Here is a 55784-nt window from a genome sequence, read left to right as displayed (position 1 = left end):
ATGAGCTGTTCGGCTGTGAAGCCCCGGCTTTCGGCGATCTCCTTCATGGCATCGGCATCGTTGATGCAGCCCGACAGTGCACCGTCCCACCCGCCGTACTGGTCGGGGTCGACGCGGTTCAAACCGATGTGCAGCGACTTGCGTGTACTCATGATCTCTCCCTGGTGTTGGTGGATGGTCAATCGACTTGCGGCAGATTGTCGTTCGGAAAAATGCCCCTGAATCCCGTGGGGATCAGCGGCGCGGCGCGGTCATCGCTCAGCGGGATCTGCGGCAGCATGCCTGCCACGTCAACGCCGTAGCAGAAGATGCCGGGCGTCTGGTCCGGACTGTCGACGGCGGCGACGATGTCGTCTCTGAGTTCCCGGTAGCTCTTGCGGTATTCGCTGTTCCACACCTGGAGGAACGCGGCGGTGAAGACGCCGTGCTCCGGCCCGTCCAGTGACGTCTGGCGATCTTGGCAGCCGGAGATCAGCACCACGTTGGCATCGGCATCCCGTGGCACGACGTGGCGTGGTTCCCACCATGTGCTCTGCGCCGCATACACATCGCGGTTCTTGGTGAACTCTGCGGAGGTGGCTTCGTGCGGGGCCAACTTCGGCTTGTAGCCCGGCCGTTGCGCCGGCCGCAGCCGGCGTAGCAGAGCGCGGGTGACGGTTTCACTGTGACAACTGTCGGACATGACGAAGACCCGGACGCCGCGCTTGAACGTGCACAGCGCGCCGAAGAGCGAGTCGTCGACGAGTTCGGTGTCGTACAAACACCACGTCTCGTCGACCTTGTCGGGTTCGTCGCCGCTGACGTCGGTGATCTGTCCGCCATGACCCGAGTAGGTCAGGAAGAAGAAGTCACCAGCGTCGAGCTGGGCGGAGGCGTCGTCGAGACGGTCGCGGACGGCACCGATGGTGGCCTCGTCGTCGACCAACAGTTCGGGCGCGAAGCCGCGGCTGAGCGCAACGTCGCGCATGGCGATCGCATCGTTCACGCATCCCGACAAGGCACCGTCCCAACCGCCGTACTGGCCGGGATCGACCTTGTTCAGGCCGATGTGAAGTGACCGGCGTCTGGTCATGTCCCATCCCCTTCGATGGATGTGGGTGTCACCACGCGATGTCGGCGGCGCGGCGCACGGCTCGCGGCTCGACCCGCCCACGCGTCGCGGGACGCCCGCGGTGCTGAAGCTCGCGCAGCACCGGGTCGAACTCGACCCTCGCCTTCTCGGCGACCTCCTCGACGGTCTTCTCCACGGTCACGAACTCGGCGAACGGGTCGCGCGCCTTCAGACCGTCCAACGATTGGGTGACGATGAACGCGCGCGTCCGGATTTCGCCGTCCCGCTGGTAGACGAACACCTTCCAGAATTCGATGGGAATCCGAACCATCCCTCGATAGTCGGGATCGGATTCGGACAGGAAGGGTCCGCCCAGCACGGCGACCCTCGAGTTGTCGTCGTCGACGTGTTCGAGCAACGCGTTCTCGAGACGCCCCCACACACCGTGACGGGCCGACTGGTTGAAGTTGTCCATCTGCGGAGTGATGTTGGTGAAGTAGAAGGAGTCGGCGTTGGCGCGTACCGCCTCGTCGTGGTCGCCCCACAACAGATCGGCGCGCCGGGCGACGTGACCGCGGTCCAGGCGGTTGTCCTTGTAGACGTCGTCTGCGACTTGCAGGTTCTCGTCGATGCGGTCGTCAGTGGTGAATTCGAGGTCGTCGCGCCCGATCGGGTCGGCGGTTCCGGGGCCTCGAAGCGTTGACCCGTCGATGTTCCACGCCACCCAACGGCAGAGTCGCCGGCTCTTGCTGAGCTCCAGCGAGAAGTGCGTGTAGTGGACGACGGGCGACCCGTCCACGAGTACGGCGTCGCTGGCGTCGACGCCCGCGGGCACCTCGATGCGCTGCCCGACGAAGGCGGCGTCATAGCCCGTCCGCTGGCCCAATGAATCGTCGTGAGTGGTTGTCATCGTCTCCCCCGCGTTGTCGGCGTCCTGGGGATATGGTCCCGCTGTCGCGGTGACCGATCATGCGTAATCGACTACTCGAATGTCCGCGGTCAGGCGTAGAACTTCGCCGAGGCCGCAGCCACGTCGATCGCGGCGTCACAACGCCCTGGGCCCGCGGCGACCACCACCGCCGGACGGATCACCACGTCGCCGGTGGGGATCGAGGAGCCACCGACGAACTTGCGTCGCAATGCCGGGCCGACGAACGTCGCGGCCGTGCAACTGCCCTGGTCGACGAACACTTCCACCCCGTCGCGGTCGAGGCGCGTCCGGGTTTCGGTGGCCATGTCGTAGCTCTGCGGTTCCAGCGACACCCGAAGCGGCGCGGCATCGAAGCCGATGCGTTGCAGCACGAAGTCGCACTCGTATGGGCGCGAGTGTTCGACGTCCCAATACCCGACCTGGCCGTCCAATGCCGAGAGGACGTGACAAGGGTCGTGCTCGGCGACCTCGGCGGGGTAGACGGCCACCGCGTCGCGCAGTGGCACGCGCAGCGCCGCCAACCGCGGTGCGACCGCCTGCACCAGCCGCTGGACGAACTCGCAGTTGCCGTCGGCGATGAGACCGATCCGCACGAATGGCCGGTCCGCGCCACGAGCGGGCGGCGCACCGGGCAGTCGGGAGAGCTCGAGCGGCACCAGGTAGTCACAGGAGCCGGGATCCGCGTCGTACACCGGCAGGCCTGCGGCCCGAAAGACGACCGGCTGGCCGTCGACGTGGGTCCGAGTCAGCTCGACGCTGACGTAGCGGCGATCGGTCTCCCCGGGCACCTTGACGTCGACGTCACACTCATCGAACGCGAATAGCGTTCCTACGGAGCCGATTTCGCCGATCTTCACGAGATCGTCGTGCGTCAGCAGACCGCACGGATCGATGCGGCGCAGCGCGCGCAGGTACGCCAGCCCGTCGACGTCATCGGAGCTGACCGGCTGGCCGTACGTGGCGACGGCGCCTGCGAAGAAGGATGCCGGGTCCACGTCGCGCGATCCGGGCCGCGCGGCGCCGTCGACCGACTCGGCGCAGCCCGTGACGAGCGCCGCAACGACCAGGAGGCCGAACACCAGCCTGCGCACGCGGTTAGTCTGGCATAGCCGCCCGTCAGCCCAAGTTTTGGGCGCGGCGGGCCCGCGGAGTACAGTCACCCATGTGCAGCGGATGCTCCTCCTCGGACGCCGCGACGGGGTCTGATCCAGACTGGCCTCCCGTCGCGGGTGTTCACGATGCGCCGGTCTGAAGTAAATCCAGACGAATCCGGAGCCAGAACCGTGAACAACCCGAACCCCCATTCCATCGACGCTTATACGTCGGTACGCACCATCAGCACCCCGTCGGGTGCGCCGAATCCCGGCCAGCCCGCGTGGAACACCCAACGCGCCTCGCAGATGCCGGTCAGCCGGTATCGCACCTTCGCCGAAGAGGTCCCGGGCGGGAGCCCGGCATCGAGTGCAGCGCCGGTTCCGTTCGATCGCACCTGGCCCGACCGGGTCGTCGAGAATGCACCGATGTGGTGTGCGGTGGACCTGCGGGACGGCAACCAGGCACTGATCGACCCCATGAGCCCGGAACGCAAGCGTCGCATGTTCGACCTGCTGGTCCGCATGGGCTACAAGGAGATCGAGGTCGGCTTCCCGTCGGCCAGCCAAACCGACTTCGACTTCGTCCGGGAGATCATCACCCAGGGCGCCATCCCCGACGACGTGACGATCCAGGTGCTGACCCAGTGCCGGCCGGAGCTGATCGAGCGGACGTTCGAGGCCTGCGCCGGCGCGCCGAAGGCCATCGTGCACTTCTACAACTCGACGTCGATCCTGCAGCGTCGGGTGGTGTTCCGCGCCGACCGCGCGGCCGTCAAGGCCATCGCCACCGAGGGCGCCCGGCTGTGCGTCGAGCATGCCGCGCGCCACCCCGACACGCAGTGGCGCTTCGAGTACTCGCCCGAGTCGTACACGGGCACCGAACTGGAGTACGCCAAGGAGGTGTGCGACGCGGTCTCGGAGATCGTCGGGGCCACCCCCGAGGCGCCGCTGATCGTCAACCTGCCCGCTACCGTCGAGATGGCCACGCCGAACGTGTACGCCGACTCGATCGAGTGGATGAGCCGCAACCTGGCCCGCCGCGACTCGATCATCCTGAGCTTGCATCCGCACAATGACCGCGGAACCGCCGTCGCCGCAGCGGAATTGGGCTACCAGGCCGGCGCCGACCGCATCGAGGGCTGCCTGTTCGGCAACGGTGAGCGCACCGGAAACGTGTGCCTGGTGACGTTGGGGCTCAATCTGTTCAGCCGCGGCGTCGACCCGCAGATCGACTTCTCCAACATCGACGAGATCCGCCGCACCGTCGAGTACTGCAACCAACTGCCGGTCCACGAGCGGCACCCCTACGGCGGCGACCTGGTGTACACGGCGTTCTCGGGCAGTCACCAGGACGCGATCAACAAGGGCCTGGACGCCATGAAGGTCAGCGCCGATGAGGCCGACGCGGACGTGGACGACATCCTGTGGCAGGTGCCGTATCTGCCCATCGACCCGAAGGACGTCGGCCGCACCTACGAGGCCGTGATCCGGGTGAACTCGCAGTCCGGCAAGGGCGGCGTGGCCTACATCATGAAGGCCGATCACGGGTTGGTGCTGCCGCGCCGGCTGCAGATCGAGTTCAGCCAGGTGGTGCAGAAGATCACCGACGGTGAGGGCGGCGAGGTGTCCCCGAAGGAGATGTGGGATGTCTTCGCCGACGAATACTTGGCGCCGATCCGGCCGCTGGAACGGATCCGGCAGAAGGTCGACGCCGCCGAGGTGGACGGCGGAACGGACACCATCACCGCGACCGTGAAGGTCGACGGAGTGGAGACCGAGATCAGCGGTGCGGGCAACGGTCCGCTCGCCGCGTTCGTCGACGCCTTGGGCAACATCGGATACGACGTGTCCGTGCTGGACTACTCCGAGCACGCGATGTCGTCGGGCGAGGGCGCGCAGGCCGCGGCGTACGTCGAGGCCTCCGTCGGCGGGCAGACGGTGTGGGGCGTTGGCATCGCGACGTCCATCACCACGGCGTCGCTGCGGGCAGTTGTCTCCGCCGTCAACCGCGCCGCGCGCGGATAGCCGACGCGCGCGTCGTCCACGGCGTCGTCCACGGCGGCCGCACCCGCCCCCGGATCGTGGGACCCCGATTGCCCACCTTCGAGCGACTTTTCGACGTTGCCGCGATAGTGCCGCGCGAAAGTCGCTCGAAGGTGGGCATTTTCACCGTCGTCCCAGCCCAAGGACTGGTGGGCCGTGGACCGCGGGTGCGGGGCCTCGGCCGATCATGCGCGGTCGTGAAGCGTGACCTGGTAGCCGTCGGGGTCGGCGAAGGTGAACGTCCGACCGAAGGGGCCGTCAATCGGTGCGAAGACGATGGTGTGACCGTCGGCGACGAGCGCATCGTGAATGGCCTGGACGTCGGTGGCGTGCAGCCAGATCGCGGCACCGATGCCGGGCTGCGCAACTGATCCCAGATCGGTGCCGGGAATGACGTCGCGGAGTGCGAACGCAATCGGCTTCGTCTCGAAGACGACGGCGTGCGGAGGTCCGGCTGGCGAACGGACGAGGCCGAGGTACCGCTCGTAGAACTCCTGCGAAGCGTCGAGGTCGCGCGCTTGGAGCGAGATGAAGTCGGGTCCGGTGGCGGGCATGTGCTGCTCTTTCCTGTCGTGTCAGTTTTCTGACATGGCCAAGCTATGTCAGAATGCTGACATGAGTCAAGACGGTGTCGGCGTCGACCTGGAGACGTCACTCGGCTACGTGCTGAAGGAGGCGTCGAGCGCCCTGCGCGCAGCCATGGAGGAGGTGCTGCGGCCGCTCGGCATGAGCGTGACGCACTACTCCTGCCTCGAGCTGCTGGCGCAACGGCCGGGCCTGTCGAACTCCGAGCTCGCCCGGGGCGCCTTCGTGACACGACAGTCGATGAACGTGCTGCTCCAGGCGCTGGAACGAGATGGCTACGTGACCAGGCCTGCGGCCGCGCCCGTCGGGAAGGTGCTTCCCACCCGGCTGACGCCCCGCGGCCGACGGAGCCTGGAGAAGGCGTCCGCAGCGGTCCGGTCCGTCGAAGTCAGAATGCTGGCAGGCCTGACCGAGGCCGAGCAGTCACGCGCGTTCCGGATCCTGCAGAGCATGATCCATTCCCTGCGCGACGGCGCCAACGCTGAATAGCTAGCCAAGAACGGCCTTCAACAGCCGGGCGATGACGCCCGCGGCGTCGTGGGCGCCCGGCTGGCCATCGGTGAAGGTGAGGTTGCTGTAGGCCAGACCGTTGAGCAGTCGGGCGAGCTCGCCGACCTGTCCTTCGGTCGGCTCCAGGCCTGCGGACTGCAGAATCACCGCGGCGGATTTCATTGCGGCAGCCTGGATCTCGCCCAGAGATGGGCGTAATTCCTGGCGGCGGACGCCTTCGTTGAACAACTCATACCGTGCCAATTGTCGGCGGCGCTGCGCCGGATCGGTATCCGTGACCATCCGGGTCATCAACGCCGCCAAGGTGTCTCGGGTCAGCGTGCCCTGGTTTTGCGTCAAGCCTTCCTGCAGCAGCCCGACGTACTGCCATTGCAGATCGGCCACGCGGCCCGTTGTCGCCTCCAGCAGCGCCATCCGGGTGCGGAAGTAGTTCGACGTGGTGCCCGCGGGATGGCCCGCACGGTCGTCGACGGCCCGGTGGGTCAACCCGCCGATGCCGACGTCGCCGAGGATCTCGATCGCGGCGTCGAGAAGCTGGACGCGTCGCTGCGGATTCGGCGGCATCAGTCCTCGAACCGCACCCGGGACAGCACGATCAAGAAGGCCGGGTACACCAGACAGAGCAGCAGATAGCTCAGCCAATGCCCGGCCATGTGCACGTAGAAGCCGACGTCGCGCAGCACGAAGGCGACGTACAGGTGCAGCGGAACGCTGAGCGAGATGTACGCCAGCGATGCGGTGATCACGATGCGGTGCGGCCGGTTGACGAACACCATGCGCCGATAACTCAGGATGCCGCTGATGGACGCATAGGTCATGGGCATCATCAGCAGCACGTCCGTCGTCGGCGTGACCGCGTATTGCAGCGTGAGGTCGTCTCCGAAGATCACCCGGTAGAGGTGCATGCCGAAGCCGATGACGATCGTCAGCATCGCCGCTTCGCGAAAGAAGTAACCCCTTCGGCGGTAGGTGGCCCGCCAATTGTGTACTACGTCTGTAGTGGTTGCCATGTGCCGACGGTATCACTACAGACGTAGTGGTTACAAGGGTCGGATGCCGCGCACGTAGCTCACCGGTCCGAACAGGCGAATTCGGCGCGATCCGAGGACGGCGCTCTCGAACCCGCCGGCGCGGAGCAGACCCTGGATGACGGAGCCGTTGCGCGCTGCAGCTCCGTGGTGGCCCGTGACGTCGGCGACGTGGATGCTGCCGCCCGGCCGCAGCACCCGGAACGACTCCGCGATCGCCGCCGCCTTCACGTCGTCGTCGAGATGGTGCAGCATCATCGACGACAGCACGCGGTCGAACGAGCCGTCGGCGTACGGCAGCTCCTGCGCGTAGCCCTGATCGAACTGGACGCCCGCCGCTCGACCGGCCTTGCGGCGCGCCCGCGCCAACGCCCGCGGATCGGGGTCGAATCCGGTCAGCCGCACGCCGGGATGGGCGCGTTTCGCTTTCATCGTGAGATTTCCCGTACCGCAACCGATTTCGAGTACCTTGGCACCGTCGAAGAGTTCGGCCTGCGCGACGAGCGCGTCGTAGACCGGACGCATGCCAAGCACGCGCGTCAGCAGGTCATAGCTCGGCAGCAGGAAGTCCAGCCCCGCAGCGGGCAGATAGTCGTGGCGGTTGCCCAGCGATCGTGTCACCGAGGTTGGATGATCTTTGGTCATGACCTCATCATCCACGCGAAACTACCTGGTGAATTGGGTGATATTCGGCAATAGTGGGACTATCTTCGGCTCATGACACCGTCGGCCCGCCTGGTCCGTCATCGCGACGGAATCCCCGTCTACGACTATCCGACGGACCCGGCGACCCCGCCGGTGTCGATGATCAGGCTGCACCACGGCGATCTCCCCGAGAAGCGCCGCCACATCCACGAGTTTCCGATTCTCGTCTACCAGGTGGACGTCGGATCGATCTCCGTGGTCGCGGCCGGAGAGACGATCGATCCCGCCTGGGCGGATGAGCGCGCACGCGGCGTCGCCATACTCTTCGATCCCGCGGCCCTGGACGAGGGCACGCGTTCGCCGTGGCCGACGTGGCGGAGCCATCCGCTGTTGTTCCCGTTTCTGCACGAACGCTCGGGAGGCCTGCTGACTCTGCGAGTACCGGACCAGCGAAAGAGTTTCTGGGACAACATGATCGACTCCATGGAGGTCGAACTGAGAGATCGCAGGGACGGTTACCGGCAAGCGGCGCTCGCGCATCTGACCCTGCTGCTGATCGACGTCGCGCGCATGACCGACGACGTGGTCGGCGACCTGCGCCGCAGCGGTGAGCCCCTCATCGCCGACGTCTTCGCGGTGATCGATCGCCGTATCGCCCAGCCACTCTCACTCAGGGATGTCGCACGCGAGCTCGGGCTGACCCCTGGGCACCTCACCACCGTCGTCCGCCGCCGGACGGGGCGCACCGTGCAGGAGTGGATCAACGAGCGCCGCATGGCCGACGCCCGAGCATTGTTGAGCACCACCGATCTGCCGATCTCGGAGGTCGCCCGGCGCGTCGGCATCGCGGACGCGGGGTACTTCGCGCGGCAGTTCCGCACCACCCACGGCGTCTCACCGCGGAGCTGGCGCGCTTAGAACAAGGTGAACTGGTCGCCGCTGAGGGTTGCATCGGCGAATTGCTCGAGCCCCGTGCCGCCGACCACGGAATCCAACAGGGACATGAAGTCGGCGTCGCGGACCAAAGGGATCCCCAACTCATTGGCCTGATAGCCGCGGCCTTGTTCGGGCTTCGGCTCGTCGCAGATCACCAGGGACGTCTGCTGATCGACCGCCTCGGTGTAGGCGAGGCCGGCGTGCAGGATGCGCTCGATGATCTCTTCGTAGGTGTGCTTGACCTCGCTGGACAAGGCCACCGCCATGCCCTGCACGAGCGGCCGGCCCGCGGTGAACCGACCGGGATTCTGATACGGGCACGGCAGCCGCGCCGCGACCATCTTCAGCGGCCGCAGCTCCTCGTGGGTGACCTGCCCGTTCGGCCAGGTGCGGCGCACGACCGGGCGCACCGGCAACCAGGCCTTGCGATCGTGGGCTCCGGCCAGCGCGGGCTTGAGGATCTGCGCGAGCACCAGGGCATCGTCGAGCGCGTCGTGCGGGCGCATCTGCGTGACGCCCCAATGCGCGGCCAGCGTCTCCAACCGCAGGTTCTCGACGCCAAGGTCGAGGCGGCGCGCCAGCTCCACCGTGCACATCACGGTGTCGACCGGCAGTTGGGCGCCGACGAGCTCGGCCTCAGCAGTCAGAAACGAGTAGTCGAACCCCACGTTGTGCGCCACCAGGGTGCGGCCCTGCAGGACGGCGTTGAGCGGCTCGACGATCTCGGCGAACGTCGGCTGCCCCTCCAACATCTCGGTGGTCAGACCATGCACGTGCGTGGGCCCCGGGTCGACACCGGGATTCAGCAGGCTGGAGAAGCTGTCCTCGACATTGCCGTCGTCGCCGAGGGCCAGCGCGGCGACGCTGACGATGCGAGCCTGCCCCGGGCGGAAACCCGACGTCTCGACGTCGACGACCGCCCAGCCCGCACCGGGCTCGGTCACCGGTCGGCCCCAGGAGCTGCTCACGTTTCGAGAATGGCACGGTCCTCCGACAAGCCAGGACCAGCGACGCCGCGTGTCGCCTACCTACTTTTGCGCTCCTAGACTGCCTGGGATGGTTACCACCCGTGGACGCATGGCGCTTGGCGCCGGATCCGCCGCGCGTTGGGCGTCGCGGGTCACGGGCCGCGGCGCAGGCGCGATGATCGGCGGCCTGGTGGCGATGACGCTCGACAAATCGCTGTTGCGCCAGCTGGGCGAAGGCAAGTGCTCCGTCGTCGTGACCGGCACCAACGGCAAGTCGACCACCACCCGGATGACCGCGGCGGCACTGGCCACCATCGGGCCCGTCGCCACCAACGCCGAGGGCGCCAACATGGACGCCGGACTGGTCGCGGCGCTGGCGGGCGCGCGCCGCGCGGAGCTGGCGGCGCTGGAAGTCGACGAGATGCACGTCCCCCACGTCGCCGACGCGGTCGACCCGGCGGTGATCGTGCTGCTGAATCTGTCCCGCGATCAGTTGGACCGGGTGGGTGAGATCAACCACATCGAACGCACGCTGCGCGGCGGGCTGGCCAGGCATCCCGACGCCGTGGTGGTGGCCAACTGCGACGACGTGCTGATGACCTCGGCGGCCTACGACAGCCCGCGCGTTGTGTGGGTGGCTGCGGGCGGCGGCTGGGCCAACGACTCGGTGAGCTGCCCACGCAGTGGCGAGATCATCGTGCGCGACGGCGCCGACTGGTATTCGACGGGTACCGATTTCAAGCGGCCAAGCCCGCAGTGGTGGTTCGACGATTCGCACGTCTACGGCCCGGATGGGCTGACGCTGCCCATGACGCTGGCGCTGCCCGGCACCGTCAACCGCGGCAATGCCACCCAGGCCGTTGCGGCTGCCGTCGCGCTTGGCGCAGATCCCGCCGCCGCCGTCGCCGCGGTGTCGGGCGTCGACGAGGTCGCCGGCCGCTACAAGACGGTGCAACTCGGCGCGCACACCGCACGCGTGCTGCTCGCCAAGAATCCGGCGGGCTGGCAGGAGGCGCTGTCGATGGTGGACAAGCAGAGCGCGGGCGTGGTGATCGCCGTCAACGGGCAGGTGCCCGACGGCGAGGACCTGTCCTGGTTGTGGGACGTCCGCTTCGAGCATTTCGAAGGAACGGCTGTGGTGGCAGCCGGTGAGCGCGGTACCGATCTGGCGGTACGGCTGGGCTACGCAGGCGTCGAGCACACCCTGGTGCACGACACCCTGAAAGCGATCGCGTCGTGCCCGCCAGGACACGTCGAGGTGATCGCCAACTACACCGCGTTCCTGCAACTGAATCGGCGGATCTCGTGACGGTGCGGATCGGGCTGGTGCTGCCCGACGTGATGGGCACCTACGGCGACGGCGGCAACGCGGTCGTGCTGCGACAACGGTTGCGGCTGCGCGGGATTGACGCGGAGATCGTCGAAATCACCTTGGCCGACCCGGTTCCCGACTCGCTGGACTTCTACACGCTCGGCGGCGCAGAGGACTACGCGCAGCGGCTGGCCACCCAGCACCTGATCCAGTACCCCGGCCTGCAGCGCGCAGCCGAGCGTGGCGCGCCGGTGCTCGCCATCTGCGCGGCCATCCAGGTACTCGGGCACTGGTACGAGACGTCGTCGGGTGAGCGCGTGGAGGGGGTCGGCATGCTCGACGTCACCACGTCGCCGCAGCCGAAGCGGACCATCGGCGAGGTGGTGTCGCAGCCGCTGCTGCCCGGCCTGACCCAGCGGCTCACCGGCTTCGAAAACCACCGCGGTGGAACGGTTCTCGGGCCGTCGGCCGAACCGCTGGCGCGGGTGGTGTCCGGAGCGGGCAACCGCGACGGCGACGGGTTCGACGGCGCGGTGCAGGGCAGCGTGGTCGCCACGTATCTGCACGGGCCGTGTCTGGCCCGCAATCCCGAGCTGGCCGACCTGCTGCTGTCCCGCGTCGTCGGTGACCTGGCTCCGCTGGAGTTGGGCGAGGTCGACCAGTTGCGGCAAGAACGGCTTGCCGCGCCCCGCCGGGCCTAGTCCCTCCGCGAGATTGCACTGACGCAACGGATCTCCCGCTTCAATCTCGCGTGGTGTCGGACCCGGGTGGCAGGTTCATGCCATGCGGACGGCAGTCTTCGTGGGCAGCGAGTCGGGGCTCACCCGGTACGAACTGGCGCGCCATCACCAACGGCTGCTGCCCGATGTGTACGTGCCGAAACCGTGGAACCCGACGCTGCGCGACCGAACGGTGGCGGCATGGCTGTGGTCCAAGCGCCGCGCCGTCGTCGCGGGTGCAGCAGCGGCGGCGCTGCACGGCGCCGACTGGGTCGACGCCACCGAGCCCATCGAGCTCATCTGGAACAACGGCCGTCCGCCGGCCGGGGTGATCGTCAGGAACGACGCGATCGCCGACGACGAGATCACCAAGGTGGCGGGCATCCCGGTGACGACGCGGACGCGGACGGCGTTCGACTTGGGCAGACGGCTGAACCGGGGCGACGCCGTCGCGCGCCTCGATGCGCTCAAGCGCGCGACGGCCTACCACGACGCCGACGTCCTGGCGCTGATCGAGCGGTATCCCGGATCGCGGGGCCTCAAGTCCCTGAGGAATGTGCTGCCACTGGTCGATCGGGGCGCCGAGTCGCCGCGCGAAACCTGGCTGCGACTGCTGCTCGTCGACGCCGGTTTACCGCAGCCCACCAGCCAGGTCCGCGTCTTCGATGGCCAATCGCTGATCAAGGTGCTCGACCTGGGATGGGAGGACTACCTCGTCGGCGCAGAGTACGACGGTGACCATCACCGGACCGATCGCAGGGTGTACGCCAAGGACGTACGCGGCAAGCGAAAGGTCGCGCGGATGGGCTGGAACGTCACCTACGTGATCAAGGAGGACCGCCCGAACGAAGTCGTCCGCAGCGTTCGTGACGCGCTGGTGGCCCGTGGCTGGCGACCTTGACTCCACGAGATTGGATCCACGCAACAAAAGTGCGAGTGATTAGTTGCGTGAGTTCAATTTCGCGGAATGGGGCGGGGAAGCCGGGCGCTACAGCCCTAGGTCGCGCAGGAACTCCGGCTTGTAGGCCTCGAGGATGACGTAGCTCGGGTCGGGAACGGGTACGTCGGGCGCATCGTCGGTGACCGCGCCGCCGCAGACCGGGTCGTCCCACTCCTGCGCGTCCGGATTCCAGCGCGCGATCGAGGACTCGGCGCTGACGTGGTCCTCGGCCACCAGCGTCCGGAAGGTGCGTTCCGCCTCCTGCGCGTCGCCGAGGGTGTGCGTGTAGAGCAGTATCCGATTGCCGTCGCGCGTGATCGTCACCCGGCTGCCGAGCCGCTTGCGTGCGTCGTCGTCGAGGTCGAGCGTGCGCAGCCGCTCCCAGAACGACAGGCCGTGCTCCTCGCTGCCGAGTTCGACTTCGACCCTGAATTCTTCGTCCGGCATGAGCGTCACCCTAGAACACGCCGAATCAAGCCATGGCCCGCCGGCCGGACAACGCGCGGCCCAGCGTCAGCTCGTCGGCGAACTCCAGGTCGCCGCCCATGGGCAGGCCCGACGCGATCCGCGTCACGGTGAGCCCCGGGATGTCGCGCAGCATCCGCACCAGATACGTCGCGGTGGCCTCGCCCTCGGTGTTGGGGTCGGTGGCGATGATGACCTCGGCGACGTCGACGCCGTCGACGCGCTCGCCGATCCGGTTGAGCAGCTCACGGATGCGCAGCTGCTCGGGGCCGATGCCGGACAACGGATCCAGCGCCCCGCCCAGCACGTGGTAGCGGCCGCGGAACTCCCGGGTGCGCTCGACGGCCTGCACGTCGCGTGGCTCTTCGACGACGCACACCAGCGACGCGTCGCGCCGCGGATCCGAACAGATCCGGCAGCGGTCCTCGTCGGAGACGTTGCCGCACACGTCGCAGAACTTGACGCCGTCGCGGACCTTGCCGAGCACGGCGGTCAGGCGGTCGATGTCCGGCGGCTCGACCGACAGCAAGTGAAAGGCGATGCGCTGCGCGCTCTTCGGTCCGATCCCGGGCAGCTTGCCCAGTTCGTCGATGAGATCCTGGACCGGCCCCTCGAACAAGTCAGACCCCCGGTATGCCCAGGCCGCCCAGCCCGCCAGCAAGCGGACCTAGCCTGCTCTGGGCGAGGATGGTGACCTGTTTGGATGCGTCGGCCAGCGCGCCGACGATGAGGTCCTGCAGCGTCTCGATGTCTTCGGGGTCGACGACCTTGGGGTCGATCGCGACGGCGATCACCTCGCCGCTGCCCTTCATCGTGATCTGGACCAGCCCGCCGCCGGCCTGCCCGTGCACCTCGGAGTTGGCGAGCGCCTCCTGCGCCTCCATCAACTGCTGCTGCACCTGCTGGGCCTGAGCCAGAAGCGCCGACATGTCGGGCTGTTGACCGGGTTGCATGTCGTGTCCCTTTGCGTATTGGTACCGGGTTGGTCTCGACTTGATTGCGCATGCGCGGACAAGGCGATTTGCAGTTCAAGCGTAGTCGCCCCGCGGGCTAGCGTGGCGCCGTGCACGTCCCAGTCAGCCTGCGTGTCGGCAGCCGCAAGATCACGGCCCTTGCCCTCGCCCTCCTCGTCGCGACCTCGGCATCCGCGCTTCCGGCCGCGACCGCGGCACCCGCGAACATCGCCGGGCGGATCGTCTTCCTCGATCCCGGCCACAACGGCGCCAACGACGCGTCGATCGGCCGTCAGGTGCCGACCGGCCGCGGTGGCACCAAGGACTGCCAGGCCAGCGGGACGTCTTCGAACAGCGGGTATCCCGAGCACAGCTTCACCTGGGAGACCGTGCTGCGGATCCGCCAGGCGTTGACGGCGCTTGGCGTGCGCACCGCGATGTCACGCGGCAACGACGACGCGGTGGGTCCGTGCGTCGACGAGCGGGCCGCGATGGCCAACGCCCTGAAACCCGACGCCATCGTGAGCATCCACGCCGACGGTGGTCCAGCGACCGGCCGCGGCTTCCACGTCTGCTACTCGGCGCCGCCCCTCAACGACGCGCAGGCCGGGCCCGCGGTCCAGTTCGCCCAGATCATGCGCGACCAGCTGCAGGCTTCGGGTCTCACGGCCTCCAACTACATCGGCCAGGGCGGCCTGTACCCGCGGGCCGATCTGGCCGGGCTGAACCTGGCGCAGTACCCGTCTGTTCTGGTGGAGCTGGGCAACATGAAGAACCCGGCCGATTCGGCGCTGATCGAGTCCCCCGAGGGCAGGCAGAAGTACGCCGACGCCGTGGTGCGCGGCATCGCCGGGTTCCTGGCGACACGCCCGGCGCAAACGGGATAGCCGGGGCGCCTAGGCGCCCTCGACCTGCTTCTTGAGGTTCTCCAGCACCTCGGCCTGGATCTTGCGCAGCCCGAGCGGCGCGAACGTCTTCTCGAAGAAGCCCTTCACCCCGCCGGCCCCGGTCCAGGTGGTCTTGGTGGTGACGGTGGAACCGGTACCTGCGGGGGCGACGGTCCAGGTGGTCACCATCGTCGAGTTGGCGTCCTTTTCGATGACGGAATGCCCGGCGACGTCGACTTCTGCCTTGACGTCGCGCACCCGCGACTCGGTCGCCTGCAGCTTCCACGTGGCGACGGTGCCCGCCCCATGGCCACCCTGCAGGACCTGGTATCCGCTGTAGTGCGAGGAGAGGATCTTCGGGCGGACCGTCTGGTAGTCGGCGACCGCGGCGAGGACAGCTTCTGGCGTGGCGTTGATCAAGACGGTGCTGGACGCACTGACCTGTCCCATCGGTGAACTCCTTGATAAGCAGTGTGATTCCGGTTCCGTGATGTCGCATCGGCTGCGACCGCGGACTAGCGTATATCCGTGTCTGCTGTCTTCACTGACGCACAGGCTGCTCACGCCGAAGGCGTAGAGAGGCTGCTCGCCAGCTACCGTGCCATCCCGCCGAACGCCACCGTCCGGCTGGCCAAACCAACTTCCAACCTGTTTCGCGTCAGAGCGAAGTCGAACGCGAAGGGTCTGGATTCCTCCGGGCTGACGGGCGTGCTGGCCGTCGATCCGGATGCGCGCACCGCCGACGTCGCCGGCATGTGTACCTACGAAGACCTCGTCGCCGCCACGCTCCCCTACGGTCTTTCGCCGCTGGTGGTGCCGCAACTGAAGACCATCACGCTGGGCGGCGCGGTCACCGGCCTCGGCATCGAGTCGGCGTCGTTCCGCAACGGGTTGCCGCACGAGTCGGTGCTCGAGATGGACATCCTCACCGGCGCAGGCGAAGTGGTCACCGCATCGCGCGACGAGCATGCCGATCTGTTCCGCGCCTTCCCGAATTCCTATGGGACTCTTGGCTACTCGGTCCGGTTGAAGATCGAACTGGAGCCGGTCAAGCCGTTCGTCAGCCTGCGGCACCTGCGGTTCACGTCGCTGACGGACTTGGTCGAGACGATGGAACGGATCATCGAGACGGGCGGCATCGACGGCACGCCCATCGACTACGTCGACGGCGTGGTGTTCAGCGCCGACGAGAGTTACCTGTGCCTCGGCGTGCAGACGTCGACCCCCGGACCCGTCAGCGACTACACCGGCCAGGACATCTACTACCGGTCCATCCAGCACGCGTCCGGCGAGAAGCACGACCGGCTGACCATCCACGATTACCTGTGGCGCTGGGATACCGACTGGTTCTGGTGCTCGCGGGCATTCGGCGCGCAGAACCCGAAGATCCGACGACTCTGGCCGCGGCGCTACCGGCGCAGCAGCGTCTACTGGAAGCTCATCGGGTACGACCAGCGCTTCGACATCGCCGACCGCATCGAGAAGCGCAACGGCAGGCCTCCTCGCGAGCGCGTCGTGCAGGACATCGAGGTGCCCGTCGAGCGGACCGTTCAGTTCCTCGACTGGTTCCTGGAGAACGTCCCGATCGAGCCCATCTGGCTGTGCCCGCTACGGTTGCGCGACGACGCAGGCTGGCCGCTGTACCCGATCCGGGCGCACCACACCTACGTCAACGTGGGCTTCTGGTCTTCGGTGCCCGTCGGTACCGAAGAAGGTCAGACCAACCGCGCGATCGAGAGAAAGGTCAGCGACCTCGAGGGACACAAATCGCTCTACTCCGATGCGTATTACTCAAACGAAGAGTTCGAAGAGCTCTACGGCGGGGAAACCTACACGACGGTGAAGAAGATCTACGACCCCGATTCACGTTTGCTCGACCTGTATGCAAAGGCGGTACGACGACAATGACCACCTACAAGGACGCCACCACTGGCCGAGAACCGGCCCAGCCCGAAAAGCTCACCTTGGCCGAGATCCTCGAGATCTTCACCGCGGGCGACGAGTTGCCACTGAAGTTCACCGCCTACGACGGCAGCTCGGCAGGGCCCGACAACGCCAGCCTCGGCCTGGACCTGCTCACGCCCCGCGGCACCACCTACCTGGCCACCGCCCCCGGTGACCTGGGGTTGGCCCGCGCCTACGTCTCCGGTGATCTGGAGCCGCACGGCGTGCATCCCGGCGACCCGTACGACTTGCTGCGCGCGCTGGCCGAGAAGCTCGACTTCAAGCGCCCACCCGCGCGGGTGCTGGCCAACATCGTCCGGTCCATCGGCATCGAACGGCTCAAGCCGATCGCGCCGCCCCCACAGGAGGCGCTGCCCCGTTGGCGCCGTATCGCAGAAGGGTTCCGGCACAGCAAGTCTCGCGACGCCGAGGCCATTCACCACCACTACGACGTTTCGAACAAGTTCTACGAATACGTGCTCGGCCCGTCGATGACGTACACGTGCGCCTGCTACCCGAACGCGGAGGCATCGCTGGAGGAGGCGCAGGAAAACAAGTACCGCCTGGTGTTCGAGAAGCTGCGGCTGCAGCCGGGCGACCGGTTGCTCGACGTCGGCTGCGGCTGGGGCAGCATGGTGCGCTACGCCGCCAGGCACGGGGTCAAGGCCATCGGTGTCACGCTGTCCAAGGAGCAGGCGACGTGGGCGCAGAAGGCCATCGCCGAACAGGGCCTTTCCGACTTGGCCGAGGTGCGTCACGGCGACTACCGCGACGTGCGCGAGTCCGGGTTCGACGCGGTGTCCTCCATCGGGTTGACCGAGCACATCGGCGTGCAGAACTACCCGTCGTACTTCCGCTTCCTCAAGTCGAAGATGCGCACCGGCGCCCTGCTGCTGAACCACTGCATCACCCGGCCGGACAACCGGACGGGCGCATCGGCGGGAGGTTTCATCGACCGCTACGTGTTCCCCGACGGCGAGCTCACCGGATCGGGCCGCATCATCACCGAGGCGCAGGACGTCGGCCTCGAGGTGGTGCACGAGGAGAACCTGCGCCACCACTACGCGATGACGCTCCGCGACTGGTGCGCCAACCTCGTGGAGCACTGGGACGAGGCCGTCGAGGAAGTCGGCCTCCCCACCGCCAAGGTGTGGGGCCTGTACATGGCCGGGTCACGCCTCGGGTTCGAGACCAATGTCGTTCAGCTGCACCAGGTTCTGGCGGTCAAGCTGAACGCGAAGGGCGGCGACGGCGACCTGCCGTTGCGGCCGTGGTGGACGGCTTAGTCGGCTTAGTCGGCTTAGTCGTCGACCCGGCGGGCGCCCAGCTCGCTCTTCAGTAGCTCGAGGGCCACTTCCTCGGGGTCGCGCCGCGGCGTGGGGTCGTCGCGCCCGGCTTCGGCGAGCATGCTCTCCTCGTCGTCCTCGACGGGCGGGGGTGGCGCTGCGGCGGCCGGTTGGCCGGCCCGTGCCACCGGTGGCGGCGCCGCGGCTGCGCCGGCTTCGCAGCGGACGCCCCAGTTCACGCCAAGAGCGTCCTTGAGCGCGTCGCGGATGATCTCGACGTTGTTCGCCTCGTTGAGCCGCTTCGCCAGCGGCGCGGACACGTGGCTGAGCACCAGGGTGTCGCCATCGACGGCGACCACGATCGCGCCGTCGAGCATGACGTCGGTGGTGCGCCGTCGCTCACGCACCTTCTCCCGCACCGTCGTCCACATGGTGCGCACGGCGGCGGCGTCCGGCACTCCCGTGTTGGGCGGCGGTGCCGCGACGGGCGGTGGCGCGACGGCGGGCTCCGGTGCGGCGGCAGGCTCCATGACGGGACGCGGAGGCGGCGGCGCTGCGACCGGCTTCGGCGCGGGGTCGACCCTGGGTGCCGGGGGCGATGGCGCGGGCTCCGGGGCGGCTCGCACCTCGGCTACGGGTGCTTCGACGGGCGGCGGCGCCTCGGGCGCGCGGCTCTTGCGGGTGAACTGCTTGGACGCCTCCGCGACGCCGGGCTGACCGACGGCGCCTTCCGCGGCGGGGATGGACATGTCCAGCCGGGTCTCGATGCGCTCGATCCGTTGCAGCAGAGCAGCTTCCGTATCACTCGCCGACGGCAGCAGAAGCCGCGCACACACCACTTCCAGCAGCAGGCGCGGCGCGGTGGCTCCGCGCATCTCGCCGAGACCCGCGTGCACGACTTCGGCATACCGGGCCAACGTCGCGGTGCCGAGCCGCTCGGTCTGGCCGCGCATCCGCTCGAGCACGTCGTCGGGCGCGTCGACCACACCGCGCGACGCGGCGTCGGGAACGGCCTGCAGCACGATGAGGTCGCGGAACCGTTCCAGCAGGTCGACGGCGAACCGCCGAGGGTCGTGGCCAGCGTCGATCACCGACTCGACCGCCCCGAACAGCGCCGCGGCGTCACCGGCGGCCAGTGCGTCGACGGAATCGTCGATCAATGCGAGGTCGGTGGCGCCCAGCAGCGCCAGCGCCCGCTGATACACAACCCGGTTTTGGTCGGCACCGGCGAGCAGTTGGTCGAGCACCGAAAGCGTGTCGCGTGGCGAGCCGCCACCTGCCCTGATCACCAACGGGTACACGGCGTCGTCGACGACGACGTTCTCCTGCGCGCAGATGCGTTCGAGCAGGCCACGCATGGTCTTGGGGGCGAGCAGCCGGAACGGATAGTGGTGGGTGCGCGAACGGATGGTCGGCAGCACCTTCTCCGGCTCGGTGGTGGCGAACACGAAGATCAGGTGCTCCGGCGGTTCCTCGACGATCTTCAGCAGCGCGTTGAAGCCCGCCGTCGTCACCATGTGCGCCTCGTCGATGATGAAGATGCGGTACCGCGACTGGGCCGGGGCGTAGAACGCCCTGTCGCGCAATTCCCTGGTGTCGTCGACGCCGCCGTGACTGGCCGCGTCGAGTTCGACCACGTCGACGTTGCCGGGACCGTTCGGAGCCAGCGCGACGCAGGAGTTGCACACGCCGCACGGCGTGGGCGTCGGCCCTTGATCGCAGTTCAGCGAGCGCGCCAGGATGCGCGCCGAGGACGTCTTGCCACACCCACGCGGGCCGGAGAACAGGTACGCATGGTTGATCCGGCCCGAGGAGAGCGCGGTCGACAGCGGTTCGGTGACGTGTTCCTGGCCGACTACTTCGCCGAACGTCGCCGGCCGGTACTTGCGGTAGAGAGCCACGGATGAAGGCTACCCAGACGCGGTGACGAGCCCGAGACTAGTCGCGCGCCAGCAGCGACTCAGTCGCCGAAAGCAGAGCGCACGTCGCCAGGCCGTCGATCGCCTCGCGCAGGTCCGGCATCGAGGGGAACGACGGAGCGATCCGAATGTTCTTGTCCTCCGGATCCTTTCGATACGGGAACGCCGCACCCGCCTCGGTCACCGCGATGCCTGCGTCCTTGGCAAGGGCGATGGTCTTGCGCGCGGTGCCCGGCAACACGTCCACGCTGACGAAGTAGCCGCCCTTCGGGTCGGTCCACGACGCGATCTTGGAGTCACCTAGCCGGTCGTCGAGGATCTCGGCGACCGCCGCGAACTTGGGCGCCAGCAGCTGCTGGTGACGCTGCATGTGCAGCCGCACGCCGTCGGCGTCTCCGAAGAACCGCAGATGACGGAGTTGATTGACCTTGTCCGGGCCGATCGACTTCTTGCCGGAGTACTGCAGATACCAGGCGATGTTGCCGAGCGAGCCGCCGAAGAAGCCGACGCCCGCGCCCGCGAACGTGATCTTGGAGGTCGACGCGAACACCAGCGGCCGGTGCGGGTTGCCCGCCGTCGCGGCCAGGCCGATCACGTCGACCTGCGGGGGGAAGTCGTGGGTCAACGTGTGCACTGCGTAGGCGTTGTCCCAGAACAAGCGGAAATCCGTTGCAGCCGTTTTCATTTGCACCAGCCGGCGGACGACCTCCCAGGAGTACGTGGCGCCCGTCGGGTTGGAGAACACCGGGACGCACCACATGCCCTTGATCGCGGAGTCCCGTGCGACCAGTTCCTCGATGAGGTCGACGTCGGGGCCGTCGTCACGCATCGGCACGGGAACCATCTCGATGTCGAAGGTTTCGGTGATCGCGAAGTGCCGGTCGTAGCCGGGCGAGGGGCACAGGAACTTGATTCCCGGCTCGTCCTTCCACGGCCGCGGCGAATCCACCCCGCCGTGCAACAGCGAGAACACCACGGCGTCGTGCATGAACTCGAGGCTGGCGTTGTTGCCCGCGATCAGGTTGGGCACCGGGATGCCGCCCAGCAGCTCGCCGAAGATCGCCCGCAGCTCCGGCAATCCGTGCAGGCCGCCGTAGTTGCGGGTGTCGGTGCCGTCGCGGTCGCGGTAGTCGTCGGGACCGGGAAGACCCAGCAGGTCGTTGGACAGGTCGAGCTGCGCGTTCGACGGCTTGCCGCGGGTCAGGTCGAGGCTGAGCTTCTTGGCCTGCAGGTCGGCGTAGTTGCGGCGCTGCAGCTCGTGCTGCGCGTGCAGTTCGTCACGGCCGAGGGATTCAAACGACACGGCGCGCGCCTTTCCAGCCGCTGAGAAAGTAAGGGGACCCCGCGCACCCGCCAGAGCCCATTGACCCTTGCTGCCTTCCGGCCCTGGGGGAGTTCACAGGATGGACGCCGCGCGGGGTCCGGGTCGAGTGTAGTACCCGCGGCCGCCTCGGCTGGTGGGGAGTCCACGGGCGGTCGGCTACCATTGCCCGCGGAGGATTCGCCTAGTGGCCTATGGCGCTCGCCTGGAACGCGGGTTGGGTTAACGCCCTCAGGGGTTCAAATCCCCTATCCTCCGCAGTGGCCCGGGGTGCGATCTGCTCACGGCAGATCGCGCCCCGGCCCCTCGAAACTCAAGGAGGAGCATGCGGCGCTGGATCGCGGTGTTGTGGCACTCGACGTTTCTGATCCTTGCTGCAGTTCTGTACTTCTTCTTCGTGTTGCCGCGCTGGCCCGAGCTGCTGGGCGATACGTCGCACACCCTCGGCACGGCCCTGCGCATCGTGACGGGCGCGTTGGTCGGCCTGGCTGCACTTCCCGTCGTGTTCACGCTGCTGCGGACCCGCAAGCCCGAGTTGGGCACTCCGCAGCTGGCACTGACGTTGCGGTTCTGGTCGATCGCCCTGCACGTTCTTGCGGGCGTCCTCATCATCGGCGCGGCGATCAGCGAGATCTGGCTGAGCCTGGACAGCGCAGGCCAGTGGCTGTTCGGCATCTACGGCGCGGCCGCCGCGATCGCCCTGCTGGCTGCGTTGGGCTTCCATCTCGCGTTCACCGCCGAATTGCCGCCACCCCCGCCGAAGCCGCTGAAGCCAAAGACCCAGACGCGACGCCGTGGGCGCGGCAAGGCTGCCGACGACACGGAAGACGCGGAGACGGACGAGACGGTCGACGCGGAGCCCGCAACCGACGCGGCGTCCGACACCGACGAGAAGAGCGTCGATTCCGATTCGGAAGCGCCGGACACCGCCGTGGAACTCGACGAGCCGGTCGAGGCCGAGCAGATCGACGAGGCTGGTGCGACGGAAGAGACCTCTGAGGTCACTGAGGTCGACGAACCCGCTAACACGGCCGATGCCGACGACGATAAAACTGAGAACGACGAGGAGTCCGCAGGCAAGCTGCGCAATCGACGCCCGTCGGGCAAGTCGTTGTTCCGGCGGTCACGCGGTGGTGTCGCCCTCGACGACTGATCCCGTCGAGCAGTTGTTTGTGCACGCGTCGACAGCCTGGGTACTCCCCGGAAGAATCGTGGGATACATCTAGGTAAGGCGGAGCATGGGGACGTTCGGATTCCGCTGGCGAGTCATCGTCGGCGTCTTGGCGGCCGTCGTCGGCCTAGCAATACCCGCGGTCGCACCCGCACCGGCCGTGGCGGCACCCGCCGACCTGTCCTCAGCTGTCGCGATGGTCGAACCGGCGGTGGTGCGCGTCGACACGGTCATCAACTACCAGCACGCGATCGGCGCTGGAACCGGCGTCATCATCGACCCCAGCGGCACGATCCTGACGAACTTCCACGTCGTCCAGGGTGCCGACAGCATCACGGTGACAGCGCTCGGACTCCCCTATCCCGTCGATCTGGTCGGCTACGACCGGGGCCGCGACATCGCGGTGCTGCAATTGCGCGGTACCGGCGGTGGTCTGCCCGCCGCCCAGCTGGGTGATTCGTCGACACTCGCCGTCGGCGATCCCGTCGTCGCGCTCGGCAACGCCCGCGGCAGCGGCAGTCCGCTGACCAATGAGACGGGCACCGTGGTCGGCTTCGGCCGGACGATCTCGGCCAAGGACGAACTGACCGGGAGTTCCGAGCAGGTGTTCGGGCTGATCGAGGTGGCCGCGCCGGTCAGGGCAGGCGACTCCGGCGGTCCGCTGATCAACGGTGCGGGTCAGGTCGTCGGCATCACCACCGCGGCAACGGTGAACTTCAGGATGGAGCCGGGTGGCGAGGGCTTTGCCATTCCGATCAACGACGCGCTGCCCGTGGCCAACCAGATCCGTTCGCGCACACCGTCCGACACCGTGCACATCGGGCCCCCGACCCTGCTCGGCGTCGGCGTGAGCAGCGGGGACCAGGAGAAGAACCTGCCGGGCGTGCTGCTGCGCGAGGTGCTCCGCGGCGGACCGGCCCAGGTGGCCGGCCTGCAAGACGGCGACGTGCTGCTCAGCATCAATGGCGCCCAATTGAATTCGGCCACGGCGCTGACAAGTGTGCTCGACCGGCACTATCCGGGTGACGTGGTGGACCTGGTCTGGATCGACCGGGGTGGTCAGCAGCAGACGGGGAAGGCGACGCTGTCGTCGGGCCTCGACTGAGATCACGCCAACACGAGGCGTCGACCTTCGATCTACCCCTCTTCCTCCCCCGCGCAGTGGGTCCGGCTGCATGCTGCCGCCGCTAGCCTCGGTCGAATCACCCGCTTACGCGTCCAAATAATTGTCGGGCCCGTAAAGTTGCGGGCGGTGTGTGAGCGGGAACACACTGGGACCGTCCATCGGGGTAGGGGGAAGCCGTGTTCATGACGTTGGTGTGGATCTATATGGGCGCCTGGGGGGTGACCACGGCGATCGCGTTCGCCGCGAGCCGCCGCCTCGGCGACCGGACCCGACCGCTCCTGGACAGCTTCGTGCTCAGCGTGCTCGCCGGCGCATTATGGCCGTTCCTGCTGGTCGGCGCGGCGGAACTGAGTTCGGTGGCGGCCTACACGACGGCCGAGACGTGGCTCGTCACGCCTGATCCGGAAGGTCTTCTCGACGACGTCGTCCTGACCATCTGCTAATCGCGCTTGCGGTCGGTGTCCTTCGACGGCTGTACGCGCTTTGGCTCGCCAGGCATCTTCGGGTAGTTCGGCGGATACGGCAGATCGCCCAGTCCGCGCTCCTCGTCGGCGGCGACCATGTCCAGTAGCGGGTCGATGGAGTGCGCGACGGACTCGATGTCGGCCCATGGGTCGTCGCGCTTGGCCACCAGGTCCGGCACGGTGGCGATGGTGTAGTCGTCCGGGTCGGCATTCGCCAGGTCGGCCCAGCTCAACGGGGTGGAGACGGTCGCGATCTCGGTGCGACGGACCGAGTACGCCGAGGCAAAGGTGCGGTCGCGAGCATTTTGGTTGTAGTCGATGAAGAGGCGCTCGCCACGTTCCTCCTTCCACCACGACGTGGTTACCGCGTCCGGCGCGCGGCGCTCGACCTCGCGCGCCAGTGCGATGCCGGCCCGGCGGACGGCGACGAAGTCCCAGTCCGGCTTGATCCGGATGAACACGTGCACGCCGCGACCGCCCGACGTCTTCGGATAGCCGGCCAGACCCAGCTCGTCGAGCAGCGGCTTGAGCACCTCCACCGCGATCGATCGAGCGTCGTTGAATCCGGTGCCCGGCTGCGGATCCAGGTCGACGCGCAATTCGTCGGGGTGCTCGGTGTCGGGGCAGCGCACCTGCCACGGGTGAAACGTGATGGTGCCCATCTGCGCCGCCCACGCGATCGCCGACGGGTGGGTCACCTTGAGCGCATCCGCGGTCCGGCCGGACGGGAACGTCACCGTGCAGGTCTCGAGGTAGTCGGGATGCTTTTCGGGAACCCGCTTTTGGTAGATCTCCTCACCCTCGATGCCGTCGGGGAAGCGCTGCAGGTGGGTGGGACGGTCGTGCAGCAGCGCAACCATCCGAGCGGCCACGGCCAGGTAGTAGTCCACGACGTTGCGCTTCGTTCCCCCCGATCCGAGCTTCGGGAAGTACACCTTGTCGGGGCTGGTCAGTCGAACCTTGACGCCGTCGACGTCGAGTTCCTCTGCGGGCGTGGCCATCTCAGCGCTCCAATACGTCGGACAGATCGTAGTTCAAGGGCACGTCGAGCTGGTCGAACGTGCAACTGGCAGGGTCGCGGTCCGGGCGCCACCGAACGAATTTCACCGCATGCCGGAACCGTTGACCGTGGACCGTATTGCCCTCCATCTGGTCGTACGCCACCTCAGCCACCCTCTCCGGCCGCACCGGGATCCACCGCTTGTCGGCGGCGGAGTTCCAGCGGCTCGGCTCCCCGTCGAGGACCTCGTCGCCCTTGCGCAGCGGCTCGAGGTCGGCGAGCAGTTTGATCCTGTCCTTGACGCTGAAAGATGCTGCGCCGCCGATCATCTGGAGTTCGCCGTCGTCGCGGTAGAGGCCGAGCAGGATCGATCCGACGCCTTCTCCGCTCTTGTGGATCCGGTAGCCGATCGCCACGCAGTCGGCGTCGCGCTTGTGCTTCACCTTGACCATCTCCCGCTTGCCGGGCAGGTAGTGCCCGTCCAGACGCTTGGCGATGACGCCGTCGAGGCCCGCGCCCTCGAAGGTGGTCAGCCAATGCGTACCCAGTTCGGGATCCTCGGTGGTGCGGGTGACGTGGCACCACTGCTTCTCGTCGACCAGGTCGACCAGCGCCTGCCTGCGCTCGCGGAACGGCTCCTTCAACAACGAGCGATCGCCCGTGGCCAGGGCGTCGAATCCGATGAAGTGGGCAGGGGTTTCTTCGGCGAGCATCCGGATCCGGCTCTCTGCGGGGTGGATGCGCTGGCTCAGCGACTCCCAGTCCAGCCGGGTCCGGCCGTCGATCTCCCGCGGCACCACCACCTCACCGTCGAGGACGCACCGCGGCGCCAGCTCCGCACGCAGCGACTCGACCAGCTCCGGGAAGTACCGGCCCAGCTCCTTGCCGCTGCGCGAGAGCACCACCACCTCGTCGCCGTCGCGGAACACCAGCGCACGGAACCCGTCCCACTTCGGCTCGTAGGACCAGACGCCGGGATCGTCGGGCACCTTCTCCGTGGCCTTGGCCAACATCGGCTCCAGCGGTGGCAGTACGGGGAGATCCACGCTTTCCATACTCACGTAGACCGGTGGCGCACGGCAATGTCATCGCGGCAGATCCGTCGTCTCCACGAAATCGAGTAGTGGGCTACTCACGTCATTCCATCTCGCGGCCGGGATCCTTGGACGATGTCCGGGGGTGGTCTGACGGGAAGCCGCAACGCGCGGGGGCGCGTGGGCGCAGCCGTCGCGTGTGCGACCGCGGCGGCGATCGTGTCTGGCGGCCTGGCTTGGGCGGATCCCGGGACACCAGGACCGGGGCCGCCGCTTCCCGCTGTCGATCAGGAAGTCCCGACGCTGACGCTGTCCCCGACGTCGGGGCCACCAGGCATGACGTTCACCGCCACGGCGACACCACCGACGGTCTGTCGGGGCTTGTACTTCGACGCCGGCCCCGCTCAAAGGATCGGGGTGACAATGGACACGGCGACTTTCGTCGCGCCGACGGACCCCGCCATCATTTCAGTCGATGTATCCGTGCAGTGCTACGGCGGCGCGCTCGCACACCGGACATTCACCATCGACCATCCGCACGTCGAACTCGAGCTGACCTTCTCGCCGTCCGAAGGTCAACCGGGCAGCCAGGCAACGGCGACGTTGCACGGCTGCACCGATGAAGTCGTACTGCGTTGGGGGAACCAGGCAATCGTGGTTTCTCCCAGCGGTGAGTTCACCGTGCCGGCAGGCGATCCCGGCACCCGCACGATCACTGCGACATGCGGATCCGCCGGCGACGATGCCGCCGACTTCACGGTTCTTGCCGCCGCTGCTCCCACACTGGAACTCGACAGCAGCCGAGGTCCAGCCGGATCGACTATCCGGGCAATCGGCACTGACTTCGCATGCGGTGACGGAGGCGTCGACCTGTATTGGAACGGAAGCTATTTGACGACGACCGACTCCGGATCGTTCGACGAGCCATTCGCTGTTCCAGGCGATGCTCAGGCCGGCCTGAACACCGTGCGAGCAACCTGTGCCAACAACCCCGACATCGTCGACGAAGCGCAGTTCTCCGTGACGGAGACGGTGACTACCGGCGCCCCGGCCACCGTCACGACAGTCGCGCTGGATCCGGCCCGCGGTGCCGCAGGCGACCTGGTGACCGTGACCGGTGCAGGCTTCTTCTGCTACAACGACTCTCGGCAGGTGCAACTGGACTTTGATGGTCACACGCTCCAGGCCGTATCCGCGGACGGCGCCGGTGGATTCCGGACGGCATTCACCGTTCCGGAGGACGCCACGGGGACGGTCGCGCTGCGCGCCTCGTGCGTCGACGGTTCGGTCACCCGAACCGCGTCGTTCACTGTGGACGAGAGCCCGGCCGGGCCGACGACCACGGCGCTGCCGACAACCGATCCACCACCCAATGACGGTGTGATCGTGTTCATCGTCCTTCTGGTGCTCGCCGCCGCGGTGATCGTGGCCGCGCTGGTCTACCGCGCGCTGCGCAGACCGCGGCCGCCCACACCGACCGTGCGCGTTCGCGTGGTACCGCGCCCGGGCGGCCCGCCCGAGGTTGCGCTCCGGGAGGCACCGGGACAGGGCTCGCACGCCATCCGCCTATGTGTCCATCCAGGTTCGACGACCCACACGATCGAGAGAAGCGAACGATGACCACAACAGCACTCGGCGGAAGCGCGACCGCGCGCGACCTCCTATTCGGCATCTCGAGTACCAATTCCGCTGAGGTGCTGGCTGATTCGCTGCGCAGGAACGGCACTGTCGCAGCTCACGTTCGCTGTCCGGTGGGCCTCAACGCGATCGTTGAGCACGAGCTGGCAAGCAAGACCGATGAACTGCTGTCGGCTGATCTGGCCGACGTGGTCATCATGGGCTGGAAGCGGTATGACGCGCTCAGACAAGCCGCTCAACGAACACATTCCGCACCGTTGACCGAGGAGATCGTCGCTTTGGCGGCACACACGGTCGAGTCGAGTCACCGACCCGCGATCGAAGTCTTCATCGACGGCGCCTCGGTCGCCACCATCAACGTTGAACTCAAGATCGCCGTGACCATCGACGGCGCCCTCGCCGTGGTCCGGCAGGGCTGGTTGACGGGTCTGCGAACCGGGACGTTCACGGTGGGCGCTTCCCTGGCGGTCCAGCAGATCGTCTTCGCAGAACGACATTGGCCGTTCGACCTGCCCGGAGCCATCCTGTTGCGCCATGGTGTGCCTCTGTTGTCGGCCGACCTAGGCGCTGCACCAGTCGGGGCGAGGCAAGCGTGAACGCCTCGGTCACCCGGTTAAGTCATCGCCACCGCGTCGGCGACCGCCTTGCCGAGGGTGTCGGTGGTGGCCGTGCCGCCCATGTCGGGCGTGAGTGACTTGGCGCCGCGGGCCAGCACGCTCTCGACCGCGTTGAGCACCGCGGCTGCCGCGTCGTGTTCACCGAGGTGCTCCAACATCATTGAAGCGCACCAGATCTGGCCGATCGGATTGGCGATCCCGCGGCCTGCGATGTCGGGTGCGGAACCGTGGACGGGTTCGAACAGGCTGGGGTAGGTGCGTTCGGGGTTGATGTTGGCGCTGGGTGCTATGCCGATGGTGCCGGTGCAGGCTGGGCCGAGGTCGGAGAGGATGTCGCCGAACAGGTTCGACGCGACGACGACGTCGAACCAGTCCGGGTGCATGACGAAATTCGCCGCGAGGATGTCGATGTGGTACTTGTCTACGTCGATTTCGGGGTAGTTGGCGGCCATTGCCTGCACGCGTTCGTCCCAGTACGGCATGGTGATGGAAATGCCGTTGCTCTTGGTGGCCGAGGTGAGGTGTTTCTTCGGACGCGTCTGCGCAAGTTCGAACGCGAACTTCAGGATTCGATCCACGCCGGTGCGCGTCATGACGGTTTCCTGCATGACGGTTTCGCGGTCGGTGCCCTCGAAGATCTTCCCCCCGATGCTGGAGTATTCGCCTTCGGTGTTCTCCCGCACGACATAGAAGTCGACGTCGCCAGGCTTACGTCCGGCCAGCGGACTGGGCACTCCAGGCATCAGCCGGACGGGCCGCAGATTCACGTACTGGTCGAATGCGCGGCGGAACTGCAGCAGGCTGCCCCACAGCGACACGTGGTCGGGCACCACCTCGGGCCAACCGACGGCGCCGAAGAAGATGGCGTCGAACCCGCGCAGTTCATCGAACCAGTTGTCCGGCAGCATCTTTCCATGCTTGACGTAGTAGTCGGCGCTGGAGTGGTCGAAGTGCTCGCAGTCGAGCGTGAAGTCGAACGCCGCGGCAGCTGCGTCGAGGACCCGCAGCCCTTCGGGGACCACTTCGGTGCCGATTCCGTCGCCGGGGATGACCGCGATGCGATGGGTGCTGGACATGGTTACGAGGATAGGTGGGCGGTGGCGCGGTCCGGGGAAGCGGCGACGACGGGATGGCCCTCGGCGGCTGGGGTTTGATCAGCAGCGGGCGCCTCGTCCGTGTCTTCGTCGTCGATACGGAACTCGATGTCACCAGCGAGTACCTCGCGGGCGCGCTCGTCGTCGAAGCCGTTCTCCCACTTGCCGATGACGATGGCGCCGAGGACGTTGCCGAGGACGTTGATGAAGACGCGTCCTTCGTTGAGCAGGCGGTCGATGCCGACGATCAGCGCCAGCGCGGCCAGGGGGACGTGGCCCACGGCAGTGATCGTGGACGCCAGCACGATGAACGCGCCGCCGGCGATTCCGGCGGTGCCCTTGCTGGTCAACATCATCACCCCGACCATGACGAGTTGCTGCTGCCAGGTCAGGTCGATGCCGACCGCTTGGGCCAGGAACAGCGAAGCCATGGTGAGGTACACCGCGGAGCCGTCGAGGTTGAACGAGAAGCCGGCGGGGATGACGAGCCCGACGACCGAGCGTTCCACGCCGAGGTGTTCGAGCTTGCGGACCAACTGGGGCAGCACGGCTTCGCTGGAGCAGGTGGACAGCGCGATGAGCAATTCGGTCTTGAAGTAGCGCATCAGGGTGAAGACGTTCAGGCCGCACGCACGGGAGATGAGGCCGAGGATGACGACGACGTAGATGACGCACGTTCCGGTGAACAGCAGGATCAGGAAGCCGAGGTTCTGCAGGCTCGATGCGCCGTACTTGGCGACCACCGAGGCGAGTGCGCCGAAGGTGCCGATGGGTGCCAGGCGCATCACCCAGCCCACGATCTTGAACACGACGTGGGACAGCGACTCGATGAGCGCTGTGATGGGGGCGCTGTGGGACTTGGTGACGTTGAGCGCGCAACCGATCAGCAGCGAGACCAGCAGGGCCGAGAGGATGGCGTGGCCGGTGATCGCGCCGAACAGGGAGTCGGGGATGACGTTGGTGATGAACTCGACGACGCCAATCTTCTCGCCGGAGTCGACGCCGGGAATCTTGCTGGCGTCCAGCGTGCTGACGTCGATGTTCATCCCAGCGCCGGGTTTGAAGACGTTGGCGACGACCAACCCGATCAGCATCGAACCCAGGGAGAAGACCAGGAAGTAGCCCAGCGCCTTGGCGCCGATTCGCCCGGCCTTGCGCAGGCTGTCCATCGATGCGATGCCAAGCGTGACCACGCAGAACACCACCGGGACGACGATCATCTTGACCAGGCCGATGAACCAGTCGTTGAGTGGGCTGACGGCCTTGCCGACGTCGGGCGCCAGGATGCCGACGGCAATGCCGAGGACGGCGCAGACGAGGACTTGGAACCAGAGTTGGCGGATCAGGGAAGCCAACCGACTTCTCCGTGGTGGTGCTTCGGTGGTGCTCGTTGAGGTGTTCATGGCACTGGTGCTCCTGAAGGGTCTGGCGGGTCCGGACGGGCTGTGACCGTCGGTCAGTGGTGCAGTTCGCGCAGCACCTCGTAGAAGGCGCTCTTGGCCTCGAAGCCAATGCCGGGGATCTCGGTGAGACCGACCCGACTGTCGGAGACCACGGCGTCGTCGGCGAAGCCGCCGGTTGGCTGGAACTCACCGGGGTACGACTCGTTGCCGCCGAGCTTGAGGGCTGCGGCGATGTGCAGCGAGAACTGGTGTCCGCCATGGGGAATGCAACGACGCGAGGACCAGCCGTGCGCCTTCAACATCTCCTGGACGCGGAAGTATTCGGTGAGCCCGTAGCTCAGGGCTGGGTCGACCTGGATGTAGTCGCGATCCGGACGCATGCCCCCGTATCGGATCAGGTTGCGGGCATCCTGCACGGAGAACAGGTTCTCGCCGGTCGCGATCGGGCCGCGGTAATTCTCGGACAAGATCGCGTTGAGTCGGTAGTCGAGCGGATCCCCGACTTCCTCGTACCAAAACAGGCCGTACGGCTCGATTGCGCGGCCGTAGTCCAGCGCCGTCTGCAGATCGAAGCGGCCGTTGACGTCGACCGCCAGACGGGAGCCGTCGCCGTCGAGGACCTCCAGCACGGCTTCGATGCGCTCGAGGTCATCGGCCAGATCGGTGCCGCCGATCTTCATCTTGACCACCGAGTAGCCCATGTCGAGAAAGCGGCGCATCTCGTCTTGCAGGTCGGTCAATGTCTTGCCCGGCGCGTAGTAGCCGCCTGCGGCGTAGACGAACACCGAGTCATCGGGCTGTCCGTCACCGTAGCGATCGGACAGGTAGCGGTAGAGCGGCTGCCCGGCGATCTTGGAGGCTAGGTCGAACAGGGCCATGTCCAGCACACCGATCGCGACGGAGCGTTCGCCGTGACCGCCGGGCTTCTCGTTGTTCATCATGATCGGCCAGGCGAGAGTCGGGTCCAGCTCGCCGGCCTCGTTGAGCAAGCTTTCCGGTGCGGCGTCCAACAGCCGCGGGATGGCACGGCGGCGCAGGATCGCCCCCGCGCTGTACCGCCCGTTGGAATTGAAGCCATATCCAACGACGGGCTCACCGTCGACCACCACGTCGCTGACGATGGCCACGATGGAGCAGTCCATCGAGCTGAAGTCGATCCACGCATTGCGGATCGAGGAACTGATCGGGACGACGCCTTCGTGAATGGAGAGGATCTTCATTTTCCGCCCTTCTTGTATCTTATAAGATGTGAGATGTAACTGATGACCGGCAATGTTAGACTGCTTGTGACCGCGAGCACAAGGGGTTTGTTGTGACACTGGTCACTCACGGCGGAGCGAAGAGACGGGGCGCACATGACGACACCGCAGGTCACCAACGTCTTCTCCAGCAAGAGCGACGTCGCCTATCACGAACTGCGACGCATGATCCTCACCGGTGACCTGCCGGCCGGATCGAGGCTGGCCCAGTACGTTCTCGCCGAACAGCTGAACATGAGCATCACCCCGCTGCGTGAGGCCATCCGGCGACTCAGCAGCGAAGGGCTCATCGAACTCGACAACCACAAGGACGCCCGGGTTTCCACGATCAGTGCACCCGAGGCACGTGAACTGTTCGAGGTCCGGCTGGCGCTAGATCCCGCAGCGGTCGAACTGGCCGCCGAGCGGCGCACCGATGACGACATCGCGTTGATGCGCGCCACGGTCGCGCGGTTACTTCCAGTGACGCGCAAGTGGGGAGAGGACGCACTGACCGCCCACAGCGACTTCCACCGTGCGCTCTATCTGGCCTCTCACAACGACGTGTTGATCAAGATGCTCGACGACGTGTGGGCGAAGTCCGACCGCTACCGGCGGTTGGGTCTCAAACTCCCGGCAGGTGAGGAGCCACGCACCATCGACCTCAACGAGCACCACCAGATCCTCGAACTGGTGATCGCGAAGGATGCGGCCGGCGCCGCCGCGCTCACCCGGCGCCACATCGAGAAGAGCCTGACCGCGGCGGCCATCAACGCGCTGGAAGGCCAAGGCGGGCAATCCGAATCGGCCACCGCCTGACGTTTTGCCTACGCCCGCAAGCGTTTCCGGATCACATGAACAGCACCCGGTTGATGCGGATGGCGAAATCCGGGTCGAGTTCCCATGCGTGGCCCAACCTCTCCTGGATCGCAGCCGCGGCGAGGTCTCGCCGCTTCGGTGATCGCGCCGCGTCGGCTGCCGCGAGGGCGGCAGGCATCTCCTCGCGGGTGAGGTCAGTGCAGTAACACGGCGTGCCCGGCTGTTGACGCCACGATTTGGCAAGCGGCCCGGCATCGAAGGCGTCGAATCCGGTGTCCTCGACCAGTGCCATGCCGACGTGGCGTTCCCTATCACCGTCGCCGGCGACCGGGATGGCGATGCGATCTGGACTCCCTGCGGGTTTACCCTTGCGCGCGAACGAATCCGAACCGATTGCGTTCCAGGCCTTGACGACCGGGCGGCCCAATTGTTCGGTGACCCAGAGGCTCTCGACCTGTCCGCCTTCGATGGCTTCGACCCGCTGGTCGCGCGAGGGGTAGTAGTTCGACGTATCGATGACGACCGTCTCGGCTGGCACGTCGGTGAACAGCGGTGCGACCTCCGGAATGCGGTTGAGGGGGATGGAGAGGATCACGACGTCGACGCCTACTACGGCGTCGGCTGCCGTCACCGCGCGTCCACCCGAGGACAGTGTGTCGACCGCGATGGTGTCTGGCCCGCGCGAGTTGGCGACCTTCACGTCGTGTCCGGCGGCGCTCAATCTTTGGGTCAACGTCTTGCCGATGAGCCCAACGCCGAGAATGCCGATCTTCATGTCTCTCCTCGTGCTGCTCGATTACAGGGGGTGCGACGGCGTTTGGCCAAACGCTTGGACTACCGTGCGCAGGATCTTTAGCGTCGCCCTTTGGACGTCCGGGGTGTCTGAGGGAAGGGTCAGCACGATGCGGCGGAAGCCGATCGCGACAAGCTCCTCGACCCGGCGCTTGAGCGCGTCGCCGTCACGGTCATCGGGGGCCAGCGGATGGGTGATGACCGAATGATCGAGATCGTCGAATGACCGCCCGGTAGTGGCCAGATGAGCGCGCAGATCCGCCATTAGCCCAGGCATCGCGTCACCCTGATCGACCGGCACCCAGCCGTCGCCGTATTCGACGATGCGGGGAAAGGCGAACTTGCCCGAAGCGCCGATCAGGACCGGCAGGCGCGCGCCGTTGATGGGTTTGGGGCCGCTGCGCATCGGCGGGAACCCGACGAAGTCGCCGTCGAACGCGGAGACCTCGTTTCCCCAGATTTCCCGCATCGCTAGAACGTTCTCGCGCACCACTTTCCAGCGGTCCTTGAACGCCACGCCATAGTCCGCCATCTCCTCGGCGCTCCACCCGCCGCCGACACCGATGATGACGCGTCCGGCCGATATTCGATCGAGCGTCGAGATCATCTTCGCCAGCCGTATCGGATGATGTTCCGCGACGAGCAACACCGACGTGCCGAGCGTCAGACTCTTCGTGGCCGCAGCAACGCTCATCAGCGCAAGCAGAGGGTCGTACAACTCGTTGAAGGCCTCGGGGATCTCCTTGTAGCTCTTGCGCTCCGACTTGAGACCGACCGGCATGTGCGAATGTTCGCCGAACCACAGCGATTCGAAGCCGTTCGATTCCAACCAGGAGCCCAGTAGGTCCGGTGCGAGGGTGTTAGCGGTCACTGCCGTGGCGACGCCGAACGACGGTCGGTCATTGGTCATCGTTGGTCAGTAGGCGCTGAGCATGGCGAAGACGTCGTCGTAGGAGCCGTTGGCCTGAGCGTCGCGCAGGAACTTGGCCCGCTCGACGACGAGCTCTGCTGCGTCGGGCTTCTCGCGCAGGAGCTCGAGGGTCTCGGTGAGGAACTCGTCCAACGGCATGGCCTGCTCGTCGTCCTGCTGGCCGAGCAGGGTCGTACGCACGCTCGGCGGCACGACCTCGATCACCTGGACGCCGGCATCGGCACCGGCAAGCTGGACGCGCAGGGTTTCAGAGAACGAATGCAGCGCTGCCTTCGTCGCGCTGTACGTCGGGGTGATGGGGAACGGTACGAACGCCAGTGCGGACGTGACGTTCACGACGACCGCGTCGGCCTTGCCCACCAGCAGTGGCAGGAAGGCGTACGTCATCCGGATCGTGCCGAGCAGGTTGATCGTGACGTGCTCCTCCGCGACCGCGAGGTCGGCCGGGTCGAGCACGTTCTCCTTCAGCATGACGCCGGCGTTGTTGATCAGGACGTTCAAATTCGGGTGGCTCGCGGCCAAGGTCTCGCTGGCCCGGGCAATCGAGTCGGGGTCCGCGACGTCTAGGACGAGCGCATCGATGCCCGGGTGCTCGGCCGTGATGTCGTCGAGGAGCTCCTTGCGCCGACCTGCGACGATCACCTTGTTGCCGGCCTCGTGCAGGCGTACGGCCAGGCCGAGCCCGATGCCCGAGGTGCCGCCGGTGAGCAGGATCGTGTTGCCGGTCATCTTCATGGGATCTCTTGTTCCTTCGTTGTTGCGTGGTCAGCGTCGACCGTAGGGCGGCTCGAGCAACAGCGGGAGAGAAGATTTATCCATGGATTGGTGATCTCTGGATAGTTGAGCGATATGCGGAGAGGATGGGGCATGGACAACAAGGCACTGGCGGACTTCCTGCGCCACCGGCGTGAAAGTTTGCGTCCGCGCGATGTCGGGCTGGTCGAGGGGCCGCGCCGACGAACTCAGGGTCTGCGCCGCGAAGAAGTCGCACAGCTCGCCGGGATGTCCACTGATTACTACGCCCGACTGGAACAGCAGCGGGCTCCGCAGCCCTCGGTCCAGATCACCACGGCTCTCGCACGGGCGCTGCGGCTGACGCTGGATGAAAGCGACCATCTGTTCGCGCTCATCGGACACAACGCCCCGGCCCGCTTTCGGCCGTCTGAACATGTCAGCCCCGCGCTGTTGCGGGTCCTTGACCGCCTGCACGACACCCCGGCCATGGTGCATAGCGACCTGGTCGACACGCTCGCGATGAACCCGTTGGCCGTCGCGCTCCTCGGTGATCAGACTCGCCACACCGGGCTGGCCCGCAGCGCGTTCTACCGCTGGTTCATGGATCCGGCCGAGCGCCTGGTGTTTCCCGAAGAGGTCCACGAAAGCCATGGCCGCGCCCATGCGGCGCGTCTGCGGGCAGCGCTGACAACGGGCAGCGATACCGCTCGAGCCGGCCGAATACTCGCCGAACTCACGGCACACAGCCCGGAGTTCGTTCGTATGTGGGAACTTCAGGAGGTCGTTTCGCGCTACGGCGACTGCAAGATGATCCTGCATCCCGAACTCGGCCGCATCGAAGTCGACGCCCAGGTTCTGTACACGGAGAACCTCGCCCAGGCTCTCGTGGTGCTGACCACTAGCCCCGGCACGGAAAGCCACAGCAAGCTGGAACTGCTCTCGGTCATCGGAACCCAGCAGCTTGCCCTCTGACGATCGGGGCGTGCTTCCGCGAAAGACCTACGGGTAGTGTCAGCGCCCGTTCACGGCCAGGATCAGTTTGCCCATGTTTTCGCCGCGGAACAGCTTGAGCAGTGTCTCGGGGAAGTCGGCGATGTCGCCGTGTTCGACTGACTCGTGGGACCGCAACTCGCCCGTCTCCAACCACTTGGCAAGCTGCTCAACGCCTTCCGGGTAGCGCTCGGCGTAGTCGAAGATGACGAAGCCCGTCATGGAGGCGCGGGCAACCAACAGCTGCATGTAGTTGGCGGGTCCCGACCCGGGGACGTTGTACTGCGAGACCGCGCCGCTCAAGACGATCCGTGCGCCGCGGGCCAACCGATTGAGGGCGGCCTCCAGCGCCGACCCACCGACGTTGTCGAAGAACACGTCGACCCCGTCGGGCGCATGTCTCTTCAGCTCTGATCGCAGGTGGGCGCTCTTGTAGTCGATGGCCGCGTCGAATCCCAGTTCGTCGACCAGCCACCGGCACTTCTGCTCACCACCGGCGATACCAATGGTGCGGCAACCGTTGATGCGGGCGATCTGGCCGACGATGCTGCCCACCGAACCTGCGGCCCCGGACACGAGCACTGTCTGACCCGGTAGCGGGCGCCCGACGTCGAGCAGTCCGAAGTAGGCCGTCAAACCGCTGATCCCCAAGGCTCCCAAGTGCACCGGCGCCGGCGCCACCGTGGTATCGACCTTGTTCACGCCCTCACCGTCGGACACCGCGTAACTCTGGACGCCGAACATGCCAGACACCTGATCTCCCACCAGGAATCGGTCGTGTCGGGATTCGACGACGGTGCCGATCGCCACGGCGCGCATCACCTCGTCGATCTTCATTGCGGGCATGTAGGTATCTCCGGCGTTCATCCCGGTGCGCGACCCCGGATCAATCGACAGGAAGTCGACCTCGACGACGAATTCGCCGTCGCGGGCAGCCGGCAACTCCTGTTGCACGATGCTCCAGTCATCGGCGGTGGGTAGCCCGACAGGGCGGGCGGCCATCCGGCACTGGGTGTTCAGTCGGGTCATATCGTGATCTCCTTCTTCGATGGGAAGTGTTGGTAACTCGACACACAGGACAGTGCAGCCACACCACCGGGATCCTCAGCAGTAGCAGGAGCCACCGCCACGGTGTCCGCACCGGCATCCAGATACTCCCGAAGACGTGCGGTGATCTGTGCGGCGCTCCCGATCGCCGCGACTTGCGCGATGAGTTCGACGGGAATCGCCGCCGCGGTCTCCGAGCGCCGCTGCCCGGCACGTGCGCGGGTGACGAGATCGGCGAATCCCAACTCGCAGAACATCTCCCCGTATCCTGGTGGGACGAGGTATACCGCGAGCTGACTACTCATCTGCCGCAACGCTGCCCGCCCCGGTGACAGCGCGAGTGGCACCCACACCGTCAGCTGCGGCGGAGTGCGCCCCGCAGCTGCGGCGTCGGCGTCGATTTGGCAGCGCACCTCTCGGACTCGCTGGGGTGACACGAGATTGAGGACGACCTCGTCGGCCAGCCGCGCCGCGACCCGGCACATGTTCGGGCCGAACGCGCCCACCGCGATGCGTGCCTCGGGCAGTGGGTGTCGTAACCGAAAACCCGTGCTCTGAACGAATTTACCGTCATACGCTGAGCGCTCGCCCTTCAAGATCGGCCCGAGGCATTCGATCGTCTCGCGCATCCGGACGGCGCCATGGCTCCAGTCGCGTCCGTGCCAACCCCCGACGATCGGCGGGCTGGAGGCTCCGAGCGCCACATCCACCGGGCTTCCGGTGAGCGAAGCAACCGAGCTGGCGCCGAGCGCGATAGACACTGGATTGCGCACGCTGATCGGCAACGGTCCGACCTTCAGGCGCAGCCCCGGCACGCGTAAACCAATCGCGGTGGCCAGCGCGAAGCCGTCGAAAATGGCCATCTCGCCGATCCACAGCGTGCCCAGCCCGGCGTCGCGGACGGTCTGCGCGATGTCGAGGGCTTCGGCGTCGGGTCGGTCCAGCCACAACGGAAGGGCAACCTGGATCCGCTGATTCACAACTGTGCGGTATTGGTGGGCAGGCCGAGCAGAAGCCGGCCCGTCAGTTCTCGGGATGCCTCGTTGACCTGAAAGTGCGCGGTGGCGGTGAAGGCGTCGCGAAACCGGCGCTGCAGTGGGGAATCGTCGTAGATCACGCTGCCGCCGGCAAGGTCGTACATGGAACTCACGACAGTCGCCGCGGTACGGACGCCGTGCGTGGCGGCGAGCCGCAGCCGGTTACGCGCGTCGACGGGCACCGGCCCCGGTCGCTGACTGGCTTGCCAAGCGTCCTCGATGGCCTGGTAGTACAGGGCGCGAGCGCCCTCCAGCGCGGCTTCTGCGGCAGCAACCGCCGCCTGGGTGGGCGCACGCTCGGCCAGCGTGCGACTCGACGCCCCGCTCTTCTTTCCAGCGGCGAGCTCGGCCAGATCGTCGATGGCAGCGCGCGCATTGCCCATCGCCGCCGCGGCGATACAGAGAGCGAAGAACCCCAACGGCGGGAACCGATACAGTGCCCGGTCGACCAGCGGGCCACCAGTCATCGTGAACACCCGGTCAGCCGGAACGAACACTTCGTCGGCCACCGAGTCGTGGCTGCCGGTGCCACGCAAGCCCAGGGTGTGCCACGTGTCGAGCACCTGCAGGTCGGACTTGGGCACGGCCACGATGCGTTGTTGGTCGTCAAGCATGCAACCGAAGAACAGCACGTCGGAGTGGCCGATGCCGCTGCAGAACGGCCAGCGCCCCGAGACGACGACGCCGCCGGGCACGTGTCGCGCCTTGCCGCGTGGCGCCCACACCCCTGCGCCGACGCCCCGTCCGGCCCCGAACAGTTCCTGACGGCTGGACTCCGGCAGATAGGCGACCGGCAGGCCGCTGGTGATCGCGATCGACACACACCAACCCGCCGATGCATTCCCGCGCGCCACCGCCTCTGCACAGCGCAATGCCGTACCCGGTGATAGTTCGAGGCCACCCAGCTCGGTTGGCGTACAGGCCCGCAACAGCCCCGAGTTCCGCAGCAGCTCAACGAGTTCAGTCGGCAGCCGACGCTCGGCGTCGATCTGGGTTGCCATACCGCGCGCGGCGTCACCAATGCGCGTGGCGACGGCCTCGATGTCGTCGTAGCCGGCTGTAGCGGCCGACGCACTCGAGTCGGTGGTGGTCATGTGTCCTCGCTTCCCTCAGCGGACGAAAGGCCTGGTTCAATATTCTTACCACCATCGGTTCAGTTTTTGAACCGGTACATTGGGAGAACCATGGTTTCCGAGGATCTGTCGCATCGCTTCGACGGCGAATCCGTCGCACGCGCGCTCGAAGTGGTCGGTGAGCGCTGGACGATGCTGATCATGCGCGAGGCGTTCTTCGGCGTCCGTCGCTTCGGCCAGCTCGCACGCAATCTGAAAATTCCCAGGCCGACGCTGTCGGCGCGATTGCGGACGCTCGTCGACGGCGGACTGCTCGAGCGCGTGCCCTACGCCCGTGACCCCGATCGCTACGAGTACCGACTGACCGACGCGGGGCACGAGCTGTTCGCGGCAATCGTGGTCCTCATGCAATGGGGCGATCGGCACATGCCCCACCCCAAGGGGCCGCCGATCGTCCTGCGTCACCAAACATGCGGCGACATCGCCGAACCGCGCCTCGATTGCGCACGCTGTGGCCAAGAGATCACCACCCGCAACGTCACCCCCGAACCCGGTCCGGGGTTCCGGGGTGACGGGCCGAGCAGTTGACAACGCCGAAACGCAAAGAACGTACCTCAGTCGAGGACGGCCGACTGAACGAGGTCGGCGTAGCGCTGGTGGCGCTCGGTGCTGTACGAGTCCTCCATCAGACCGGCAGAGAGAAAGACGTAGGAGATCTCACGGTCCGGATCGACCCAGAAACACGTTGAGCCCGAACCGATTCCGCCGAACGTTCCCGGCGAAGACAGCACCCCGAACGGGTGCATGAAGACCCCGGATCCGCGAACATAGAAGCCCCGCCCCAGATTTGCGGGCATTTCTGGCCATCCTCGCATTTGACGCGTGTAGTCCCACAGACTGTTCGGAAGATCGCCCGTGGCAATGGTGGTGGCACACCGCACCATCGCCGGACTCAACACCCGGACACCGTCGAGTTCGCCGCCGCGCCGCAGCGCCTCGGCGAATCGGAGCCAGTCCGCCGCGGTGGTGTAAGCGCCACCCGCCGGAATCTCCACTCCCTCGATGGCGGCCGCCGCCCCCACTCCCTCCACCAATTCGGGGGCGAAGAGGGCAGGTCCACGGTCACGGACACGCAGGGGAACCGCCCGCTCAATCAGATGCGCCCTCAGTCCGGCCCCGAGTGACGTGTCGAACATGCCGAGTGGCTCGATCAAGTCGTCAGTCAAGATCTGACCGAAAGTGCGCCTGCCACCGTCCAATCGGCGCACGACCTCGGCCAGGACGCTATGGCCGAGCACCGCCGAATAGCTGATGGTGGTCCCGGGAACCGATTGCGGGACCATGTTGCACACCGCGGCGGTGGTCGCCTGAATGTCGCCCAACACTTCGGGCGGAACTGGCGCCCCCAAGGGCAACCCTGCCTTGTGCAACAGAAGATCGGCAATGGTGGTGTTGCCCTTACCGTTTGCCGCGTACTCGGGGATGATTTCGCGGACCTGCGTGGTGAAGGCGACCTGCCCGCGATCGATGCGTTGGAGCACAGCGGAGCTAGTCATCGGCTTGAACATCGACATCGTGACGAAGACCGAGTCGAGTTGAACCGGGCGCCTGGCTGCCCGGTCGGCAAATCCGATCGCCTCGTGAAGGACGACCTCACCACGGCGGGCGACCAGGACCACTGCCCCGTCGTACATCCCGGCGTCGATGTCGGACGTGATGGCCGCCGGCAGGAGCGATAGACGTTCGGCGTCGATGCCGAGCGAATGTGTGGCAGTAGTCATGGACGGGTCCCTTCGTCGTGGCATTCAGCGTGCGGTGCGCTTGACAATGAGGATGATGCCCGTCATCCTCATTGTCAAGCGCCAAATGCGGTGCCCCAGAACAAAGGAACCTCACCAATGACTCCTTCATTGACCCAGTTCACGATCACCGAGGTGTCGGCGGAATACTGGCGGGTGACGTTCAGCAATCCGCCGATCAATCTGTGTGATCCGGACACCCTGCTGGAACTCCAGCACCTGGTCGGCCTCATCGAGTCCGCCGACACCTTGCGGGTGGTCGTACTCGACAGTGCTGACCCCGACTTCTTCATCAATCACTACGACGTTTCCCGGGTGGCGGATTTTCCCTTGGCGCCCGGCCCGACTGGTCTGCCGGCTTTCATCGACGCCACGACCCGGTTGACCAACTCGTCGGTCGTGACCATCGCGTCCATCCGGGGTCGCACGCGGGGTGGTGGTTCGGAGATCGCCTTGGCATGTGACATGCGCTTCGCGAGCCTGGAGCGAGCCGTCTTCGCCCAAATCGAAGTGGGTGCAGGCGTTTTCCCGGGCGGTGGCGGGATCGAGCGCCTACCCCTTCTCGTGGGACGAGGCAGGGCGCTGGAGATCGTCCTTGGCAGTGACGATTTCGATGCGGCGACGGCCGCTGACTACGGCTGGGTCAATCGTGCGCTGCCCGACGACGAGCTCGACGCTTACGTCGACAACCTCGCGCGACGCATCGCGTCGTTCGACAAGCCTGCACTCGCCGAGGCCAAGCGGCTGATCAACCGGAGGACGCTGGCGTCCGCTGACGACCTGGTGCAAACACAGGACGCCTTCCTCGCCGCCTTCTCGTGGCCGACCGTACACGAGAGGGGCGCCAGAATCCGCCAACGAGCCGATGACGTGGGTACCGACTTCGAGGCACGCTTCAGCCACTACCTGGCCGATCTCGGCACCTAGATAGCATCACACCGATGTCGCATCGGGGTTGGAGGTTCATTCGTGGGTAGTTCACAGGCCGACAAGGCGGCGAGTCACGATCGAATCGTCGACATCGCTTCAGCCCGAATGCGCCGCAATGGCATCAAGGGTGTCGGCGTCGCGGAGCTGATGAAGGAAGCCGGCCTGACGCACGGCGGCTTCTACCGACACTTCGAATCCCGAGAAGATCTGGTCGCCGTCGCGGTGGAGCGCGCCTTGACCCAAGGAAGTGAGCGGACGGTCGATACGGCCGCCCAAGGTGGCAGAGGGGCGTTCGAGGCGATCGTCGACGACTACCTGAGTCGTGCCCACCGCGACCAGCCAGAGGCCGGATGTGCAGTGGCTGCATTGGCCGAGGACATATCGCGCGGGGATGACCGGCCCCGCGTGGCCTACGGTCGCAAAGTCGAGGAGTATCTCGAGCTTTTCGCTGGACTGGCGTCGAGTTCGGACCCTGGGGCAGATCGACGTCGCGCCTACCTCGTACTCAGCGCGCTTGTTGGCGCCATTGCGATGGCGCGAGCCGTCGGCGATGGCGACCTGTCCGATGACATCCTCGCCGAGACTGCGGCGGCACTGAAGGCTCTGTAGATCTAACGCAGGCAATGTCATCGGGGTTGTCATCGGGGTGGAACACAATGGGCCGATGAAGCTGCCCGTGATGCCGCCGGTGTCGCCGATGTTGTCCAAGTCGGTGCCCGCGATCCCCGCCGGAGCCTCCTACGAACCGAAGTGGGATGGCTTCCGGTCGATCTGCTTCCGCGACGGCGACGAGGTCGAGTTGGGCAGCCGCAACGAGCGGCCGATGACCCGCTACTTCCCGGAACTCGTCGACGCCATGAAGGCCGAACTGCCCGAACGTTGCGTCATCGACGGCGAGATCATCATCGCCACCGACCACGGGCTGGACTTCGAGGCGCTGCAGCTGCGGTTGCACCCGGCCGCGTCGCGGGTGCGGATGCTCGCCGAACAGACACCTGCGTCCTTCATCGCGTTCGACCTCCTGGCCCTCGGCGACGACGACTACAGCGGTCGGCCGTTCAGCGAGCGCCGCGCCGCCCTCGTCGACGCATTGGCCGGCTCGGGCGGCACTATCCACCTCACCCCCGCGACCACGGATCTGGCCACTGCGCAGCGCTGGTTCGACGAGTTCGAGGGAGCCGGGCTCGACGGCGTCATCGCGAAGCCGCTGGACATCACGTACCAACCGGACAAGCGCGCCATGTTCAAGATCAAGCATCTGCGCACCGCCGACTGCGTGGTCGCCGGGTACCGCGTGCACAAGTCCGGTGCCGACGCCGTCGGCTCGCTGCTGCTCGGCCTCTACAGGGACGACGGCGCCCTCGCATCGGTCGGCGTCATCGGCGCCTTCCCCATGGCGCAGAGGCGCCGGCTGTTCACCGAGTTGCAGCCGCTCGTCACCGAATTCGACGGCCACCCGTGGAACTGGGCCGCCCACATGACGGGCGAACGCACACCACGCAAGAACGAAGGCTCCCGCTGGAACGCCGGGAAGGACCTCTCCTTCGTGCCGCTGCGCCCCGAGCGGGTCGTCGAGGTTCGCTACGACCACATGGAAGGCGAAAGGTTCCGCCACACCGCCCAATTCAACCGTTGGCGCCCCGACCGCGACCCGCGCACGTGCACCTACGCACAGCTCGAGCAGCCACTCACCTTCAGCCTCGGCGACATCGTTCCGGGGCTATAGGACCGGTGTCACGGGACGACGGAAGCGTTGGCGGTACCGCCCCTCCATCGGATTCCCAGCGCTGCAGAGCGATCGGCGCGAGTTGCCGGTCTCGCGGTGAGCCGCCGGCGTCGTCGGTGATTACCAGCATGTGCTTTCCTCCGTTCATGGTCGGGTGGTTCAGCGGCGATAATCGGGCCAATGCAGGGCCGCGGCGATGAGCCATATCACCGCGACGGCCAGGAACAGCACCAATGTGGTGTTGTCGTGAAACATCCTCTACCTCCGTGGCTTTCGCAGGCCATGCCATCACGAACCCGTACTGGTGAGGTCGGCCGCATGGAGACCGTAGGGCACGGCCTTCAGGATCGTGACGGGCACGGCGGCACCGACGGCCAGTCTGTAGCTGCGGCGTTCACCGGGACGAGCCCCTGCGATGGCGGCGCCCAACGGGGATTCGATGGAATGAACCGGCATGTCCGCGAATTCGGCACCGCGTACACCCAGAAGGAAGGTATCGGTGTCACCGGTGGCGTCGTAGCGGACGGTGACGACCATGCCGGGTTCGGCGATACCGTCATCGGGCGGATCCTCGCCGACGACGGCGTTGATCAATAGGTCGTGAATCTGTTGAATCCGTATCTCCCACGCCCGTCGGACGGCGGTCGCGTTGTCGTCGCCCTCGTCGGCGATTCCGGCCGAGAACAGAAAGCGCAAGGTGTCCAACTCGCGGTGTAGGCGCTCGTGGGCCTGCGGCGAGATCCATACGCGTTGCGTAGTAGCCATTTTCATTCCTCCTAGGTGGCAGCGGCGGTGTGTCGCGAGATTCCGTAGGGCACCGCCCTGAGTAGCGTGACCGGTAGATCGGCCCCACTGGGAATGGAGTAGATCCGCTGTTCGCCGGGGCGAGCTCCTGCGATCGCCTTGCCCAACGGCGACTGCAGCGAATACACCTCGATGTCGGCGTCTTCGGCTCCCCGCACTCCGAGTAGGAACGTTTCCGTCTCGCCGGTGTCGTCGTAACGAACGGTCAGCACCATGCCGGGTTCGGCGATGCCGTCATCGGGTGGATCCTCACCAACGACCGCGTGCGCCAACAGATCCTGAATTTGGCGAATCCGAACTTGACGCGCCCGCTGACCGGCGACGAGGTTGTCGTCGAAATCAGCGACCTCGCCGGGGACTTCGTTGCTGGGTTGTGAACGCAGGGCGGCCAGTTCCATCTGCAGCCGGAGGTAGGCCCGTCTCGTCATCCAAGTACGTTCGGCAGTGATCATCTCGATCTCCTTCTCTCATGTCCTTCTCTCGAAGGTTGCCGTCAGGGGCGGGCCGTGGCAGAAGCGCCGCCCCTGACGACTGGTGAGCCCGTATAGGGCAGGGTTCGCAGCGGTGTTTACCGCCGGTGTGGTGGGTCTAGCGGCCGGTTCGGCGCAGCGGGTCGAAGTCGCGAAGGGCTTCGGGTTGCTTTCCGGTGGTGATGTACTCGGCCAGAAGCCGGCCGGTGACCGGGCCGTGCGCCAGTCCCCACATGCCGTGTCCACCGGCGACGTAGACGCCTCGGGAGGTTTCCCCGATCAGGGGGCGGCCGTCGGGGGTGACCGGCCGGGGCCCGACCCAGACGTCGCTGCGTTCGGCCCAGCGCACTCCGTCCAGCAGTGGGCTGGCAGCAGCGACGATGGCACCGACTCGCGCCGGCATCACCGGTTCGGACGGATCTCGAAACTCCATGGTGCCCGAAACACGCAGTGCACCTTGGTATGGCGTGCACGCCACCCGCACGTCGGGCAGGTAGATGGGGCCGGGGATCGGTCGGTCGACGGGCACGGTGAACGAGTAGCCACGGCCTGCCCGCACCGGAACGCGCACCCGGTTACCCGCCAGCCGTGACAACCACGCGCCGGTGGCGATCACCGCGGTGTCGGCGGTCAGCGGCTTGCCGCCGCGGGGGTAGACCGTGACTCCGCTGCCTGAGCTGAATACGCCGCCGGCCTCGCACGTCTCGATGGTCGCGCCTCTGGCCACGACCGCATCCCCAAGGGCTCGCACGAATCGGCCGGGGTCGACGAAGCGCTGGCCATGGATGTTCACGCCGGCGGTGATCGCTGGTGATGCCAGCGGCACTCGTTCTCGCAACGCGTCGCCGGTGAGCCCGGTGAAGGACATCGTCTGCCCGGCGTTCTCGAGCCGACGAAGTTCGTCCGTCATGCGCTCGGCTTGCTCGGCGGTGTGAAACAGAGCGGTGATCGGAGCGTCGGTCACCGGTGCGTCGACGCCGTTGGCGACGAGCACGTCGAAGGCTTCAATGCTTTCCTCGTTGAGCGGCACGTTGGCCCGCATCACCCGTTTCGACGACGATCGCGTGCAGTTGGCGGCGAACTGGAGCAAGAACCTGGCGAGCCCGGAGTCGGCGGTCAACGGAATGTGCAGGGGTGCGGCTGGATCCAGCAGTGAGCGCAGCCCGTAGCGCAGCACGCCCGGCGAGTTCAGCGGAAGGGTCAGTGCCGGCGCGATCCATCCGGCGTTGCCCCAGGAGGCGCCGGCGGCGACGCCGGTGCGGTCCACCACGGTGACATCGACTCCGCGCTCCTGCAGGAACCATGCCGTCGACAATCCGACGATTCCTGCACCGATCACGATCGCCGATCGCGGTCCGCCGTCAATGCGCTCGACGCCGACCATCACGCACCTCCACTGTTTGAACTTTGGTTGTTACCTCCATGGTCGAGTGGATTTGCGCAGGTGGATTGCTGGATTAGGACAACCGGACGGTGGCCCGTTGTGGGGATCCGACAAAGCGGCTGGTTGGCGTTCTAGCGCTCGTTGGTATGGCTGTCGCCGTAGCCGAGCAGGCCGTCGAGCTCGTGTTGCCAGCGACGGAAGCGGACACGGTCACAGGCCGACCGAGTGAGGGTGAACACCGCCGCTGCCGTGGCAGCCACGCACGTCCAGATGACGAAAGCGCCCAGCGCTGCCTCGACGGCGGCTCGCGTGGTCGATGGCGGCGCGGGCACCTGCGTTCCGTCGTCGTCGATCCAGATTTCCACGGCGTCGCCGGTCTCGGTCGTCGACTGCGCCTTGACCGTGCCGGTGTGTTCGCCGCCACCGGCCATCCATCGCGCCTGCGCCGTGACCTTGCCCGTTCGCAAGACCTGTTGGTGGGCGGGGACGTCGATGACCGTCGCGGTCACGGTCTGACGGGTGTCGGCCTGCGCGGAATAGGCGCGCCGATTGGAGTCATAGCTTGCGGTGCCGACTGCGGCAATGGTCGGCACGGCGAACAGCGCCACCACGGCGGCCACCACGGCGGCCAGCGCCTCGATCCGATCGATGGGCCGGACTAGAGGATCACGGCCCCGCAGCTTCAGCAGAATGGGCCAACGAGGGAGACGCACGGTGAACGTCTCCATCGTGGCGTCCTCAGCCCGCCGGTCGGCAGTCCCGCGCTGGTCGTGGTGGCCGGGATTCATCGAAATATCCTCTCTGCGAGGCGTCTTCGAATGATGACGCGAAAGCCCCCCGCATGGTTTGCCGGAATCAGACAACGACCCGCCAACGCTTTGTCGAACCTCGACAGTGCCGTCAGTGACCGTCGGTCGCCGCAAGGTCGATCAACATGGCGAGCCGCTTTCGGGCGTCCTGCAATCCTAGGTCGGTGATTTCGGCCATCTTGCGCAGCCGATATCGCACGGTGTTCTCGTGCACTCCCAACCGGTTGCCCGCCTCGGCCGGGTCGCCCTGGGCCTCGAGCCAGGCCTGCAACGTCGCCACGTATTCGGTTGCGTGGGCGCGGTCATGGCGACGCAGCTCGGCGACCGGGCCCCTGCCCGGGGAGCGCCCCGACCGCGCCGCCGTGCGCAGCCGCTGCAGCAGAATGTCGTCCCAGGACTCGTCGTACGCCGCCGGCGCGGAACCCCGCGGCGATGCCTCGTGCAGCGCCAGACATTCATCGGCCTCTCGGCGTGCCGCCGGAAGGTCGGCCACCGACGCGACGCCACTGATGCCGGCCAGCATCGCCACTCGTTCGGGTAGCGCCGCCCGTAGCCCGGCGACCCAGCGCTGCGCCGTCGCCGCCCGTTCAGCGGGCAGCAGGGTGTAAACGGTGTTGCCGGCCAGAGCGCTGCGTCCCGGTCGCGACCAGCCGAATCCGGTGGTCGCACGCTCGAATGCCAGTAGCAGCGCGGCGTCTCGTTCATCGTCGATGAACGCTTGCACGGCGACCACCCGCAACGAGCTGTGGGCCAGGCCGAGGCGGCTGGCCGCGGTGCCGGCGTCGGCGTCGCCTTCCAGCAGCCGGATCACCAGATCGGTTTCCACCTGGCGCTCGAGGTCAGCGCTGGCGCGCGACCGCAACAGGTGCAGGGCCACGGTGCGGGCGCCGTCGGTCAAGGCGGCGCGCGCGGCCCCGTCCAACGGCGCCGGACACGCCACCCATATCGAGCCCATCAGCTCTCGACCAGAACGCACCGCTACGACCATGCGTCCGGTCAAGCCCAGCTCGGCGTCCGCGGCAACGAACAACGGTTCGTCCGAGGCCGCCAGATGCGCGAAAACGCCACGGCCCTCGAAGAATGCGCTCAGCTTCTCCGGCGCTTGACGGCCCATGATCGTCGCCACCCTGGCGGGGTCGGCGTGTTCCTGCAGCTTCGAATACGCCAGCAGCCGCGACAGCCGGTCCTCGATGGTGACCGCGCCGCCGATGGCGTCGGCAAGGCTGTCGGCCAGTGCGAAGAGATCCGTTGGGCCCCGGCCCGATTCGGTCTCGCGGCCCTCCAACACCAAACCGTAGATGACGGCGGCCAGCTCACTCCACGACACCGCCGGGTCCACCACCATCACCGCGACACCGTGGTCCTCGTCGTCGAACGCAGTGTCGTCATCGCCGGGGCGAATCAACACGACGACCGCATGCGCCGAGGCCGCCCACTGCACCGCTTCGGTGACCGTCCTCGCACCGATGCCGAGCAGGACGTCACCGACGACGGTGCGATCCTGGGCAACCTCGTGCATGACGACACTGCGCAGCTCCGTGGACCGGGGTATCGGGCACAGGCGCAAGCGGACGCCGTAGCTCCCGAGCACATTGATCAGGCGGTCCAACGTGACCACGAGCCGCTCCCCCTGCCTACCGAACATCCAGCCTAGCGAGGAGCCACCAGGCGGTCGGCGAGAATGCCGGCCGTCAGCCGATGAGATCGGCGAGGACCGCGGCTTCGCTCAGGTCGGCGTTCTTCGTCGCGGTGAGCAGCGTCAGCGGTCGTTTCGCCGCTAGGTCCCGTAGGTGCGCGAGGGAGGCCGCGCGGTCAGACTCGGTCAGCTCGTCGCGGTACCGGCGAGCGAACTCCTCGAACAACGCCGGGTCGTGGCCGTACCACTTGCGCAATTCGGTGGACGGCGCGACGTCCTTGCACCATTCGTCGAGGTGCGCGCGGGCCTTGCTCACCCCGCGGGGCCAGAGCCGATCGACGAGGACCCGGGCACCGTCCTCGGGCAGCACGTCGTCATAGATTCTGCGTACCTTGACGTTTCGTCGTGAGGTCATGACATCTCCCTGGGGGCAGTCTAGAGATTCACCAGTGATCCGCGTCACGTCATGTCACATCTGGGCACTGAGAAGTGTCTTCAGGGCATGACCAATCACAACGCAACCCAGACCGAGGTCGTCGTCATCGGCGGCGGATACGCCGGGACGCTGGCCGCCAACCACCTCCGGCAGAACCCCGACATCCACATCACTCTCGTCAACCCACGTCCGCAATTCGTCCAACGGATCCGGCTGCATCAGCTGGCGGCGGGCACCGGCGACGCGACGGCCGACTACGGCACGCTGCTCGGCGACGGCATCCAGCTGGTCGTCGACAACGTCACCCGCATCGACGCGGCCGCACGAACCGTGCAGCTGGCGTCGGGTGGCGCGCTGGACTACGACTACGTCGTCTACGCGGTCGGCAGCACCGGCGCGACGCCGCCATCGGTGCCGGGCGTAGCCGAATTCGCCTATCAGATCGCTCAATTCGAGGATGCGCAACGGCTGCGCACGGCCCTCGACGGGCTGCATCCGGATGCGCCCGTCACGGTCGTCGGCGCCGGACTGACCGGTGTCGAGACGGCCGCCGAACTCGCCGAGCAGGGTCACCGGGTCACGTTGGTCTGCGGCGGACGGCTCGCGCCGTCACTGTCCGATCCGGGCCGGCGGTCGGTGGCCAAATGGCTGGCCAAGAACGGTGTCGTCGTGCTGGAGGCCGACGTCGTGACCGAAGTCCGGCCCCATGCGGTGGTCTTCGCCGACGGCGCGGTGCGCCCGAGCTCGGTGACCATCTGGACGGCGGGATTCGGCGTGCCGGACCTGGCCGCTCGCAGCGGGCTGCGTACCGACGCGCTGGGCCGGCTGCTCACCGACGAGACGCTGACCAGCCTCGACGACGACCGCATCGTCGCGGCGGGCGATTCCGCGGCACCGTCGGGCCAGCCCCTGCGGATGAGCTGCCAGGCCGCCGGCCCGCTCGGCGCACAGGCGGCGAAGACCGTGCTTAGCCGGATCGCCGGCACCGAGCCCGCCGCCGTGGACCAGAGGTTCGTCGCTCAGTGCGTCAGCCTGGGCCGCTCCGTGGCAACGTTCCAGCTCACGCACGCCGACGACACTCCCCGTCGGTTGTACGTCGGCGGGCGGATCGGTGCCGCGATCAAGGAGGCGATCTGCAAGGGCACGGTCGACCAGCTCGCGAAGGAAGCCCGCAAGCCCGGCTCGTACACCTGGCTCAAGGGCGGCAGGAACGTCGCGCATCGGATGCCCGAACCGGAGGTCGTCGCCAACCCGTGACACGTTCGAGACGCAGGTAGCCCAGTACTCATGCGGGTCACCGCGCTGGCCGCTTACGCTGTGCGTGCAATTTGCTGGCGCGCAGCCGACGCGAAAGGGGCCGTGGACTGATGGCCGATGGAGCGCTGGGCATCAGGGGTCAGGCCGAATCGGACGAGGTTGCCGAATTCTTGACCTGTGCGTCGAAGGTGCCGAGCGCCCTCGTGGTCGAGGGCGCTGCGGGCATCGGCAAGACGACGTTCTGGCTGGCCGCACTGGAGCAGGCGCGGGACCGGGGATTTCGGGTCTTGTCAGCGCGGCCCACATCCGCGGGAACCGTGTCGGCCTATGCCGTAGTGGCAGACCTGCTCACTGGCGTCGAGCCGGCGACGTGGGCGAATCTGCCAGAGCCGCAACGATTGGCGATCGACCGACTCATGTTGCGGGCGACCGATGACGCAGTTGCGGCAGACCCCCGCGCGATAGCGGCGGCGTTCCTTGCCGTCATCGAACGGATCGCGGATCAAGAAGAACTGATCTTGGCGATCGACGACCTCCAATGGGTCGATCCGTCAAGCGCCTGGGTCATCGCCTTCGCAGCACGCCGCATATCGCAACCGGTCGGCATCATCGCCGCGGTCCGTACCGAACAGCAGAAGAACCCCGGCAGCTGGCTGCAAATGTACAGGCCAGATGCCCTACGCCGGATCGACATTCGCCCGATGAGTCTCGGTAAACTTCATCGCGTCGTCATCGAACGGCTCGGGCGTTCCTTCACGCGCCCCACGATGGTCCGAATTCATCGGATCTCCGGCGGGAATCCGTTCTACGCAATCGAATTGGCTCGCGCGATCGACGACGAATCTGCTAGCCCCGGCATGCGGTTCCCGGTCACGCTGTCGGAGTTGGTGCGGGCCCGACTCGACGGCGTGGACAGCGCGACGCAGGATCTGTTGCTCGCGGCGGCGTGTCTCGGCGAGCCCACGACCGAACTGTTGGCGGCAGCAATCGGAGCCGATTCGGATGACACGGGAACGCTGCTCGAGAGGGCTGAAAAGGCAGCGATCTTGGTGCTCGACGGTCATCGCGTTCGCTTCTCTCACCCCCTCTTGAGCAGTGGCGTCTACACCAGCGCGGCTCCCGAGCGCCGTCGAGACATGCATCGACGCCTGGCCGAGATCGTCACCGAACCCGAGCTGCATGCACGCCATTTGGCGCTTGCCGCGACACATGGCGATCCCGCGACTCTCGAATCACTGGACGCCGCGGCAGAGACTGCCCGCATCCGCGGAGCACCCATTGCCGCCGCGGAGCTCCTCGATCTTGCCATCGGTCTCGGCGGTGACACTCCTCAGCGCCGAATCCTCTCTGCTGCACACCATTTCAATGCTGGCGGCGCCTCGACGGCCCGTGCCAAGCTCATCCAGATCGTCGATGATCCAGTACCGGGACCGCTGCGTGCACGGGCACTGAACCTGCTCGGCATGATGAGCCAGGTCGAGGACAGTCTGGTCGACGGTGCCGACTACCTCGAACGTGCTCTCGCGAACGTCGAGGACGACGTCGAACTGCGCATCCAGGTCTTGGTATCCCTTGCGTGGGTGCAGGTCCGGCTGGGGCGACTCGATGCATCGGCCCACAGCATCAAGGACGCCGTCGAACACGCCAAGGACCTCGGTCAACCACAACTGCTAGGCCGGGCCCTTGGCATGCGGGTCACGGTGCACATGCTGATCGGCAAGGGTTTGGACGAATCGAGCCGTCGCCGCGCGCTGGCATTGGACGATCCTCGTGCGGCGATCCCGTCGGTACTCAGACCGACGTTTCACAGTGCGATGGTCCTGGCATGGGCCGGGCAGTACGACGCCGCCAGTGACCAATTCGCAGCGGTGAGGCAGAGGTGCGTCGACGAGGGAGACGAGAGCGATCTGGTATTCGTGTCATTCCACAGCGTTCTCAACGAGATATGGCGGGCTGACTTTCCACAAGCCGCACTGATTGCTGAAGACGCCTTCGAGCGAGCGCAGCCATTGGGTGGGGCGCTTCAGCTTTCGGCGGCGTTGACGGCGCGCGCAATCGTCGCCGCCTATGGCGGACGTGTGACGGATGCACGTCGCGATGTCGGCGAGGCCATCAAACCGATTTCGCGCAGTGGCTCGCAACTGCTGACCGGATCCACCGTCGCCGTGTTGGGATTCCTGGAGCTTTCGCTCGGCAACTATCAGGCAGCGATCGATGCGCTCGAGCCGCTGCTGCACAGAGTCATGGCAGCGCCGGATGCCACGGAGATCTTCGTCGCCGGATTCCTGCCGGACGCGATCGAGTCGCTCGTTGAATTGGGCCGGCTGGCGGAGGCGGAACCCTTGATCGAAGCGCTGGAAGGCAACGGTCGTCGGTTGGACCGGCCCTGGATGCTGGCCACTGGGGGCCGCTGCAGGGCGATGCTGTTGGCGGCTCGAGGCGACCTCGCGGCGGCCACGGCCGCAGTAGAAGCGGCGATGGTCGAACACGACCGGTTGCCAATGCCTTTCGAACGTGCACGCACGCAGCTCCTGCTCGGCCAGCTACAGCGACGACGGCGCATGAAGTCTGCTGCGTCATCCACATTGCGCTCTGCGCAGCAGACATTCGAAGAGCTGGGGACACTGCTGTGGGCCGAGCGCGCCGGCGCGGAGTTAGCGCCTGTGAACATGGACCCGCGAAGCACCGGAGATCTCAATGCGGCAGAGCAGCGTGTGGCCGAACTGGCGGCTTCGGGGATGACCAATCGCGAAGTCGGGTTGACTTTGCACGTCAGTCCGAAGACCGTCGAGGCCAGCCTGAGTCGCGTCTATCACAAGCTGGGGATCCGTTCGCGTGCGGAGCTGGGCCGGCTGCTTGGCCGACTTCCGCAGTAGCGAACGGGTTGAATACTGCACGTGACTCATGCCGCGATTCTGGTCACTGGGATGTCGGGAGTGGGAAAGTCGACGGCGCTGGCTGAACTGGCGCGGCGCGGGTTCACCACGGTCGACACCGATTACGGGCCGTGGATTCATGTCGTCGATGGAGAACCGCTGTGGCACGAACCGCTGATCGACGCTCTCCTGGACCGGCCCCGCAAGACACCGCTGTTCGTTCAAGGAACCGTCGTCAACCAGGGCCGTTTCTACGACCGTTTCGATGCAGTCGTGCTGCTCAGTGCGCCCACCGACGTGCTCTTCGACCGCCTCGCCAACCGCACTACCAACCCGTTCGGCAAGACAGCGGCCGAGCGCCAACGGGTCATCGCCGACATCGCCGCGGTCGAACCGCTGCTGCGCCAGTCCGCCACGCACGAGGTCGACACCAACCGGCCCGTGTCGGACGTGGTCGACACATTGGTCAGCATCGCCGCCGGTTCCTGAGCCCCCACGGGCGTCCATTTTCCGGCGTGGTCGAATGGGCTGGTGGCTGGTCGAAGGAGATGGTTTCGGTTGACGGTCGCCGTCGTCGGCGCGGTGCTCGCGGGGGCCGAATGGGCGACGTGGCGGGCTTCCCGGGCATTCTTGGAGCAGGGGGCCACTGATTCTCGGCGAATCGTTGACGGCGAGAGCGTACTGGTGCTGGGTTGCCCCCAGCCGGCGTTGCACCAGTGGCGGGTACGGATCGCGGTGCGCTCCACTGATCCCCATCGCGCTCGGTTCGTGTTCTCCGGTGGGGCGGTGCGCACCCAGGTGCCCGAGGCTCGGATGATGGCCGACTACGCAGTGCAGCAGCTGGGTGTTCCGGCGGAGAACGTCGTCGTCGAGGATCAATCCCGGACGACGGTGGAGAATATCGTTAATTCCGCGCCCCTGATGTTGGACAGTCCGGCGATCAAGATTGCGTCGGAACCGTTCCATGCCCGCCGCGCCCGTCGGATCCTTCGCCGTGAATCACCGGAGCTTGCACGGTGTTTGGTGCGGGCGAGGGACTACGTTCCCTTCGAGTGGGGCCCGGCGCACGCGCTGCTGTTGGCATTCGAGAGCTACCTCAGCCGTCGTGCTCGGTTGGCGGGCCGAGTCAGGTAAGGGGTTCGACGTCGCCGTAGCGGCATTGCGGCGACTCCCGTCATGGTGGTGGGGCGCCGCGGCGGTATCCGCTAAACACTGCTCCTCCCGATTCATTGAGGATGTCGAGAACTGCCTGGCGCCACCGGATAGTACTGAAAGTGCCCACCTACGAGCGACTTCCGCATATGCACGCGGGCCGCCGACGCGGTATTGACCTAGCTGGGCAGTGCGTGTCTGCGCGCCTCCGCGACTGGTGTGGCTGGTGTGACGGGTGGTTCGGGTAGTTCGATTGTGCGTCCGGGGCCCGAAAGTGCAACTTTGATGCAAGCGATGACTGAAGCGAATGTGGACGGGTCTAGCACTACCCGGTCGAGTTCCTCGCGATGGGTTTGGCGTCCGTTTTTTGTCGGTGGCTTCTGCTTTGATGGTGTTATGTCTTCGCCGGCAGAGTCTTTCGCTCCTGAGGTGAATTCTGTCAGGCGTATCGATGTGTTGTTCGATGAGGTGTCGGAGTTGGTCGGTCAGCGCAACGCGATCGATGGTCGGCTGGTGGAGGTCGTCGCCGAGATCGACCGCGACGGGTTGTGGGGTGCTACGGGGTGTAGTTCGGTTGCGGCGTTGGTGGCCTGGAAGACCGGGGTGTCACCGCACACGGCGCAAAAGATCGTCGCCGTCGCGCGCCGGCTCGAGGAGTTCCCTCAGTGTGCGGCGGGGATGCGGGAGGGCCGATTCTCGTTGGATCAGGTCGGGGTGATCGCCAAGCGGGCACCCGAGGGATCCGATGAGCACTTCGCA

58 protein-coding genes, 1 tRNA gene and 1 other RNA gene (1 of these 60 running past the window's edge) are annotated in these 55784 nt (G+C 66.6%); 26 read left to right on the top strand and 34 right to left on the bottom strand.

The features are described from left to right. From N536_RS0131700 to N536_RS0131685, 4 genes are all read right to left on the bottom strand, one after another. Positions 1 to 152, bottom strand: the beginning of a protein-coding gene (locus tag N536_RS0131700) for a caspase family protein (RefSeq protein ID WP_036438301.1). The gene continues 730 nt to the left of window position 1, outside the view; 152 of the gene's 882 nt are visible here — the first part of the coding sequence; the start codon lies at positions 150 to 152; its stop codon lies off the left edge, out of view. A gap of 26 nt (positions 153 to 178) precedes the next feature. Beyond that, complete coding sequence (locus tag N536_RS40015) at positions 179 to 1072, bottom strand: caspase family protein (protein ID WP_051574897.1); 894 nt, start codon at positions 1070 to 1072, stop codon at positions 179 to 181. Positions 1073 to 1100: 28 nt separating this feature from the next. Continuing rightward, positions 1101 to 1961 (bottom strand): DNA/RNA non-specific endonuclease, encoded by an 861-nt coding sequence (locus tag N536_RS40010; protein WP_051574896.1) that lies wholly within the window; start codon positions 1959 to 1961, stop codon positions 1101 to 1103. 89 nt (positions 1962 to 2050) lie between these two features. After that, positions 2051 to 3073, bottom strand: a complete 1023-nt coding sequence (locus tag N536_RS0131685; protein WP_029117290.1) for a hypothetical protein — start codon at positions 3071 to 3073, stop codon at positions 2051 to 2053. A 147-nt stretch (positions 3074 to 3220) separates the two neighbouring features. On the opposite strand from N536_RS0131685, the gene leuA reads away from it, so the two are divergent. Beyond that, the gene (leuA, locus tag N536_RS0131680) at positions 3221 to 5101 is read left to right on the top strand and encodes a 2-isopropylmalate synthase (protein ID WP_051574901.1); all 1881 of its coding nucleotides are present in this window, start codon (positions 3221 to 3223) and stop codon (positions 5099 to 5101) included. Positions 5102 to 5304: 203 nt separating this feature from the next. Here leuA and N536_RS0131675 read toward each other — a convergent pair whose 3' ends face one another. Then, positions 5305 to 5673, bottom strand: coding sequence for a VOC family protein (locus N536_RS0131675; protein ID WP_029117288.1), 369 nt, complete (start codon positions 5671 to 5673; stop codon positions 5305 to 5307). Positions 5674 to 5734: 61 nt separating this feature from the next. On the opposite strand from N536_RS0131675, the gene N536_RS0131670 reads away from it, so the two are divergent. Then, positions 5735 to 6193, top strand: coding sequence for a MarR family winged helix-turn-helix transcriptional regulator (locus N536_RS0131670; protein WP_029117287.1), 459 nt, complete (start codon positions 5735 to 5737; stop codon positions 6191 to 6193). On the opposite strand, the gene N536_RS0131665 is transcribed toward N536_RS0131670, so the two are convergent. Genes N536_RS0131665 through N536_RS0131655 form a run of 3 tightly spaced genes read right to left on the bottom strand, consistent with a single transcriptional unit; the run spans position 6194 to position 7887 of the window. Beyond that, on the bottom strand, positions 6194 to 6778 hold the full coding sequence (locus tag N536_RS0131665; RefSeq protein ID WP_029117286.1) for a TetR/AcrR family transcriptional regulator: 585 nt from the start codon (positions 6776 to 6778) through the stop codon (positions 6194 to 6196). It abuts the gene before it with no gap. Next, positions 6778 to 7224, bottom strand: coding sequence for a hypothetical protein (locus tag N536_RS0131660; RefSeq protein WP_036438299.1), 447 nt, complete (start codon positions 7222 to 7224; stop codon positions 6778 to 6780). Before N536_RS0131660 ends, N536_RS0131665 begins: the two co-directional genes overlap by 1 nt. A 30-nt stretch (positions 7225 to 7254) precedes the next feature. Further along, positions 7255 to 7887 (bottom strand): class I SAM-dependent methyltransferase, encoded by a 633-nt coding sequence (locus N536_RS0131655; RefSeq protein ID WP_029117284.1) that lies wholly within the window; start codon positions 7885 to 7887, stop codon positions 7255 to 7257. Positions 7888 to 7959: 72 nt separating this feature from the next. On the opposite strand from N536_RS0131655, the gene N536_RS0131650 reads away from it, so the two are divergent. Further along, complete coding sequence (locus tag N536_RS0131650) at positions 7960 to 8805, top strand: AraC family transcriptional regulator (protein ID WP_029117283.1); 846 nt, start codon at positions 7960 to 7962, stop codon at positions 8803 to 8805. On the opposite strand, the gene N536_RS0131645 is transcribed toward N536_RS0131650, so the two are convergent. Further along, the gene (locus N536_RS0131645; RefSeq protein WP_029117282.1) at positions 8802 to 9791 is read right to left on the bottom strand and encodes a DEDDh family exonuclease; all 990 of its coding nucleotides are present in this window, start codon (positions 9789 to 9791) and stop codon (positions 8802 to 8804) included. The genes N536_RS0131650 and N536_RS0131645 overlap by 4 nt on opposite strands. Before the next feature lie 88 nt (positions 9792 to 9879). Between N536_RS0131645 and N536_RS0131640 the strand changes: the two genes are divergently transcribed. The 3 genes from N536_RS0131640 to N536_RS0131630 all read left to right on the top strand — a co-directional run bounded on the left by N536_RS0131640 (position 9880) and on the right by N536_RS0131630 (position 12723). Then, positions 9880 to 11100 (top strand): Mur ligase family protein, encoded by a 1221-nt coding sequence (locus N536_RS0131640; protein ID WP_029117281.1) that lies wholly within the window; start codon positions 9880 to 9882, stop codon positions 11098 to 11100. Continuing rightward, positions 11097 to 11804, top strand: coding sequence for a type 1 glutamine amidotransferase (locus N536_RS0131635; RefSeq protein ID WP_029117280.1), 708 nt, complete (start codon positions 11097 to 11099; stop codon positions 11802 to 11804). The genes N536_RS0131640 and N536_RS0131635 overlap by 4 nt, the downstream gene beginning before the upstream one ends. An 82-nt stretch (positions 11805 to 11886) precedes the next feature. Continuing rightward, a complete protein-coding gene (locus N536_RS0131630; protein WP_029117279.1) occupies positions 11887 to 12723 on the top strand; it encodes a hypothetical protein in 837 nt (278 codons plus the stop codon). Positions 12724 to 12810: 87 nt separating this feature from the next. Here the strand turns inward: N536_RS0131630 and N536_RS0131625 are convergent, their stop codons facing one another. Genes N536_RS0131625 through N536_RS0131615 form a run of 3 tightly spaced genes read right to left on the bottom strand, consistent with a single transcriptional unit; the run spans position 12811 to position 14180 of the window. Continuing rightward, a complete protein-coding gene (locus N536_RS0131625) occupies positions 12811 to 13209 on the bottom strand; it encodes a hypothetical protein (protein ID WP_029117278.1) in 399 nt (132 codons plus the stop codon). 25 nt (positions 13210 to 13234) lie between these two features. Continuing rightward, positions 13235 to 13846: a recombination mediator RecR gene (gene recR / locus N536_RS0131620; protein ID WP_029117277.1), complete on the bottom strand. Its 612-nt coding sequence runs from the start codon at positions 13844 to 13846 to the stop codon at positions 13235 to 13237. 1 nt (position 13847) lies between these two features. Then, positions 13848 to 14180, bottom strand: coding sequence for a YbaB/EbfC family nucleoid-associated protein (locus N536_RS0131615; protein WP_029117276.1), 333 nt, complete (start codon positions 14178 to 14180; stop codon positions 13848 to 13850). Positions 14181 to 14290: 110 nt separating this feature from the next. Between N536_RS0131615 and N536_RS0131610 the strand changes: the two genes are divergently transcribed. Beyond that, a complete protein-coding gene (locus N536_RS0131610) occupies positions 14291 to 15067 on the top strand; it encodes an Rv3717 family N-acetylmuramoyl-L-alanine amidase (RefSeq protein ID WP_081809466.1) in 777 nt (258 codons plus the stop codon). 9 nt (positions 15068 to 15076) lie between these two features. Here N536_RS0131610 and N536_RS0131605 read toward each other — a convergent pair whose 3' ends face one another. After that, entirely contained in the window at positions 15077 to 15517 is a 441-nt protein-coding gene (locus N536_RS0131605) for an SRPBCC family protein (protein ID WP_029117274.1), read from the bottom strand. 78 nt (positions 15518 to 15595) lie between these two features. On the opposite strand from N536_RS0131605, the gene N536_RS0131600 reads away from it, so the two are divergent. Then, complete coding sequence (locus N536_RS0131600; protein ID WP_029117273.1) at positions 15596 to 16975, top strand: FAD-binding oxidoreductase; 1380 nt, start codon at positions 15596 to 15598, stop codon at positions 16973 to 16975. Continuing rightward, positions 16972 to 18297 (top strand): class I SAM-dependent methyltransferase, encoded by a 1326-nt coding sequence (locus N536_RS0131595; RefSeq protein ID WP_029117272.1) that lies wholly within the window; start codon positions 16972 to 16974, stop codon positions 18295 to 18297. Before N536_RS0131600 ends, N536_RS0131595 begins: the two co-directional genes overlap by 4 nt. 14 nt (positions 18298 to 18311) lie before the next feature. Here N536_RS0131595 and N536_RS0131590 read toward each other — a convergent pair whose 3' ends face one another. The 3 genes from N536_RS0131590 to ffs form a co-directional block, all read right to left on the bottom strand. Then, positions 18312 to 20198 (bottom strand): DNA polymerase III subunits gamma/tau, encoded by a 1887-nt coding sequence (locus N536_RS0131590; protein ID WP_029117271.1) that lies wholly within the window; start codon positions 20196 to 20198, stop codon positions 18312 to 18314. A gap of 37 nt (positions 20199 to 20235) precedes the next feature. After that, entirely contained in the window at positions 20236 to 21519 is a 1284-nt protein-coding gene (locus N536_RS0131585; protein ID WP_029117270.1) for an aminotransferase class I/II-fold pyridoxal phosphate-dependent enzyme, read from the bottom strand. 27 nt (positions 21520 to 21546) lie between these two features. Then, positions 21547 to 21643, bottom strand: an RNA gene (gene ffs, locus N536_RS41125) — signal recognition particle sRNA small type. A gap of 67 nt (positions 21644 to 21710) precedes the next feature. On the opposite strand from ffs, the gene N536_RS0131580 reads away from it, so the two are divergent. The 4 genes from N536_RS0131580 to N536_RS0131565 all read left to right on the top strand — a co-directional run bounded on the left by N536_RS0131580 (position 21711) and on the right by N536_RS0131565 (position 24277). Then, positions 21711 to 21795: transfer RNA gene (locus N536_RS0131580), tRNA-Ser, on the top strand. 67 nt (positions 21796 to 21862) lie between these two features. Beyond that, positions 21863 to 22690 carry a membrane protein gene (locus tag N536_RS0131575; RefSeq protein WP_029117269.1) on the top strand — a complete coding sequence of 276 codons (828 nt, stop codon included), beginning with the start codon at positions 21863 to 21865 and terminating at the stop codon, positions 22688 to 22690. A gap of 85 nt (positions 22691 to 22775) precedes the next feature. Next, positions 22776 to 23813 carry a S1C family serine protease gene (locus tag N536_RS0131570; protein ID WP_029117268.1) on the top strand — a complete coding sequence of 346 codons (1038 nt, stop codon included), beginning with the start codon at positions 22776 to 22778 and terminating at the stop codon, positions 23811 to 23813. Positions 23814 to 24010: 197 nt separating this feature from the next. Next, positions 24011 to 24277: a hypothetical protein gene (locus N536_RS0131565; protein ID WP_029117267.1), complete on the top strand. Its 267-nt coding sequence runs from the start codon at positions 24011 to 24013 to the stop codon at positions 24275 to 24277. On the opposite strand, the gene ligD is transcribed toward N536_RS0131565, so the two are convergent. Both ligD and N536_RS0131555 read right to left on the bottom strand, forming a co-directional pair. Further along, positions 24274 to 25299 (bottom strand): non-homologous end-joining DNA ligase, encoded by a 1026-nt coding sequence (gene ligD / locus N536_RS0131560; protein WP_029117266.1) that lies wholly within the window; start codon positions 25297 to 25299, stop codon positions 24274 to 24276. The two genes, N536_RS0131565 and ligD, sit on opposite strands and share 4 nt — an antisense overlap. A gap of 1 nt (position 25300) precedes the next feature. Continuing rightward, complete coding sequence (locus N536_RS0131555; protein WP_029117265.1) at positions 25301 to 26353, bottom strand: ATP-dependent DNA ligase; 1053 nt, start codon at positions 26351 to 26353, stop codon at positions 25301 to 25303. A gap of 114 nt (positions 26354 to 26467) precedes the next feature. Between N536_RS0131555 and N536_RS0131550 the strand changes: the two genes are divergently transcribed. After that, entirely contained in the window at positions 26468 to 27952 is a 1485-nt protein-coding gene (locus N536_RS0131550; RefSeq protein WP_155948824.1) for a hypothetical protein, read from the top strand. Beyond that, on the top strand, positions 27949 to 28566 hold the full coding sequence (locus tag N536_RS0131545; RefSeq protein WP_029117263.1) for a hypothetical protein: 618 nt from the start codon (positions 27949 to 27951) through the stop codon (positions 28564 to 28566). Before N536_RS0131550 ends, N536_RS0131545 begins: the two co-directional genes overlap by 4 nt. 17 nt (positions 28567 to 28583) lie before the next feature. Here the strand turns inward: N536_RS0131545 and N536_RS0131540 are convergent, their stop codons facing one another. From N536_RS0131540 to N536_RS0131530, 3 genes are all read right to left on the bottom strand, one after another. Continuing rightward, positions 28584 to 29663: a tartrate dehydrogenase gene (locus N536_RS0131540; protein ID WP_029117262.1), complete on the bottom strand. Its 1080-nt coding sequence runs from the start codon at positions 29661 to 29663 to the stop codon at positions 28584 to 28586. A 2-nt stretch (positions 29664 to 29665) separates the two neighbouring features. After that, positions 29666 to 31036, bottom strand: coding sequence for a cation:dicarboxylate symporter family transporter (locus tag N536_RS40005; protein WP_231514691.1), 1371 nt, complete (start codon positions 31034 to 31036; stop codon positions 29666 to 29668). A gap of 101 nt (positions 31037 to 31137) precedes the next feature. Next, positions 31138 to 32304, bottom strand: coding sequence for a mandelate racemase/muconate lactonizing enzyme family protein (locus N536_RS0131530; protein ID WP_029117261.1), 1167 nt, complete (start codon positions 32302 to 32304; stop codon positions 31138 to 31140). A 135-nt stretch (positions 32305 to 32439) separates the two neighbouring features. Between N536_RS0131530 and N536_RS0131525 the strand changes: the two genes are divergently transcribed. Then, entirely contained in the window at positions 32440 to 33141 is a 702-nt protein-coding gene (locus N536_RS0131525; RefSeq protein WP_029117260.1) for a GntR family transcriptional regulator, read from the top strand. 31 nt (positions 33142 to 33172) lie between these two features. Here N536_RS0131525 and N536_RS0131520 read toward each other — a convergent pair whose 3' ends face one another. The 3 genes from N536_RS0131520 to N536_RS0131510 are packed head-to-tail and all read right to left on the bottom strand — an operon-like array spanning position 33173 to position 35599. Further along, entirely contained in the window at positions 33173 to 33916 is a 744-nt protein-coding gene (locus N536_RS0131520) for an NADPH-dependent F420 reductase (protein ID WP_029117259.1), read from the bottom strand. Between the two features lie 21 nt (positions 33917 to 33937). After that, the gene (locus tag N536_RS40000; protein WP_051574895.1) at positions 33938 to 34843 is read right to left on the bottom strand and encodes a TIGR03619 family F420-dependent LLM class oxidoreductase; all 906 of its coding nucleotides are present in this window, start codon (positions 34841 to 34843) and stop codon (positions 33938 to 33940) included. A 6-nt stretch (positions 34844 to 34849) separates the two neighbouring features. Beyond that, positions 34850 to 35599 carry an SDR family oxidoreductase gene (locus N536_RS0131510; RefSeq protein WP_029117258.1) on the bottom strand — a complete coding sequence of 250 codons (750 nt, stop codon included), beginning with the start codon at positions 35597 to 35599 and terminating at the stop codon, positions 34850 to 34852. A 132-nt stretch (positions 35600 to 35731) separates the two neighbouring features. On the opposite strand from N536_RS0131510, the gene N536_RS0131505 reads away from it, so the two are divergent. Further along, a complete protein-coding gene (locus tag N536_RS0131505) occupies positions 35732 to 36571 on the top strand; it encodes a helix-turn-helix transcriptional regulator (RefSeq protein WP_029117257.1) in 840 nt (279 codons plus the stop codon). Between the two features lie 39 nt (positions 36572 to 36610). Here the strand turns inward: N536_RS0131505 and N536_RS0131500 are convergent, their stop codons facing one another. The 3 genes from N536_RS0131500 to N536_RS0131490 are packed head-to-tail and all read right to left on the bottom strand — an operon-like array spanning position 36611 to position 39767. Beyond that, positions 36611 to 37618 (bottom strand): NADP-dependent oxidoreductase, encoded by a 1008-nt coding sequence (locus N536_RS0131500; protein ID WP_029117256.1) that lies wholly within the window; start codon positions 37616 to 37618, stop codon positions 36611 to 36613. After that, positions 37615 to 38616: an LLM class F420-dependent oxidoreductase gene (locus N536_RS39995; RefSeq protein ID WP_064751603.1), complete on the bottom strand. Its 1002-nt coding sequence runs from the start codon at positions 38614 to 38616 to the stop codon at positions 37615 to 37617. The genes N536_RS0131500 and N536_RS39995 overlap by 4 nt, the downstream gene beginning before the upstream one ends. After that, entirely contained in the window at positions 38613 to 39767 is a 1155-nt protein-coding gene (locus N536_RS0131490; protein ID WP_051574894.1) for an acyl-CoA dehydrogenase family protein, read from the bottom strand. The genes N536_RS39995 and N536_RS0131490 overlap by 4 nt, the downstream gene beginning before the upstream one ends. Before the next feature lie 90 nt (positions 39768 to 39857). On the opposite strand from N536_RS0131490, the gene N536_RS0131485 reads away from it, so the two are divergent. Continuing rightward, a complete protein-coding gene (locus tag N536_RS0131485; RefSeq protein ID WP_029117254.1) occupies positions 39858 to 40334 on the top strand; it encodes a helix-turn-helix domain-containing protein in 477 nt (158 codons plus the stop codon). A gap of 26 nt (positions 40335 to 40360) precedes the next feature. Here the strand turns inward: N536_RS0131485 and N536_RS0131480 are convergent, their stop codons facing one another. Then, entirely contained in the window at positions 40361 to 41527 is a 1167-nt protein-coding gene (locus tag N536_RS0131480; protein ID WP_029117253.1) for a serine hydrolase, read from the bottom strand. Positions 41528 to 41644: 117 nt separating this feature from the next. On the opposite strand from N536_RS0131480, the gene N536_RS0131475 reads away from it, so the two are divergent. The 3 genes from N536_RS0131475 to N536_RS0131465 are packed head-to-tail and all read left to right on the top strand — an operon-like array spanning position 41645 to position 44201. Then, entirely contained in the window at positions 41645 to 42472 is an 828-nt protein-coding gene (locus tag N536_RS0131475; RefSeq protein WP_029117252.1) for an enoyl-CoA hydratase/isomerase family protein, read from the top strand. A 42-nt stretch (positions 42473 to 42514) separates the two neighbouring features. Beyond that, complete coding sequence (locus tag N536_RS0131470; RefSeq protein ID WP_029117251.1) at positions 42515 to 43084, top strand: TetR/AcrR family transcriptional regulator; 570 nt, start codon at positions 42515 to 42517, stop codon at positions 43082 to 43084. Positions 43085 to 43139: 55 nt separating this feature from the next. Beyond that, the gene (locus tag N536_RS0131465) at positions 43140 to 44201 is read left to right on the top strand and encodes an ATP-dependent DNA ligase (protein WP_029117250.1); all 1062 of its coding nucleotides are present in this window, start codon (positions 43140 to 43142) and stop codon (positions 44199 to 44201) included. 288 nt (positions 44202 to 44489) lie between these two features. Here N536_RS0131465 and N536_RS0131455 read toward each other — a convergent pair whose 3' ends face one another. The 6 genes from N536_RS0131455 to N536_RS0131430 all read right to left on the bottom strand — a co-directional run bounded on the left by N536_RS0131455 (position 44490) and on the right by N536_RS0131430 (position 49719). Continuing rightward, positions 44490 to 44966, bottom strand: coding sequence for a GreA/GreB family elongation factor (locus N536_RS0131455; protein ID WP_029117249.1), 477 nt, complete (start codon positions 44964 to 44966; stop codon positions 44490 to 44492). Positions 44967 to 44977: 11 nt separating this feature from the next. Continuing rightward, complete coding sequence (locus N536_RS0131450) at positions 44978 to 45457, bottom strand: GreA/GreB family elongation factor (RefSeq protein WP_029117248.1); 480 nt, start codon at positions 45455 to 45457, stop codon at positions 44978 to 44980. Positions 45458 to 45593: 136 nt separating this feature from the next. Next, a complete protein-coding gene (locus N536_RS0131445; protein ID WP_029117247.1) occupies positions 45594 to 46859 on the bottom strand; it encodes an FAD-binding oxidoreductase in 1266 nt (421 codons plus the stop codon). Between the two features lie 131 nt (positions 46860 to 46990). Beyond that, positions 46991 to 47647: a hypothetical protein gene (locus tag N536_RS0131440; RefSeq protein ID WP_155948823.1), complete on the bottom strand. Its 657-nt coding sequence runs from the start codon at positions 47645 to 47647 to the stop codon at positions 46991 to 46993. 112 nt (positions 47648 to 47759) lie between these two features. Next, entirely contained in the window at positions 47760 to 49286 is a 1527-nt protein-coding gene (locus N536_RS0131435) for a CdaR family transcriptional regulator (protein WP_029117245.1), read from the bottom strand. Positions 49287 to 49359: 73 nt separating this feature from the next. Beyond that, entirely contained in the window at positions 49360 to 49719 is a 360-nt protein-coding gene (locus N536_RS0131430; protein ID WP_029117244.1) for a DUF488 domain-containing protein, read from the bottom strand. A gap of 87 nt (positions 49720 to 49806) precedes the next feature. Here N536_RS0131430 and N536_RS0131425 point away from each other — a divergent pair, with 87 nt between their 5' ends. The 5 genes from N536_RS0131425 to N536_RS39985 all read left to right on the top strand — a co-directional run. Beyond that, entirely contained in the window at positions 49807 to 50997 is a 1191-nt protein-coding gene (locus tag N536_RS0131425; RefSeq protein ID WP_029117243.1) for an NAD(P)/FAD-dependent oxidoreductase, read from the top strand. Positions 50998 to 51107: 110 nt separating this feature from the next. Continuing rightward, the gene (locus N536_RS0131420) at positions 51108 to 53873 is read left to right on the top strand and encodes an AAA family ATPase (RefSeq protein ID WP_051574893.1); all 2766 of its coding nucleotides are present in this window, start codon (positions 51108 to 51110) and stop codon (positions 53871 to 53873) included. A gap of 36 nt (positions 53874 to 53909) precedes the next feature. Further along, positions 53910 to 54362: an AAA family ATPase gene (locus N536_RS0131415; protein ID WP_255358532.1), complete on the top strand. Its 453-nt coding sequence runs from the start codon at positions 53910 to 53912 to the stop codon at positions 54360 to 54362. Positions 54363 to 54431: 69 nt separating this feature from the next. Continuing rightward, complete coding sequence (locus N536_RS39990) at positions 54432 to 55007, top strand: YdcF family protein (protein ID WP_036438295.1); 576 nt, start codon at positions 54432 to 54434, stop codon at positions 55005 to 55007. 414 nt (positions 55008 to 55421) lie between these two features. Beyond that, on the top strand, positions 55422 to 55784 hold a 363-nt coding region (locus N536_RS39985; protein WP_155948822.1), incomplete at its 3' end, for a DUF222 domain-containing protein.

The sequence above is a fragment of the Mycobacterium sp. URHB0044 genome (assembly GCF_000620625.1).
Classification (GTDB): Bacteria; Actinomycetota; Actinomycetes; order Mycobacteriales; family Mycobacteriaceae; genus Mycobacterium.
Note: the sequence above shows the minus strand (reverse complement) of the source record. Positions and strands in the feature narration are given on the sequence as shown.

Bases quoted from the DNA above. Each gene is read 5' to 3' on its own strand.
- N536_RS40015 (WP_051574897.1), bottom strand. From the start codon at position 1,072: ATGACCAGACGCCGGTCACTTCACATCGGCCTGAACAAGGTCGATCCC.
- N536_RS40010 (WP_051574896.1), bottom strand. From the start codon at position 1,961: ATGACAACCACTCACGACGATTCATTGGGCCAGCGGACGGGCTATGAC.
- leuA (WP_051574901.1), top strand. From the start codon at position 3,221: ATGCGCCGGTCTGAAGTAAATCCAGACGAATCCGGAGCCAGAACCGTG.
- N536_RS0131675 (WP_029117288.1), bottom strand. From the start codon at position 5,673: ATGCCCGCCACCGGACCCGACTTCATCTCGCTCCAAGCGCGCGACCTC.
- N536_RS0131670 (WP_029117287.1), top strand. From the start codon at position 5,735: ATGAGTCAAGACGGTGTCGGCGTCGACCTGGAGACGTCACTCGGCTAC.
- N536_RS0131665 (WP_029117286.1), bottom strand. From the start codon at position 6,778: ATGCCGCCGAATCCGCAGCGACGCGTCCAGCTTCTCGACGCCGCGATC.
- N536_RS0131660 (WP_036438299.1), bottom strand. From the start codon at position 7,224: ATGGCAACCACTACAGACGTAGTACACAATTGGCGGGCCACCTACCGC.
- N536_RS0131655 (WP_029117284.1), bottom strand. From the start codon at position 7,887: ATGACCAAAGATCATCCAACCTCGGTGACACGATCGCTGGGCAACCGC.
- N536_RS0131650 (WP_029117283.1), top strand. From the start codon at position 7,960: ATGACACCGTCGGCCCGCCTGGTCCGTCATCGCGACGGAATCCCCGTC.
- N536_RS0131640 (WP_029117281.1), top strand. From the start codon at position 9,880: ATGGTTACCACCCGTGGACGCATGGCGCTTGGCGCCGGATCCGCCGCG.
- N536_RS0131630 (WP_029117279.1), top strand. From the start codon at position 11,887: ATGCGGACGGCAGTCTTCGTGGGCAGCGAGTCGGGGCTCACCCGGTAC.
- N536_RS0131625 (WP_029117278.1), bottom strand. From the start codon at position 13,209: ATGCCGGACGAAGAATTCAGGGTCGAAGTCGAACTCGGCAGCGAGGAG.
- N536_RS0131615 (WP_029117276.1), bottom strand. From the start codon at position 14,180: ATGCAACCCGGTCAACAGCCCGACATGTCGGCGCTTCTGGCTCAGGCC.
- N536_RS0131605 (WP_029117274.1), bottom strand. From the start codon at position 15,517: ATGGGACAGGTCAGTGCGTCCAGCACCGTCTTGATCAACGCCACGCCA.
- N536_RS0131595 (WP_029117272.1), top strand. From the start codon at position 16,972: ATGACCACCTACAAGGACGCCACCACTGGCCGAGAACCGGCCCAGCCC.
- N536_RS0131575 (WP_029117269.1), top strand. From the start codon at position 21,863: ATGCGGCGCTGGATCGCGGTGTTGTGGCACTCGACGTTTCTGATCCTT.
- N536_RS0131570 (WP_029117268.1), top strand. From the start codon at position 22,776: ATGGGGACGTTCGGATTCCGCTGGCGAGTCATCGTCGGCGTCTTGGCG.
- ligD (WP_029117266.1), bottom strand. From the start codon at position 25,299: ATGGCCACGCCCGCAGAGGAACTCGACGTCGACGGCGTCAAGGTTCGA.
- N536_RS0131555 (WP_029117265.1), bottom strand. From the start codon at position 26,353: ATGGAAAGCGTGGATCTCCCCGTACTGCCACCGCTGGAGCCGATGTTG.
- N536_RS0131550 (WP_155948824.1), top strand. From the start codon at position 26,468: ATGTCCGGGGGTGGTCTGACGGGAAGCCGCAACGCGCGGGGGCGCGTG.
- N536_RS0131545 (WP_029117263.1), top strand. From the start codon at position 27,949: ATGACCACAACAGCACTCGGCGGAAGCGCGACCGCGCGCGACCTCCTA.
- N536_RS0131540 (WP_029117262.1), bottom strand. From the start codon at position 29,663: ATGTCCAGCACCCATCGCATCGCGGTCATCCCCGGCGACGGAATCGGC.
- N536_RS0131530 (WP_029117261.1), bottom strand. From the start codon at position 32,304: ATGAAGATCCTCTCCATTCACGAAGGCGTCGTCCCGATCAGTTCCTCG.
- N536_RS0131525 (WP_029117260.1), top strand. From the start codon at position 32,440: ATGACGACACCGCAGGTCACCAACGTCTTCTCCAGCAAGAGCGACGTC.
- N536_RS0131520 (WP_029117259.1), bottom strand. From the start codon at position 33,916: ATGAAGATCGGCATTCTCGGCGTTGGGCTCATCGGCAAGACGTTGACC.
- N536_RS40000 (WP_051574895.1), bottom strand. From the start codon at position 34,843: ATGACCAATGACCGACCGTCGTTCGGCGTCGCCACGGCAGTGACCGCT.
- N536_RS0131510 (WP_029117258.1), bottom strand. From the start codon at position 35,599: ATGAAGATGACCGGCAACACGATCCTGCTCACCGGCGGCACCTCGGGC.
- N536_RS0131505 (WP_029117257.1), top strand. From the start codon at position 35,732: ATGGACAACAAGGCACTGGCGGACTTCCTGCGCCACCGGCGTGAAAGT.
- N536_RS0131500 (WP_029117256.1), bottom strand. From the start codon at position 37,618: ATGACCCGACTGAACACCCAGTGCCGGATGGCCGCCCGCCCTGTCGGG.
- N536_RS0131490 (WP_051574894.1), bottom strand. From the start codon at position 39,767: ATGACCACCACCGACTCGAGTGCGTCGGCCGCTACAGCCGGCTACGAC.
- N536_RS0131485 (WP_029117254.1), top strand. From the start codon at position 39,858: ATGGTTTCCGAGGATCTGTCGCATCGCTTCGACGGCGAATCCGTCGCA.
- N536_RS0131480 (WP_029117253.1), bottom strand. From the start codon at position 41,527: ATGACTACTGCCACACATTCGCTCGGCATCGACGCCGAACGTCTATCG.
- N536_RS0131475 (WP_029117252.1), top strand. From the start codon at position 41,645: ATGACTCCTTCATTGACCCAGTTCACGATCACCGAGGTGTCGGCGGAA.
- N536_RS0131465 (WP_029117250.1), top strand. From the start codon at position 43,140: ATGAAGCTGCCCGTGATGCCGCCGGTGTCGCCGATGTTGTCCAAGTCG.
- N536_RS0131455 (WP_029117249.1), bottom strand. From the start codon at position 44,966: ATGGCTACTACGCAACGCGTATGGATCTCGCCGCAGGCCCACGAGCGC.
- N536_RS0131450 (WP_029117248.1), bottom strand. From the start codon at position 45,457: ATGATCACTGCCGAACGTACTTGGATGACGAGACGGGCCTACCTCCGG.
- N536_RS0131445 (WP_029117247.1), bottom strand. From the start codon at position 46,859: ATGGTCGGCGTCGAGCGCATTGACGGCGGACCGCGATCGGCGATCGTG.
- N536_RS0131440 (WP_155948823.1), bottom strand. From the start codon at position 47,647: ATGAATCCCGGCCACCACGACCAGCGCGGGACTGCCGACCGGCGGGCT.
- N536_RS0131430 (WP_029117244.1), bottom strand. From the start codon at position 49,719: ATGACCTCACGACGAAACGTCAAGGTACGCAGAATCTATGACGACGTG.
- N536_RS0131425 (WP_029117243.1), top strand. From the start codon at position 49,807: ATGACCAATCACAACGCAACCCAGACCGAGGTCGTCGTCATCGGCGGC.
- N536_RS0131420 (WP_051574893.1), top strand. From the start codon at position 51,108: ATGGCCGATGGAGCGCTGGGCATCAGGGGTCAGGCCGAATCGGACGAG.